51 protein-coding genes and 1 tRNA gene (2 of these 52 running past the window's edge) are annotated in these 56,620 nt (G+C 71.1%); 22 read left to right on the top strand and 30 right to left on the bottom strand.

Annotation, left to right across the window (positions count from 1 at the left end):
• Positions 1-108 carry the 3' portion of a 50S ribosomal protein L9 gene (gene rplI / locus B100_RS0120230; RefSeq protein ID WP_024886244.1) on the top strand. It extends 339 nt beyond the left edge of the window, so 108 of the gene's 447 nt are visible here — the last part of the coding sequence; its start codon lies beyond the left edge, outside the window; the stop codon is at positions 106-108.
• Positions 109-213: 105 nt separating this feature from the next.
• On the opposite strand, the gene B100_RS0120225 is transcribed toward rplI, so the two are convergent.
• Positions 214-1,551 carry an MATE family efflux transporter gene (locus B100_RS0120225; RefSeq protein WP_024886243.1) on the bottom strand — a complete coding sequence of 446 codons (1,338 nt, stop codon included), beginning with the start codon at positions 1,549-1,551 and terminating at the stop codon, positions 214-216.
• Positions 1,552-2,011: 460 nt separating this feature from the next.
• On the opposite strand from B100_RS0120225, the gene dnaB reads away from it, so the two are divergent.
• A complete protein-coding gene (gene dnaB / locus B100_RS0120220) occupies positions 2,012-3,490 on the top strand; it encodes a replicative DNA helicase (protein WP_024886242.1) in 1,479 nt (492 codons plus the stop codon).
• 37 nt (positions 3,491-3,527) lie between these two features.
• On the opposite strand, the gene B100_RS36975 is transcribed toward dnaB, so the two are convergent.
• Positions 3,528-4,388 (bottom strand): phosphotransferase, encoded by an 861-nt coding sequence (locus B100_RS36975; RefSeq protein WP_024886241.1) that lies wholly within the window; start codon positions 4,386-4,388, stop codon positions 3,528-3,530.
• A gap of 203 nt (positions 4,389-4,591) precedes the next feature.
• Here B100_RS36975 and B100_RS0120210 point away from each other — a divergent pair, with 203 nt between their 5' ends.
• Positions 4,592-5,977, top strand: a complete 1,386-nt coding sequence (locus tag B100_RS0120210) for a serine hydrolase domain-containing protein (protein WP_024886240.1) — start codon at positions 4,592-4,594, stop codon at positions 5,975-5,977.
• A 66-nt stretch (positions 5,978-6,043) separates the two neighbouring features.
• On the opposite strand, the gene B100_RS0120205 is transcribed toward B100_RS0120210, so the two are convergent.
• A complete protein-coding gene (locus B100_RS0120205) occupies positions 6,044-6,496 on the bottom strand; it encodes a GNAT family N-acetyltransferase (protein ID WP_024886239.1) in 453 nt (150 codons plus the stop codon).
• Between the two features lie 2 nt (positions 6,497-6,498).
• Positions 6,499-6,963: a MarR family transcriptional regulator gene (locus B100_RS0120200; RefSeq protein ID WP_024886238.1), complete on the bottom strand. Its 465-nt coding sequence runs from the start codon at positions 6,961-6,963 to the stop codon at positions 6,499-6,501.
• A 141-nt stretch (positions 6,964-7,104) separates the two neighbouring features.
• Here B100_RS0120200 and B100_RS0120195 point away from each other — a divergent pair, with 141 nt between their 5' ends.
• Both B100_RS0120195 and B100_RS0120190 read left to right on the top strand, forming a co-directional pair.
• Positions 7,105-8,313 carry an MFS transporter gene (locus B100_RS0120195; RefSeq protein ID WP_024886237.1) on the top strand — a complete coding sequence of 403 codons (1,209 nt, stop codon included), beginning with the start codon at positions 7,105-7,107 and terminating at the stop codon, positions 8,311-8,313.
• Positions 8,314-8,447: 134 nt separating this feature from the next.
• Positions 8,448-8,867, top strand: coding sequence for a heme-binding protein (locus B100_RS0120190; protein WP_024886236.1), 420 nt, complete (start codon positions 8,448-8,450; stop codon positions 8,865-8,867).
• Between the two features lie 72 nt (positions 8,868-8,939).
• On the opposite strand, the gene B100_RS0120185 is transcribed toward B100_RS0120190, so the two are convergent.
• From B100_RS0120185 to B100_RS0120160, 6 genes are all read right to left on the bottom strand, one after another.
• Entirely contained in the window at positions 8,940-9,803 is an 864-nt protein-coding gene (locus tag B100_RS0120185; protein ID WP_024886235.1) for a GNAT family N-acetyltransferase, read from the bottom strand.
• Between the two features lie 89 nt (positions 9,804-9,892).
• On the bottom strand, positions 9,893-10,375 hold the full coding sequence (locus tag B100_RS0120180; RefSeq protein WP_024886234.1) for an NUDIX domain-containing protein: 483 nt from the start codon (positions 10,373-10,375) through the stop codon (positions 9,893-9,895).
• 91 nt (positions 10,376-10,466) lie between these two features.
• Positions 10,467-11,372: a LysR family transcriptional regulator gene (locus B100_RS0120175; RefSeq protein WP_024886233.1), complete on the bottom strand. Its 906-nt coding sequence runs from the start codon at positions 11,370-11,372 to the stop codon at positions 10,467-10,469.
• A gap of 229 nt (positions 11,373-11,601) precedes the next feature.
• Complete coding sequence (locus B100_RS34040; protein ID WP_037723123.1) at positions 11,602-12,753, bottom strand: cystathionine gamma-lyase; 1,152 nt, start codon at positions 12,751-12,753, stop codon at positions 11,602-11,604.
• Positions 12,750-13,241 (bottom strand): low molecular weight protein-tyrosine-phosphatase, encoded by a 492-nt coding sequence (locus B100_RS0120165; protein WP_024886232.1) that lies wholly within the window; start codon positions 13,239-13,241, stop codon positions 12,750-12,752. Before B100_RS0120165 ends, B100_RS34040 begins: the two co-directional genes overlap by 4 nt.
• Before the next feature lie 5 nt (positions 13,242-13,246).
• The gene (locus tag B100_RS0120160; RefSeq protein WP_024886231.1) at positions 13,247-13,624 is read right to left on the bottom strand and encodes a phage holin family protein; all 378 of its coding nucleotides are present in this window, start codon (positions 13,622-13,624) and stop codon (positions 13,247-13,249) included.
• A 61-nt stretch (positions 13,625-13,685) separates the two neighbouring features.
• Between B100_RS0120160 and B100_RS0120155 the strand changes: the two genes are divergently transcribed.
• From B100_RS0120155 to B100_RS0120140, 4 genes are all read left to right on the top strand, one after another.
• Complete coding sequence (locus B100_RS0120155) at positions 13,686-14,003, top strand: cupin domain-containing protein (protein ID WP_024886230.1); 318 nt, start codon at positions 13,686-13,688, stop codon at positions 14,001-14,003.
• A gap of 149 nt (positions 14,004-14,152) precedes the next feature.
• Positions 14,153-14,365, top strand: a complete 213-nt coding sequence (locus B100_RS0120150) for a DUF5326 family protein (protein ID WP_024886229.1) — start codon at positions 14,153-14,155, stop codon at positions 14,363-14,365.
• 195 nt (positions 14,366-14,560) lie between these two features.
• Positions 14,561-15,388 carry an IclR family transcriptional regulator gene (locus B100_RS0120145; protein ID WP_486585662.1) on the top strand — a complete coding sequence of 276 codons (828 nt, stop codon included), beginning with the start codon at positions 14,561-14,563 and terminating at the stop codon, positions 15,386-15,388.
• Between the two features lie 98 nt (positions 15,389-15,486).
• A complete protein-coding gene (locus tag B100_RS0120140) occupies positions 15,487-15,921 on the top strand; it encodes an SsgA family sporulation/cell division regulator (protein WP_024886227.1) in 435 nt (144 codons plus the stop codon).
• A gap of 84 nt (positions 15,922-16,005) precedes the next feature.
• Here the strand turns inward: B100_RS0120140 and B100_RS0120135 are convergent, their stop codons facing one another.
• A complete protein-coding gene (locus B100_RS0120135) occupies positions 16,006-17,571 on the bottom strand; it encodes a YibE/F family protein (RefSeq protein WP_024886226.1) in 1,566 nt (521 codons plus the stop codon).
• Between the two features lie 254 nt (positions 17,572-17,825).
• Here B100_RS0120135 and thiC point away from each other — a divergent pair, with 254 nt between their 5' ends.
• Complete coding sequence (thiC, locus tag B100_RS0120130) at positions 17,826-19,640, top strand: phosphomethylpyrimidine synthase ThiC (RefSeq protein ID WP_024886225.1); 1,815 nt, start codon at positions 17,826-17,828, stop codon at positions 19,638-19,640.
• A 232-nt stretch (positions 19,641-19,872) separates the two neighbouring features.
• On the top strand, positions 19,873-21,336 hold the full coding sequence (locus B100_RS0120125; protein ID WP_024886224.1) for a VWA domain-containing protein: 1,464 nt from the start codon (positions 19,873-19,875) through the stop codon (positions 21,334-21,336).
• Between the two features lie 107 nt (positions 21,337-21,443).
• Here the strand turns inward: B100_RS0120125 and B100_RS0120120 are convergent, their stop codons facing one another.
• From B100_RS0120120 to B100_RS0120110, 3 genes are all read right to left on the bottom strand, one after another.
• Positions 21,444-22,313, bottom strand: a complete 870-nt coding sequence (locus B100_RS0120120; protein ID WP_024886223.1) for a hypothetical protein — start codon at positions 22,311-22,313, stop codon at positions 21,444-21,446.
• 183 nt (positions 22,314-22,496) lie between these two features.
• A complete protein-coding gene (locus B100_RS0120115; protein ID WP_106967045.1) occupies positions 22,497-23,588 on the bottom strand; it encodes a metallophosphoesterase family protein in 1,092 nt (363 codons plus the stop codon).
• A 429-nt stretch (positions 23,589-24,017) separates the two neighbouring features.
• Positions 24,018-25,130, bottom strand: coding sequence for a LacI family DNA-binding transcriptional regulator (locus B100_RS0120110; protein WP_078541036.1), 1,113 nt, complete (start codon positions 25,128-25,130; stop codon positions 24,018-24,020).
• A 438-nt stretch (positions 25,131-25,568) separates the two neighbouring features.
• Here B100_RS0120110 and hisC point away from each other — a divergent pair, with 438 nt between their 5' ends.
• The 5 genes from hisC to B100_RS0120085 all read left to right on the top strand — a co-directional run bounded on the left by hisC (position 25,569) and on the right by B100_RS0120085 (position 34,528).
• Positions 25,569-26,648: a histidinol-phosphate transaminase gene (hisC, locus tag B100_RS0120105; RefSeq protein ID WP_024886220.1), complete on the top strand. Its 1,080-nt coding sequence runs from the start codon at positions 25,569-25,571 to the stop codon at positions 26,646-26,648.
• Between the two features lie 239 nt (positions 26,649-26,887).
• The gene (locus tag B100_RS0120100) at positions 26,888-28,393 is read left to right on the top strand and encodes a cytochrome ubiquinol oxidase subunit I (RefSeq protein ID WP_024886219.1); all 1,506 of its coding nucleotides are present in this window, start codon (positions 26,888-26,890) and stop codon (positions 28,391-28,393) included.
• Between the two features lie 20 nt (positions 28,394-28,413).
• Positions 28,414-29,418 (top strand): cytochrome d ubiquinol oxidase subunit II, encoded by a 1,005-nt coding sequence (cydB, locus tag B100_RS0120095; protein ID WP_024886218.1) that lies wholly within the window; start codon positions 28,414-28,416, stop codon positions 29,416-29,418.
• Positions 29,419-29,430: 12 nt separating this feature from the next.
• Positions 29,431-33,003 (top strand): thiol reductant ABC exporter subunit CydD, encoded by a 3,573-nt coding sequence (gene cydD, locus B100_RS0120090; protein ID WP_024886217.1) that lies wholly within the window; start codon positions 29,431-29,433, stop codon positions 33,001-33,003.
• Positions 33,004-33,478: 475 nt separating this feature from the next.
• Positions 33,479-34,528: a M23 family metallopeptidase gene (locus tag B100_RS0120085; RefSeq protein ID WP_024886216.1), complete on the top strand. Its 1,050-nt coding sequence runs from the start codon at positions 33,479-33,481 to the stop codon at positions 34,526-34,528.
• A gap of 42 nt (positions 34,529-34,570) precedes the next feature.
• On the opposite strand, the gene B100_RS0120080 is transcribed toward B100_RS0120085, so the two are convergent.
• The 5 genes from B100_RS0120080 to B100_RS0120060 form a co-directional block, all read right to left on the bottom strand.
• Positions 34,571-35,458 carry an HAD hydrolase family protein gene (locus B100_RS0120080; RefSeq protein ID WP_078541034.1) on the bottom strand — a complete coding sequence of 296 codons (888 nt, stop codon included), beginning with the start codon at positions 35,456-35,458 and terminating at the stop codon, positions 34,571-34,573.
• A 98-nt stretch (positions 35,459-35,556) separates the two neighbouring features.
• A complete protein-coding gene (locus tag B100_RS0120075) occupies positions 35,557-36,459 on the bottom strand; it encodes an LLM class flavin-dependent oxidoreductase (protein ID WP_024886214.1) in 903 nt (300 codons plus the stop codon).
• Between the two features lie 167 nt (positions 36,460-36,626).
• On the bottom strand, positions 36,627-37,085 hold the full coding sequence (locus tag B100_RS0120070) for a hypothetical protein (RefSeq protein ID WP_024886213.1): 459 nt from the start codon (positions 37,083-37,085) through the stop codon (positions 36,627-36,629).
• A gap of 3 nt (positions 37,086-37,088) precedes the next feature.
• Positions 37,089-37,637 carry an RNA 2'-phosphotransferase gene (locus B100_RS0120065; RefSeq protein WP_024886212.1) on the bottom strand — a complete coding sequence of 183 codons (549 nt, stop codon included), beginning with the start codon at positions 37,635-37,637 and terminating at the stop codon, positions 37,089-37,091.
• A 133-nt stretch (positions 37,638-37,770) separates the two neighbouring features.
• Positions 37,771-39,528, bottom strand: coding sequence for an SDR family oxidoreductase (locus B100_RS0120060; protein ID WP_024886211.1), 1,758 nt, complete (start codon positions 39,526-39,528; stop codon positions 37,771-37,773).
• A 171-nt stretch (positions 39,529-39,699) separates the two neighbouring features.
• Here B100_RS0120060 and B100_RS0120055 point away from each other — a divergent pair, with 171 nt between their 5' ends.
• From B100_RS0120055 to B100_RS0120035, 5 genes are all read left to right on the top strand, one after another.
• Positions 39,700-40,668, top strand: a complete 969-nt coding sequence (locus B100_RS0120055) for an ABC transporter ATP-binding protein (protein ID WP_024886210.1) — start codon at positions 39,700-39,702, stop codon at positions 40,666-40,668.
• Entirely contained in the window at positions 40,658-41,572 is a 915-nt protein-coding gene (locus tag B100_RS0120050) for an ABC transporter permease (protein WP_024886209.1), read from the top strand. Before B100_RS0120055 ends, B100_RS0120050 begins: the two co-directional genes overlap by 11 nt.
• Entirely contained in the window at positions 41,569-42,480 is a 912-nt protein-coding gene (locus tag B100_RS0120045; protein ID WP_024886208.1) for an ABC transporter ATP-binding protein, read from the top strand. The genes B100_RS0120050 and B100_RS0120045 overlap by 4 nt, the downstream gene beginning before the upstream one ends.
• Before the next feature lie 9 nt (positions 42,481-42,489).
• Positions 42,490-43,209, top strand: a complete 720-nt coding sequence (locus B100_RS0120040) for an ABC transporter permease (RefSeq protein WP_024886207.1) — start codon at positions 42,490-42,492, stop codon at positions 43,207-43,209.
• A gap of 408 nt (positions 43,210-43,617) precedes the next feature.
• A tRNA-Ser gene (locus tag B100_RS0120035) sits at positions 43,618-43,702 on the top strand.
• 37 nt (positions 43,703-43,739) lie between these two features.
• Here the strand turns inward: B100_RS0120035 and B100_RS0120030 are convergent.
• The 9 genes from B100_RS0120030 to B100_RS0119990 all read right to left on the bottom strand — a co-directional run bounded on the left by B100_RS0120030 (position 43,740) and on the right by B100_RS0119990 (position 53,798).
• Positions 43,740-44,552: an HAD family hydrolase gene (locus B100_RS0120030; RefSeq protein ID WP_024886206.1), complete on the bottom strand. Its 813-nt coding sequence runs from the start codon at positions 44,550-44,552 to the stop codon at positions 43,740-43,742.
• Positions 44,549-45,826 carry a serine--tRNA ligase gene (gene serS, locus B100_RS0120025; RefSeq protein WP_037723119.1) on the bottom strand — a complete coding sequence of 426 codons (1,278 nt, stop codon included), beginning with the start codon at positions 45,824-45,826 and terminating at the stop codon, positions 44,549-44,551. Before serS ends, B100_RS0120030 begins: the two co-directional genes overlap by 4 nt.
• A 619-nt stretch (positions 45,827-46,445) precedes the next feature.
• Positions 46,446-47,378, bottom strand: coding sequence for a prephenate dehydratase (pheA, locus tag B100_RS0120020; protein ID WP_024886204.1), 933 nt, complete (start codon positions 47,376-47,378; stop codon positions 46,446-46,448).
• Positions 47,379-47,448: 70 nt separating this feature from the next.
• Positions 47,449-48,738 carry an iron uptake transporter deferrochelatase/peroxidase subunit gene (gene efeB, locus B100_RS0120015; protein WP_024886203.1) on the bottom strand — a complete coding sequence of 430 codons (1,290 nt, stop codon included), beginning with the start codon at positions 48,736-48,738 and terminating at the stop codon, positions 47,449-47,451.
• A 7-nt stretch (positions 48,739-48,745) separates the two neighbouring features.
• Complete coding sequence (locus tag B100_RS0120010; RefSeq protein ID WP_024886202.1) at positions 48,746-50,848, bottom strand: copper resistance protein CopC; 2,103 nt, start codon at positions 50,846-50,848, stop codon at positions 48,746-48,748.
• A 13-nt stretch (positions 50,849-50,861) separates the two neighbouring features.
• Positions 50,862-51,323: a copper chaperone PCu(A)C gene (locus B100_RS0120005; protein WP_024886201.1), complete on the bottom strand. Its 462-nt coding sequence runs from the start codon at positions 51,321-51,323 to the stop codon at positions 50,862-50,864.
• Positions 51,320-51,976: an SCO family protein gene (locus B100_RS0120000; protein WP_024886200.1), complete on the bottom strand. Its 657-nt coding sequence runs from the start codon at positions 51,974-51,976 to the stop codon at positions 51,320-51,322. Before B100_RS0120000 ends, B100_RS0120005 begins: the two co-directional genes overlap by 4 nt.
• A gap of 89 nt (positions 51,977-52,065) precedes the next feature.
• Positions 52,066-52,824, bottom strand: a complete 759-nt coding sequence (locus B100_RS0119995) for a YcnI family protein (protein WP_024886199.1) — start codon at positions 52,822-52,824, stop codon at positions 52,066-52,068.
• A 182-nt stretch (positions 52,825-53,006) separates the two neighbouring features.
• The gene (locus B100_RS0119990) at positions 53,007-53,798 is read right to left on the bottom strand and encodes a hypothetical protein (RefSeq protein ID WP_024886198.1); all 792 of its coding nucleotides are present in this window, start codon (positions 53,796-53,798) and stop codon (positions 53,007-53,009) included.
• A gap of 220 nt (positions 53,799-54,018) precedes the next feature.
• On the opposite strand from B100_RS0119990, the gene B100_RS0119985 reads away from it, so the two are divergent.
• A complete protein-coding gene (locus tag B100_RS0119985; RefSeq protein ID WP_024886197.1) occupies positions 54,019-54,483 on the top strand; it encodes an ATP-binding protein in 465 nt (154 codons plus the stop codon).
• Between the two features lie 69 nt (positions 54,484-54,552).
• On the opposite strand, the gene B100_RS0119980 is transcribed toward B100_RS0119985, so the two are convergent.
• Together B100_RS0119980 and B100_RS0119975 are read right to left on the bottom strand one after the other, a co-directional pair.
• Complete coding sequence (locus B100_RS0119980; protein ID WP_037723117.1) at positions 54,553-56,016, bottom strand: aminopeptidase P family protein; 1,464 nt, start codon at positions 56,014-56,016, stop codon at positions 54,553-54,555.
• A 118-nt stretch (positions 56,017-56,134) separates the two neighbouring features.
• Positions 56,135-56,620, bottom strand: the 3' portion of a protein-coding gene (locus B100_RS0119975) for a PP2C family protein-serine/threonine phosphatase (protein ID WP_078541032.1). 1,026 nt of this gene lie beyond the right edge of the window; 486 of the gene's 1,512 nt are visible here — the last part of the coding sequence; the start codon falls outside the window, past its right edge; its stop codon occupies positions 56,135-56,137.

Here is a 56,620-nt window from a genome sequence, read left to right as displayed (position 1 = left end):
CGCATCGAGCTCGGCTCGCCGATCAAGACGCTGGGCGCCCACGAGACGTCGGTGCGTCTGCACCCCGAGGTTGCCGCCAAGGTCAACCTTGAGGTCGTCGCTGCCTGAGTGCAGCGCTCGCTGAAGCAGTGAGCATGGGGGCCGCATCCATTCGGATGCGGCCCCCATGTCATGGGCGTGCTGTGATGCCGGAGCGGAGTTTCACGTGAAACGTCAGCGTGCGGCGCCGGTGACGACCCAGCGGCCGGAGCGGGAACGCAGCCACAGGGTCAGCATGCGCACGGTCATCATGAGCGTCATCGTGACCCACAATGCTGTGAGTCCGCCGCCGAGGACGGGGACCAGCAGGGCGGCGGGGGTGAACACGGCGAGGGTCACCAGCATCGCCCAGGCCAGGTACCGCCCGTCTCCGGCGCCCATCAGGACGCCGTCCAGGACGAAGACGATGCCGCAGATGGGCTGGGTGACCGCCACGATCACCAGGGCGGGCAGGGCGGCGTCCTTCACCAGGGCATCGCTGGTGAACAACGGCAGGAACAGAGGCCGGGCCAGCACGACCAGAGCACCCAGGACGACGCCGACCGCCACTCCCCATTCGACCATGCGACGGCAGACGTCCCGTGCGCCCTGGGCGTCACCGGCTCCCAGGTAGCGCCCGATGATGGCCTGTCCGGCGATGGCGATGGCGTCGAGAGCGAACGCCAGCAGGCTCCACAGGGACAGGATGATTTGGTGGGCCGCGATGTCGGTGTCGCCGAGGCGTGCGGCGACGGCCGTCGCGATCAGCAGGATCGCCCGCAGTGAGAGGGTCCGCACCAGGAGGGGAGCGCCCGCCTGGGCCGAGGCCCTGATGCCGGCGGCGTCCGGACGCAGTGAGGCGCCGTGCCGGCGCGCCCCACGCAGGACCACGGTCAGATACACGGCGGCCATGCCCCACTGGGCGATGACGGTGCCCCAGGCCGAGCCGGCGATCCCGAGGCCGGCGCCGTAGACCAGGACCACGTTGAGGACACCGTTGGCGACGAAGCCGGCGACGGCCACGTACAGGGGGGTCCGGGTGTTCTGCAGTCCGCGGAGCACACCGGTCGCCGCGAGCACGATCAGCATGGCCGGGATGCCGAGCGCCGAGATGCGCAGATATGTGGTGGCGTACGGGGCCGCGGTTTCGGAGGCGCCGAACAGGTCCACGAGGGCCGGCGCCGTGGGGAGGACGGCGGCCATGACGACGGCGCCGAGCAGCAGGGCGAGCCAGATGCCGTCCATGCCCTGACGGATGGCGGACGGAAGGTCACCGGCGCCCACCCGCCGGGCGACGGCGGCCGTAGTGGCGTAGGCCAGAAAGACGAAGACGCTCACGGCGGTCACCAGGAGGGCCGACGCGACACCGAGTCCGGCGAGCTGTGCCGTGCCGAGGTGGCCGACGATGGCGCTGTCGGCCATCACGAACAGCGGCTCGGCGACGAGTGCGCCGAAGGCCGGCACGGCCAGCAGGACGATCTCTCGGTCGTGCTGTCGGCGGGCGGCTTTGGGGCGCGCGGGGGCCTGTGTCATGTGCACCAATCTAATCATCCACAGGTAAGCGATGCAAAGCAACGATGACCCTTACCTCGTGGCTCAGGGTGTGGGCTTGCGTACACCTCATGAACGGATCTTGATCCCCGTGGGGAAGTTTTTTGTCTGCACAGCCGGTGGATGGCAAAAGGGCTGGTCAGAACGTTTCTCGTGCGGCAATCGCGGGCTTGTTCACAGGGCTGTCCACCGGCTCGTGCACAGGTTTCGCAGAGTTCTCCACAGCATTGGGCCAGTCGTCCACATGGCCTGTGGATAACCAGATTGGCTGACGGTGCCGACGGGCCTACGGTGGTCCGGCGCCTGCTCCGACCACCGGTTTCGAAAAAGCCACAAATCCGGCGCGTGACCAGCGGAGTTGGGCCCCTTATTTGTCAGTGCCGTGTCGTAGAACTGAGGTGCACGGCGAGATCCGCTCCGGCGGACGGGAGGAGGTGGCTCGGTGAGCATTTCCGAGCCCTTGGACGACCCGTGGGCCGACAGCGGTCCCAGTGATCGTCTGCCCGCCTCCCGTCGCACGGGTGACCCTGGCCGGGGCCGGGACGAGCAGCACGATCGCGGTCCGGACCGAGGGGTCTGGGACGGCGGGGGCTCCGCGTTCGAGAGGGTACCGCCCCAGGATCTGGAGGCCGAGCAGTCGGTGCTGGGCGGCATGCTGCTGTCCAAGGACGCCATCGCCGACGTCGTGGAGATCCTCAAGGGGCACGACTTCTACAAGCCGGCCCACGAGACCGTCTACACGGCCATCCTCGACATCTACGCCAAGGGCGAGCCGGCCGACCCGATCACGATCGCCGCGGAGCTGACCAAGCGCGGCGAGATCAACAAGGTCGGCGGGGCGTCGTACCTCCACACCCTGGTGCAAACGGTGCCCACGGCGGCCAATGCCGCCTACTACGCGGAGATCGTGCACGAGCGCGCGGTCCTGCGGCGCCTTGTCGAGGCGGGCACGCGCATCACGCAGATGGGATACGCGGCCGACGACGACGTCGACGAGATCGTCAACCGCGCGCAGGCGGAGATCTACGCCGTCACCGAACAGCGCACCAGCGAGGACTACCTGCCGCTCGGCGACATCATGGAGGGCGCCCTCGACGAGATCGAGGCGATCGGGTCGCGCAGCGGCGAGATGACGGGCGTGCCCACCGGCTTCACCGACTTCGACTCGCTCACCAACGGTCTGCATCCCGGTCAGATGATCGTCATCGCCGCGCGTCCCGCGATGGGCAAATCGACGCTGGCCCTGGACTTCGCGCGGGCCGCGTCCATCAAGAACAACCTGCCCAGCGTCATCTTCTCCCTCGAAATGGGCCGCAACGAGATCGCGATGCGTCTGCTGTCCGCGGAGGCCCGTGTCGCCCTGCACCACATGCGGTCCGGCACGATGACCGACGAGGACTGGACCCGTCTGGCCCGCCGGATGCCCGACGTCTCCGCGGCACCGCTCTACATCGACGACTCGCCCAACCTGTCGATGATGGAGATCCGCGCCAAGTGCCGGCGCCTCAAGCAGCGCAACGACCTGAAGCTGGTCGTCATCGACTACCTCCAGCTGATGCAGTCCGGCGGCTCCAAGCGGGCCGAGAGCCGGCAGCAGGAGGTCTCGGACATGTCCCGTAACCTCAAGCTGCTCGCCAAGGAGCTGGAGATCCCGGTCATCGCGCTGTCCCAGCTGAACCGTGGTCCCGAACAGCGCACCGACAAGAAGCCGATGGTCTCCGACCTGCGCGAGTCGGGATCCATCGAGCAGGACGCCGACATGGTCATCCTGCTGCACCGCGAGGACGCCTACGAGAAGGAGTCCCCGCGCGCGGGCGAGGCCGACCTGATCGTGGCCAAGCACCGAAACGGCCCGACGGCGACCATCACGGTCGCCTTCCAGGGCCACTACTCCCGCTTCGTCGACATGGCGCAGACCTGAGCGGTCCTCTTCCGCCCACGTCGTTGCGGACCAGGTCTCAGAAGCCCTTTCCCTCGGTTCGGTCCCCGCAGCGATCGAGCGCGGTACGGATGCGGTGGAGGCCCTCCACCCTCCAGTGGGCTCGGTCGGGCATCTGGTCGGCCTGGCGCCAGCGCCAGGCCGAGAACAGTGCCCAGTTCAGGGCGCGGCACCGCGCGATCAGGGCGTGGTCGGCCCCCGTGTAGTGCTCTCCGACTTCCTCGGGGGCATGGGCGAGGTCCCACTCGACCGGTCCACGGCAGCATGTGGCGAGGTCCACGAGGAGAGGTCCCCGCCTCGTGCTGAGAAGGTTGCCCGGATGCGCCTCGCCGTGCAGAAGCTGGTCGCCGGCCTTGTCGCCGCTGATCGTGGAACCGAGTCCACCGAGTGTGTCGCTGAGGAAGCTCCGGTCGGAGTCGGACAGCTCGGGGGACCGTTCCCGGTCGGTCACCTCTCTCAGCGCCGCGGCCACTCGATCGGTGAAGTGCGGCGCGTCCAGATCGACCTGGCGCAGCGCGGCATGGTGCCGCTCGAGCACGTCCGCATAGGCGGCCGGCGCGATCTCCGGTCCCACCGGCGCGTAGTAGGTCCAGAGCGAGACGGCGAAGGCGTCGCGGACATACACCCGGGACTCGACCCGAGGATCGAGTTCGGCCACCGGTGCGTCGACGTCGGCGAGGCGGCGGGCGACCTCCACTTCGAACGCGGAGTCCGCCAGATGTCCCTGGGGTGCGACCCGGACGAGAACATCGCAGGGCGTCAGGCGCAGTGCGATGCGGTCCGAGTTGTGGATGACGACGGCATCGTCGACCTGTAGGCCCAGCTCCGAAACGGTTGCCCGTCCTGCCGTCACCGCTCGGCGGAGTTCTGACGGCTCCAATTCGTTCTCCTTCATCCTCTGAGTGCGCCCACTCGTCGGGGACCACGGCGATGCCCTGGGCGTCTTCCCGGGCCATCGTGCGGAGCCCGGATCCGGCGACAAGCATCGCAAAGTACCCGCTCCTCGGGGCGCTGTTCGGACGTCCCTGTTCGCTGACTGTGTGGGGAGCCGCACGTGGCCTCGGTTCCTGTTGAACTGGTGGCATGACGTCACCTGAGGAAGAACTGCTGCCCGGTACCCGGCGGGCCCTGCTGCACCGGATCGCCCTCGCGCAGAGTGAAGGGCGGGCGCCGTCCCTCGTCGCGGCGGTGGTGCGGGGCGGGAAAACCGTGTGGAGCGGGGCCCGGTCCTCGGTGGAGGGAGAAGTGCCGGACGGCAACGTCCAGTACCGGATCGGCTCGATAACCAAGACCTTCACCGCCGTCCTGGTGCTCCGGCTACGGGACGAGGGACTGCTCGACCTCGCCGACCCCCTGGAGAAGCATCTGCCGGGTACGGGTGTGGGTGAGGTCAGCGTCGCCGACCTGCTGGCGCACCGTGCCGGGCTGGCCGCCGAGACGCCCGGTCCCTGGTGGGAGCGAACCCCCGGATCGCTGCGCCCCGAACTCGCGGACGTTCTGGGGGACCGTCCCCTGGTGCACCCCGTAGGCCGGCGCTTCCACTACTCGAACCCCGGATACGCGTTGCTGGGCGCACTGGTCGCGCAGTTGCGTGGTGCGCCGTGGGAGGACGTCCTGCGGTGGGAGGTGCTCGAGCCGTTGGGTCTGCACCGCACGACTGTGCGGCCCGAGGCGCCGCACGCGGGTGGCTGGGCGGTGCACCCCTGGGCGGACGTGATGCAGCCGGAGCCGCTGGAGGACCTGGGAGTAATGGCTCCCGCCGGGCAGCTGTGGTCCACCACGGGCGACCTGGCGCGCTTCGCCGCCTTCCTGGCCGCGGGGGATGAGCGGGTGCTGAGACCCGAATCCGTGCGGGAGACGAGGACACCGGCGGCACCGGCCGAGGCGGCGGACGTGGCCGACGGCTACGCGTACTGCCTGGGTCTGGAGCTGCGTCATCAGCACGGCAGGGCACTCGTCGGGCACACCGGATCGCTCCCCGGGTTCCTGGCCTGCCTGACGATGGGGCTCGCGGACGACGTGAGCGCAGTCGTCCTCGCCAACTGCACCTCCGGCCCGGCACCGTTCACGGTCGCCGCGGACCTGGTTCGGATCGTCGCCGAGGCGGAACCGCGCTTCCCCGCTCCTTGGCAACCGCTGGGGGAGGCCGATCCGGCCCCGCTCGAACTGGTGGGGCAGTGGTACTGGGGGACGTACCCCTTCGGGTTGAGGCTGTCGGCCGACGGGCTGCTCGCACTGGAGCCGCTCTCCGGGAAGGGGAGGCGCTCCCGGTTCCGCCCGGACGGAGAGGGGGCCTGGATGGGGCTCGAGGGCTACTACGCCGGGGAGCGCCTGAGGCCCGTACGGCGGGCGGACGGGACGGTGAGCCATCTTGACCTGGGGTCGTTCGTCTTCACCCGGCAGCCGTACGAGGAAGGCGTTCCGGTGCCCGGCGGCGTGCACCCTGAAGGTTGGCAGGGCATCGGATAGGCCGGACGGACAACTCGGATGAACACGGGCAAGGAGCCGTGTTTCACGTGAAACATGGCCCTTCGCTCACAGGGGCAGCTTGAAGCCCACGTGGGACGCCGTGAAGCCGAGCCGCTCGTAGAAACGGTGTGCGTCGGTGCGGGTGCTGTCGGAGGTCAGCTGGACAAGCTGGCAGCCTTCGCGGCGGGAGGTGTCGATCGCCCACTCGATCAGCTTGCTGCCCAGGCCCCCACCCCGCTCGTCCGCGTGGATACGGACCGCTTCGATGATCGACCTGGTGGAACCGCGCCGGGACAGTCCCGGAACGATCGTGAGCTGAAGTGTCCCGACGACCCGGCCCTCCCGCACCGCGACGACCAGATGCTGGTGGGGGTCGGCTCGCAGCCGTTCCATCGCGGTCAGGTACGGCGAGAGGTCGTCCGGTGACTCGCGCTGCGCGCCCAGCGGATCGTCCGCCAGCATGGCGACGATCGCGGGGATGTCGTCGGCGGTCGCGGTCCGTATCTCAAGGTCATCCATGGCTATGCGGGCACCGGAGCCTTCAGCGTCTCCACGGCACGGACCAGGGGGGCCAGCTCGGGGTTCTTCGCGGCCTTGTCGAGGGCCTCACGCAAGGCGGTGTCGTTGGTGGGCCGTGCCTCTTCGAGGAGTGTGAGACCCGCTTCGGTGACGTCGGTGTAGATGCCGCGCCGGTCGGTGGGGCAGAGGTAGCGCTCCAGCAGGCCGCGGTCCTCGAGCCGGGTGACCAGGCGGGTGGTGGCGCTCTGGCTGAGCACGACCGCATCGGCGACCTGCTTCATCTGCAGGTGGCCTCCCTCACCGGCGTGCTGCCGGCTCAGTACGTCGAGCAGCGAGTACTCCCGCACGCTCAGGTCGTGCCGGGCTTGGAGTGCGCGCTCGATGTGGGCCTCGATCCTCCCGTGCAGCAGCGAGAGAGCGCACCAGCCCTGGGAGAGGGCGGTGAGCGCGGGATCCGTGGCTGTCATGGGGCGATTCCTCCGTCCACGAGCTTCTGTCACCAGGGTAGAGCACAGGCGCAATATCCCGCGCTTGCAAATATCCCGCGTCTGCAATTATTGTCGAAGCCTGCTAAGCGCTCCTGCAATCTCTGGAAGGTCTGTCCCCTCATGCCTCTCGCGCTTCTGGCCCTCGCGATCGGGGCCTTCGGGATCGGCACCACGGAGTTCGTGATCATGGGCTTGCTGCCCGAGGTCGCGGGCGACTTCGGTGTCTCGATCCCCACCGCCGGTTATCTGGTGACCGGCTACGCCCTGGGCGTCATGTTCGGCGCTCCCCTGATGACCGTGCTCGGCACCAAGATCTCCCGCAAGCGCATGCTGATGCTGCTGATGGGCCTGTTCGTCATCGGGAACCTGCTCTCGGCGCTGGCCCCCACCTTCGGCCTCATGCTGGCCGGACGGGTGGTCTCCTCACTGGCCCACGGCGCCTTCTTCGGCATCGGCTCCGTGGTGGCCGCCGACCTGGTCGCCCCTCACAAGCGGGCCGGCGCCATCGCCATGATGTTCACCGGTCTCACCGTCGCCAACGTGGTCGGCGTCCCGCTGGGCACCTTCGTCGGCCAGTCCGTCGGCTGGCGCGTCACCTTCGGTCTCGTTGCCGCCCTCGGTGTGATCGGCCTGGCCGGTGTCGCCAAGCTCGTCCCCGACATGCCCAAGGTCGAGGGCGTGCGGCTGCGCCACGAGCTGGCCGCCCTGAAGAACGTGCAGGTCCTGCTGGCCATGGCGATGACCGTGCTCGGCTTCGGCGGCGTCTTCGCGGCCATCACCTACATCGCGCCGATGATGACGCATGTCGCGGGCTTCGCCGACGGCTCCGTCACCTGGCTGCTCGTCCTGTTCGGCCTCGGCATGGTCGGCGGCAACCTCGTCGGCGGCAGGTACGCCGACCGCGCCCTGATGCCAATGCTGTACGTGTCCCTCGGGGCCCTCGCTGTCGTCCTGGCGCTCTTCACCGTGACCGCCCACAACAAGGTCGCCGCCGCCGTCACCATCGCCCTGGTCGGCGCGCTCGGCTTCGCCACCGTCCCGCCGCTGCAGAAGCGGGTCCTGGACCACGCGCACGGCGCCCCCACCCTGGCGTCCGCCGTCAACATCGGCGCCTTCAACCTCGGCAACGCGCTGTCCGCCTGGCTGGGAGGGCTCGTGATCGCGGCCGGGCTCGGCTACACCGCCCCCAACTGGGTCGGCGCCGTCCTCGCCGCGGCCGCCCTGGCGCTCGCCGTCCTCTCGGCCGTCCTCGAACGCCGCGACACCGCTGCCGGCACGCCGGCCGCCGGCACGTCGCCTGCCGACCACCCGAGCGTCTCCACGCACTGAACCACGGCACCTCCGGGTGGGTGCCAGGGCCGTCCCCGCACCACCAGAGCCGTCTCCGCACCCACCGATCCGCTCGTCCGTCACGGCACCTCCGTGACGACGGACATCCCTCGTACCGCTAGGAGAACCACCTCATGAGCACCACCGCAGTCGCCCCGCTCACCACCGCCGACGCCGAAGCCCTCGTCACCGGCGCGGTCAAGGCCGCCGGAGCGGCCGGCATCACCGTCAGCGTCACCGTCCTCGACGCCGGCGGGCACCTGCTCGCGTTCCGCCGGGACGACCGGGCCGTGCTGATCTCGGGCGAGACCAGCACCCGCAAGGCCTACACCGCACTGCAGCTGGACGCGCCCACCGCCGACCTGGTGGACGCCGTACAGCCCGGTGGCCTCTTCCACACCCTGCCCACCGCGCTGGACCGGCCCCTGCTGTTCATCGCCGGGGGCGTGCCCGTGCGGCGTGACGGCCGGCTGATCGGCTCCATCGGGGTCGGCGGCGGCTCCCCGGAGCAGGACCACGGCATCGCCACCACCGCGGTGCAGGCCCTCGCCTGACGGCACGCCACGGCACAGCACGGCGACGCCGGTCCCGGCTTCCGGGACCGGCGTCGCACTGTCCGCGGACCGTCAGCCCGCCGCGACCGTCACCGGGGCGAACAGCCTGCTCCAGTCCCCCGGCAGCTCCGTGATCCCGTAGGTCATGACCGCGTTGAGCGCGACCGTCGACAGCCCGTGGTCCTTCGCCCAGCCCAGCAGCTGCTCGTGGCGCACGTCGATGTCGGTGCGCAGGGGCCGGTTGGTGTGTGCGGCAAGGGAGGCGATGAGTGCCTGGGCCGTCGCGGTGTCCCGGGCGATGAGCGGACCCACGACATGGGTGTCCATGTTGGGCCAGGCAGCCGCGTACCCGATCAGCCGTCCGTCGTCCTCGGCCACGCGCAGCTGGTCCGCGAAGGCGGGCAGACGGGTCACGATGTGCGTCCGGTCCGCCCCGAAGACCTCCTCGTCGAGCCGCAGGATCCCCGGCAGGTCGTCCGCGGTGGCGGTGCGGGTCCGGACGTCCGTCCGGCCCCCGGGAACGAAGCGGCCGCGCAGCATCTCGGCCTGCCCGGTGACTTTGAACCCGAGCTCCTCGTAGAGAGGGCGGCCGAGGGGCGTGGCGTACAGGGTGAGGGGGGTGGTGCCCGCCTCCGCGACGACGTGACGCATCAGCCGGCGTCCAATGCCCTGACGGGAGTGCCGCTCCGCGACGAGGACCATGCCGATGGCCGCAAGGGAGGGCTGTTCGCGTGGCCCGTACGCGGTGACGACGCAGGCGGCCGCCAGACCACCGTCGGGAGCGTCGATGCCGTAGCCCTTCGCAGCCGCGAGGAGGAGACCCCACTTGTGCTCCTCCCGGGGCCACCCCCGGTCCTCGGACAGGTCGGCGCAGGCGGTGAGATCGCGGAGCGTCAGACGACGGATGGGCAGGGAGTCGAGAGAAGGTGTCGGCACGCAGGTCAGGCTGTCCGACCGGGGCCTTCGGCGTCCACCTGTTTCCGCAGATGCGTACGAGCTTTTGGCCATACCGTCCAGGAGGGGGATCAGCCCAGGTCGGAGGCGTGCAGGGCGCGGACGCCCTCGATGTTGCCGTCCAGGTAGTGCCGCAGGGACAGCGGTACGAGATGGACCGAGGCGATGCCGACCCGGGTGAACGGCACCCGGACGATCTCGTACTCACCGGCGGGTTCCTCGACCTCCGGACCGTGCCGAAGGGACGGGTCCATGGATTCCAGGCGGCACACGAAGAAGTGCTGCACCTTCACCCCGGTGGTGTCGGCGTCCTCGCCGATGTGTTCCACGGTGTCCACGAAGCATGGGACCACGTCGGCGATCTTGGCGCCGAGCTCCTCGTACACCTCTCGGTGCAGGGCGTGGACCACGGTCGGGTCCTCCGGCTCGACCCCTCCGCCGGGGGTGACCCAGTAGGGGTCCACGCCGGGTTTGGTGCGCTTGATCAAGATCAGATGCTCGCCGTCCAGCAGAACGGCTCGGGCGGTGCGCTTGACCACGGGTCGGACGGTCATGGGGGAAATGTGGCCCGGCTGGTTCCACGTGAAACATCGCGCGACCTACCCTCGGTCCGGATGTCGCGAGGACGGGCTTTCCGGGAGCCGGTCAGCACCAGCGGGCGGCTGCCCGCTCCAGCCACTCGTGGGCCCGAGCGATGTGCGGCATCGCCAGCGTGCCGGTACGGACGGCCAGGAAATAGGTGCGCAGCGGCGGCACCGCGGGTTCGTGCAGGGCGACCACCTCACCGCGTTCCAGGGCGCCCGCGCAGAGATAGCGGGGCAGCACCGCGAGACCAGCGCCCACCGCGGCGCAGGCCAGCACCGCTCGCAGGTCCGGGACGACGACCGTGCCCGGACTGACCGGGCGGGAGTCGAACACGGAGGCCCAGTAGCGGACGACGAAGGGGAGCGACTCGTGCACCTCCACGACCGGGATCCGTTCCAGGACGGACGGATCGGACCGGCGGAGCGTGCCGGGTGCGATGTGCTCGGCCCAGCGAGGCGCGGCGACCAGGACATGCTCCTCGTCGCAGAGCGCGGTGGCCGAGAGCAGGGCGCCGCGCGGCCGGGCGGTGCTGATGGCCAGATCATGGTGCCCGGCGGCGAGCCCTTCGAGCACCTCCTCGGCGGTGCCGAAGGAGGCGCGCAGGGCGAAGCCTTGGCCGTCCTCACCGGTCAGCTCCGTGAGCGCGGGCAGCGCCCGCTCCGCGGTGAACTCGGGGGGACCGGCGAGATGCAGGGAGCGTAAGGAGGAGTCCTCCTCGAGCCCGGACTCGGCTATCTCCACCAGGGCGTCCAGATGCGGTGCCGCCTTGTGGGCGAGTTCGTCGCCGATCGTCGTCGGCGTCACACCGCGCGCCTGGCGCAGGAACAGCGGGCGGCCGACCTGCCGCTCCAGCGTTCTGATCTGCGAGGTGACGGCCGGCTGGGAAAGGCCCAGCAGGGCGGCCGCGCGCGTGAAGGAACCGGCCCGGTGCACGGTCACGAAGGTCCGCAGCAGAGCCAGATCCACGGCACGTACCCCTCCCTCGTCGGCCCCCGCCGCAGATCGGACGGGGCCAACTATAAATATGTCGATAGGTCGCTGTCGCTACTGTGATTGGACACTGACACTGAGTCAACTAGCCTTGGTCGCGCGGTTCTTCGCGCGCAGAACCGAGGACGGTCCGAGCCACGAGGGGGGAGGCTCGGACCGTCCGCAGTCCGGTGCCGGATGTCCGACATCCGAGGGGCGGAATGCGTCAGCCGGCGGTCTCGTCCAGCGCCCGCAGCACGTCAGCCACCAGGTCCTCCGGGTCCTCGGCGCCCACGGAGAAGCGCACGAAGCCCTCCGGCACCGCGTCCCCGCCCCAGCGGCCGCGCCGCTCCGCCGTGGACCGCACACCGCCGAAGCTCGTCGCATCGTCCACGAGCCGCAGGGCGTCGAGAAAACGGTCTGCCCGCGCGCGTGAGGGCAGCGTGAAGGACACCACGCATCCGTAGCGGCGCATCTGCTGGGACGCGATCTTGTGCGACGGGTCGTCGGGCAGCCCCGGGTAGCGCAGCCCCGTGACCTCCGGCCGCTCCCGCAGTGCCTCGGCGAGCGTCAGCGCGGTGGCGTTCTGCCGGTCGACGCGCAGTTGCAGCGTGGCGATCGAGCGGTGCGCGAGCCATGCCTCCATAGGGCCCGGGATGGCGCCGACGATCTTGCGCCACCGCCGTACCGCGGCCATCGCCTCGGCATCGCGGCCGGCGACGTACCCGAGGAGCACGTCGCCGTGGCCGGTCAGCTGCTTGGTGCCGCTGGCCACCGCGAAGTCCGCGCCGAGCTCCAGCGGGCGCTGGCCGAGCGGCGTCGCCAGGGTGTTGTCGACAGCCACGAGAGCCCCCTGCGCGTGGGCCGCGTCGGCGAGCCGCCGCACGTCGCACACGTCGAGGCCGGGGTTCGAGGGCGTCTCGATCCACAGCAGCTTCGCGCCGTCGAGGACCTCCAGCTGCGCGTCGCCGCCGGTCGGCGCGGTGCGTACCTCGATGCCGTACGCCTCCAGCTGGGCGCGCGCCAGCGGCAGCGCCTGGTAGCCGTCGTCCGGCAGGACGACCGCGTCCCCGGCGCTCAGCTGGGAGAAGAGCACAGCGGAGATGGCGGCCATGCCGGAGGCGAACACCAGCGCCTCGACATCGTCCTGCCCGGGGGCCTCCAGCTCGCCGATGGCCCGTTCCAGCAGGGTCCACGTCGGGTTCTCGTCCCGGCCGTAGGTGTACGGGCCGGTGGGGTCGCCGGGGAGGTGGAAGTGGGCGGCGAACACCGGACCGGGAAGGGTCGGCTCGTGCTTGACCGGCTCGGGCAGCCCGGCGCGCACCGCACGGGTGCCGTCACCCGGACCGCCGGTCGTGCCCCTCGTCGTGTCGCTCATGCCGCCCGTCCTTCCACGTGTTCGCGTACTGCGGCGAGCAGTCCGTCACTCGCCGCCTCCACCATCTCAAGACACCGCTCGAAACCCTCCCGGTCCCCGTAGTAGGGGTCCGGCACGTCGAGGTCGTCGCCGGCCCCGGGGTCGTACGACCGCAGCAGCCGCACCTTGGCCGCGTCCCGCTCCGTCGGGGCGAGACGGCGCAGTGCCCTGAGGTGACCGGCGTCCAGGGCGACCACGAGGTCGAGGCGGGCGAACCACGAGGAGTCGAACTGCCGGGCAGTGTGTCCGGCCTCGTAGCCGTTGTCCCGCAGCACGGCGACGGTGCGGGGGTCCGCGCCCTCGCCCTCGTGCCAGCCGCCGGTACCGGCGCTGTCGACCTCGACCCGGGCGTCGAGCCCGGCCTCGGTGACTCGCGCGCGGAAGACGGACTCGGCCATCGGTGAGCGGCAGATGTTGCCGGTGCAGACGAAGCAGACGCGGTAGGTCATGGTGTTCAGTCCCCGTCGGGCAGGACGACGTTCAGTGCCCAGGAGACCACGGAGATGATGAGACCGCCCAGGACGGCCGTCCAGAAGCCCTCCACGTGGAAGCTCAGGTCGAGCTGGTCGGCCAGCCATGAGGTGAGCAGCAGCATCAGGGCGTTCACCACCAGGGTGAACAGGCCCAGGGTCAGGATGAGCAGGGGCAGGCTCAGTAGCTTGACCACCGGCTTGACCAGGAAGTTCACCACGCCGAAGATCAGCGCGACCAGAAGCAGGGTGCCTATCTCCTTGCCTGTGCTGTCCCCGGTCAGGGTGATCTTGTCGAGCAGCCAGACCGCGACGGCGAGGGCTCCCGCGTTGGCGATCGTCTTGACTAGGAAATTCTTCATGTGTCTGATCGTGGCAGACAGCATCCGGATCGGGCAGTGAGGGCAGGGGCGGGACCAGGAGATGAAGGAATTCCGGCTGGACGAACTGGAAGCGGAACGCGTCGCGAACGACGGGGCGTACCTCCAGTTCCTGCGCGAACGGAACATGTCGGTCGGCCTCTACGCCCTGGACGCCGGCGCCCAGGACCCGCAGCAGCCGCACGGTCAGGACGAGGTGTACTTCGTGGCCAGCGGCCGTGCCGCGATCACCGTGGGCACGGAGACCACGCAGGTGGCGCGTGGCAGCGTCGTGTACGTGCCCGCCGGGGTGCCGCACAAGTTCCATCACATCAGCGAGGACCTGCGGGTCCTGGTGGTCTTCTCTCCACCGGAGAGCTGAGGCGCGGTCTCCGGGTTCCCTAGGGGACGGGTCAGGGGAGGACAAGGGATCCGGGGCCCCCGCCGGGCCCGTGTCCGCCCTAGCATCGAGTGCAGGACATCATCGACACGACCCGGCGCGTGGCGGGCGGAGAGGTAAGGACGAGGGCGATGCGAGAGATCTTCACGGGACTGCCGTGGTGGGTGAAGTGGATCGCGGTGCCGGTCATCGCCCTGGTGGTGTTCGGCGGACTGATAGCGAGCGTGGTCGGCTTCGTGATCGGCCTGCTCTTCAAGGCGCTGGTGTTCGTCGCCCTGATCGGCGGACTGATCTACGTCGTGCGGAAGTTCACGACGAGCTCTTCGTCGCGCGGCGACTGGTGATCCGGCGGGAACCGGCGAGGCGGTAACGGGAAGCGCCGGTTCCCTCGGGTGGGGGAAGTTTCCGCGCAGGGCCTCCTGCGTGCGATGACGGGCCGTTAGAGTCCGGAACTCGACGCGGGGCCGGTCCCCGCGAGCGGCGACCCCACCACCCGTGTTCCCCGCACGGGCTGCCCCCTCGCGTTTCGGGAGTGACCCTTGGCCACGACTGGCACCGCCTCCGCACAGAGGACCGCGGTCCCCGCGCAGCCCCGATCGCCGGCGCCTCCCGCGTCCCCCGGCGCGACCCTCATCGGTTCGGTCCAGCGGGCCATGCGCCTGCTGGAGACCGTCGCCGGGCACGAGCACGGGGCACCGGCCAAACAGCTCGCCCGGGAGACCGGGCTGGCGCTCCCCACGACCTACCACCTGCTGCGCACCCTGGTGCACGAGGGCTATCTGCGCCGCGACCGGGGGCTGTTCTTCCTGGGGGAGGCGGCCGAGCGGCTAAGCAGCAGCGGAGCACAGCAGAAACGTCGCAGCACGGTCACCGACACCCTCGCCCGCTGGCGGGACGTGGTGGGCGTCCCCGTGTACTACGCAGTGTACCGCGACGGTGAGATCGGTGTGGTCGGCGTCGCCGACACCCCCGGCAATCCCGCAGTCGTGGAGTGGGCCGACTTCCGCGAGACCGGCCATGCCCACGCCCTCGGCCAGTGTCTGCTGGCGCAGCTCGACGAGGGGGCCCGGCGTGACCACCTCGACCGCTACCCCGTGCGGCCGGTCACCCCGTACACCGTGCGCGACTCCCACAGCCTGCTCCGGCGTCTGGAACGGTCCCAGGGCACCGATCTGGTGACCGAGCGTCAGGAGTACGCGCTGGGGACCGTGTGCGCGGCGATCCCCCTCACGATCGGCACCATGGCGGCGTCCGTGGCCATCTCCCTGCCCGTGCACCAGGCCGACCGGCTCACTCCCGCGGTCCAGCAGTTGCGCTCCGAGATGCGCCGTCTGCTCGGGTCGCTCGCGCTGTCTATCAGTATCTGAAAACTCACTCCTTGTGATCTGCTGTGTACGTTCAGCAAGATTCCCTTTGGTGTCAGGGTCCATGCCCGGCCAGTCCGCGGCGAATGACGGGGTAGGCGATGCGCGAATCCGTACAGGCAGAGGTCATGATGAGCTTTCTCGTGTCGGAAGAGCTTTCCTTCCGCATTCCGGTGGAGCTGCGTTATGACACCGTCGATCCCTACGCGGTGCGGCTGACCTTCCATCTGCCCGGCGACGCTCCCGTGACGTGGGCGTTCGGGCGGGAACTGCTGGTCGACGGCGTGGGCAGGCCCTGCGGCGAGGGCGATGTGCGGGTCGCGCCGGTCGACCCCGACACCCTGGGCGAGGTGCTGATCCGGCTCCAGGTCGGCAGCGACCAGGCGCTGTTCCGCTCCTCGACCGCACCGCTCGTGGCCTTCCTCGACCGCACCGACAAACTGGTGCCGCTGGGGCAGGAGGGGGCACTTGCCGACTTCGACGCGCACCTCGACGACGCGCTTGACCGGATCCTCGCGGAGCAGAGCGCCGGCTGAACGTTGCGCCGACCGGGTGGGTCGGTGGCGTAACGCTTCAGCGCGCCCCGGCCCGGGCCCTCCGCCCGCGAGCGGGACCGTACGTCAGCGTTTGCGGCGCCGGCCGCGTCCGCCGCGCGCCGCGGCCGGTCTGGGCTCCGGCGCGTGTCCCACCGGCTGCTCGTGGCTCCCGGCCTGCCCGGGGACCGGGGCACGATCCGCCGGGCGGTCGGCTGAGACGACCAGCGCGGCCAGGGCCGTGGTGACGGGCACCGAGGCGACCAGGCCGATCGAGCCGATCAGGGTCCGCACGATCTCCTCCGCGACCAGTTCGCTGTTGGCGACCGTCCCCATGCTGCTCTGGGCGACCGAGAACAGCAGCAGCAGCGGCAGCGCGGCGCCCGCGTACGCGAGGACTAGCGTGTTGACCACGGAGGCGATGTGGTCGCGGCCGATGCGGATGCCCGCGCGGTACAGCGCGCGGCGACCCATCGCCGGGTTGGCCTCGTGCAGCTCCCAGACCGCGGACGTCTGGGTGACGGTCACGTCGTCGAGGACACCGAGGGATCCGATGATGACGCCCGCGAGCAGCAGACCGCTCATGTCGATGCCCGGGTAGAGGCCGTGGATCAGACCCGTGTTGTCGTCGGTGTTGCCGGTCAGCGCCGACCAGCCGATGAACACCGACCCCAGAACGCCGATCAGCAGCAGCGAGACGAGGGTGCCCAGCACCGCCACCGAGGTGCGGGCGGACAGCCCGTGGCAGAGGTACAGGGCGAGCAGCATGATCAGGCTCGCCCCCACCACCGCCACGACCAGCGGGTTCGAGCCCTCCAGGATGGCCGGCAGGATGAAGAAGTTCAGCGCCAGGAAGCTGACTGCCAGTGCGACCAGGGCCATCACACCCCGCAGCCGGCCCACGGCCACGACGGCGAGCGCGAAGATGCCTGCCAGCAGCGCCAGCGGGAAGCGGCGGTTCACATCGGCGACCGAGTACTGCAGGTCCTCCGGCGCCGAGGGCTCGTAGGCGACCACGACTCCCTGGCCCTCACTCAACTGGCGGGACTGGTCCGGCTGTACGAGCTCGTTGAACGTGCGACCCTTGTCCTTGCCGGTGTCGACCCGGATCGTCGCCTTCTTGCAGGTGCCCTTCGCCTGCTGCGCGGCCGAGGAGCCCTCGGCCGTGGAGGTGTCACCGGTCGGAACGCCCGCCGAGGGATTGGCGGCCGCGCAGTTCACCGCGACGACCTCGGTAACCGTGGCCTCGTGGGTCTGACGGTCGAAACCCACCCCGGTGCGCTCGTGGGCCGGGGCACCGCCCGGCCATAGGACGGCCAACCCGACCAGCACGGCCCCGGCGAAGGGGATGAGGATCGCCGCGATGACTTTGCGCAGATGCCGGGAGACGGGCGCCGCCGGTCCGTGGCTATGACTGTGCCCGTGGCCGACCGCGTGCCCGTGTGAGGCGGTCCGGGTCGCGGCCGTAGGCCCCTGCGCGCCCTCATGACCATGGCCCGTCGAGTGGCCGTGTGTGTCCAGGCGCCGGTGTGAACCCGTGTGTTCGTGCGCGCCAATATGCCCCGGGCCGTGCCCGTGCACGTCCCCGGAGCGGGCGTCGGCGCCGTGCGGAGGCTCGGACGGCGGATACGGGGGCGGAGAGTTCGAGGTCACCGCCCGATCATCGCAAGAAGGAAGGGTGCCCTCTGTTCACCGCGCCAGAAAGGACGCTAGCGTGGAGGCACCTTTTGTACACGCGGGAGCTCGGAGCACCGGGCTGAGAGGGCGCTGACCTCCGTCCCAGCGATGTTCCACGTGAAACATCACCGACCTTGAGTGATGTTTCACACGGAACGTCAGCAGACGGAATCCGCTGCGTCGACCGCCGAACCTGTTACCGGGTAATGCCGGCGTAGGGAGTAGGTCTCATGACCGACAAGGACGCACGCACGCCTGCCTCCACGCAGAATCCGACGGAGACGTCGGAGGCCACGGAGGCCGGGAAGTCCATCGGCTGGCACAAGGCGTATGTCGAGGGCAGCCGCCCCGACCTGCGGGTGCCGGTCCGTCAGGTGCACCTGACCAACGGGCGGTCGGTGACGCTGTACGACACCTCGGGCCCGTACACCGATCCGCTCGTCGACACCGACGTCCGCCGGGGACTGGCCCCGCTGCGCGAGAACTGGATCGTCACCCGCGGCGACACGGAGGAGTACGCGGGCCGTCCCGTCCGTCCCGAGGACGACGGAATCAAGCACACCTCGCCGCGCGGCGGCCTGCGCAACCTCGACGCCGTCTTCCCCGGCCGGCCGCGCCAGCCGCGCCGGGGCCGCGAGGGGCGTGCGGTCACGCAGCTGGCGTACGCGCGCCGCGGTGAGATCACGCCCGAGATGGAGTTCGTGGCGATCCGGGAGAACGTCTCCCCCGAAGTGGTTCGCGAGGAGATCGCGGCGGGCCGCGCGGTGCTGCCGGCCAACGTCAACCACCCGGAGACCGAGCCGATGATCATCGGCAAGCGGTTCCTGGTGAAGGTCAACGCCAACATCGGCAACTCGGCGGTGACCTCCTCCATCGAGGAGGAGGTGGAGAAGATGACGTGGGCGACCCGCTGGGGCGCCGACACGGTCATGGACCTCTCCACCGGCCGCAACATCCACACCACCCGCGAGTGGGTGCTGCGCAACTCCCCCGTCCCCATCGGCACCGTGCCGCTCTACCAGGCGCTGGAGAAGGTCGACGGCAAGGCCGAGGAGCTGACCTGGGAGATCTACAAGGACACGGTCATCGAGCAGGCCGAGCAGGGCGTGGACTACATGACGGTCCACGCGGGCGTCCGCCTGGCGTACGTCCCGCTCACCGCGAACCGCAAGACCGGCATCGTCTCGCGCGGCGGCTCGATCATGGCCGCGTGGTGCCTGGCGCACCACAAGGAGTCGTTCCTGTACGAGAACTTCGAGGAGCTCTGCGAGATTCTCGCGGCGTACGACGTCACCTACTCGCTCGGCGACGGCCTGCGGCCCGGGTCGATCGCGGACGCCAACGACGAGGCGCAGTTCGCGGAGCTGCGCACGCTCGGGGAGCTCAACAGGATCGCGAAGAGCTTCGACGTCCAGACGATGATCGAGGGTCCGGGGCACGTCCCGATGCACAAGATCAAGGAGAACATCGACCTCCAGCAGGAGATCTGCGAGGAGGCCCCGTTCTACACGCTCGGCCCGCTCACGACGGATGTCGCGCCCGCGTACGACCACATCACCTCGGGCATCGGCGCGGCGATGATCGCCTGGTGGGGCACGGCCATGCTCTGTTACGTCACGCCCAAGGAACACCTGGGCCTGCCCAACCGGGACGACGTCAAGACCGGCGTGATCACGTACAAGATCGCGGCTCATGCCGCCGACCTCGCGAAGGGTCACCCGGGCGCCCAGGAGTGGGACGACGCCCTGTCCGACGCCCGTTTCGAGTTCCGGTGGGAGGACCAGTTCAACTTGGCCCTCGACCCGGACACGGCCCGCGCCTTCCACGACGAGACCCTCCCGGCGGAGCCCGCGAAGACGGCCCACTTCTGCTCGATGTGCGGTCCGAAGTTCTGCTCGATGAAGATCAGCCAGAGCATCACGGAGCGGTTCGGCGGTGCGGCGGCCGAAGGGGCCACGGCCGAGGAGATCGCCGAGGGGATGCTGCAGAAGTCGAAGGAGTTCGCGCAGTCCGGGAACAGGGTCTACCTGCCCATCGCGGATTGAGTGCGCGGCTGGGTGGCTCCCCTTCCGAAGGGGAGCCACCCGGTCTCCGTCAGGGGGTGCCCCACGTGGCCACTGCTCGCGACGATCACCGAGGGGAGCGTGGGAGGTCGGCTCTCCAGGTCACCAGGCCAGGCCGGTCCGCCTCGTCTTCCGGTGATCGTCGCGAAGCCCCGCTCGGGGCGGGATCGTGGGTCTCCTCGTGCTTTCCGGTAAGGGTGGGCAGACTGGGGCCATGGTTGCGAGGTCGATGAGCAAGGGTTCCAACATCTCCGTCGAGGCGCCCGTCGTGCGCGTCGAGCTCGCCTGGGGGGCCGGGCCGGGGGTGCCGGACATCGACGCGTCGGCCCTGCTTCTCACGGAGGCCGGGCGGGTGCGGGACGACGGGGACTTCGTCTTCTACAACCAGCCGCGTCACACCTCAGGGGCAGTACGGCACCTGGGGAAGCGGAACGCCGACGGGGCCGCCACCGACAGCGTCGAGGCGGACCTGCGCTCGGTGGAGCCGGCCGTCGACCGGATCGTGCTCGGGGCGTCGGCCGACGGCGGGACGTTCGGGCAGGTGCCGGGCCTGGTGCTCCGGCTGCTGGACGCCGCGTCCGGCACCGAACTGGCCCGCTTCGACATGTCGGCCGAGTCCGAGACCGCCTTCATCGGGGGTGAGCTGTACCGGCGGCAGGGCGCGTGGAAGTTCCGTGCCGTGGGTCAGGGGTACGCCTCCGGGCTGGCCGGACTGGCCACGGACTTCGGTATCACCGTCGACGAGCCCGGCCCGTCGGCCGCCGCCGCGACACCGCCGCCCTCACCCGTCACCCCGCCGGCCACCGCCGCCGCGACACCGCCCGACGCCCGGCCTGCTGCCGTGACACCCCCGCCGCCCCCGCCTGTCGCCCCGGCACCCCCCGCCCCCGCCTCACCGCCTCCGTCCGGCACCCCCCGCCTCACCAAGGGTGAGGAGCGGCTGCCCGTCGACATGCGCAAGCGGCTGTCCCTGCGCAAGGAGCAGGTCGCGGTCAGCCTGCGCAAGCACGGGGCGAGCGAGGTCACCGCGCGCGTCATCCTGGTCCTCGACGCCTCCGGCTCCATGTCCTTCCTGTACACCAAGGGCGTCGTGGCCGACGTCGTCGAGCGGATGGCCGCGGTCGCCGCCCAGCTGGACGACGACGGGGAGATGCAGGCCTGGACGTTCGCCACGAACCCGGCCCGGCTGCCGGACCTGCGGCTCGGCGAGCTCCCCGAGTGGCTGCGGCTGCACGTCCGGGTGGGGGAGATCAGCCTGTTCCGGCGCAAGCGGAAGAAGACTCTCGACCCGAGCCAGGTCGACATGCGGGACGTGGGCATCCAGAACGAGGAGCAGAAGGTCATCGCGGAGGTACGCGCGTTCGTGCGGGACCGTCCCAGCACCGACCCCACGCTGGTGCTGTTCTTCTCCGACGGCGGGGTCTACCGCAACGCCGACATCGAGGCCCAGCTGCGCCAGGCCGTGGAGGAGCCCGTCTTCTGGCAGTTCGTGGGCCTCGGCCGCGCCAACTACGGCGTGCTGGAGCGTTTCGACACCCTGCCGGGGCGACGCGTCGACAACGTCGGCTTCTTCTCCGTCGACGACATCAGCACGGTCCCGGACGCGGAGCTGTACGACCGGCTGCTGTCCGAGTTCCCTCAGTGGATCAGGGCCGCCCGCGCGGCGGGCATCCTCTGACGCCCCTCGCCCGGCCGTACCGCGGCCACCCGGCGCGCGCCCCAGGAGCGGAGACGTCCGGGTGCGAGGTCTCCGCGGGGCGGCGCGGGCCGGGGTGGCCGTGACGGCTACTCCGGCTGGTGGTCCGGCCCTCCGAAGTCCGGGCTCGAGTAGTCGGGGCTGGAGTAGCTCGGCCGGGTGCCCTTCACCGACTTGTCCTCGGGGCTGGAGAAGCCCGGCCGGCCGTACCCGAGGTGCGGCATACGGCTGTCCGACGCGGGCGGCACCGTGTGCCGCAGTGCCGTGGCTCCCTTGGGATCGCCGAGCGCGTCCCGGAGGAACGGCACGATGCCCCGTTCCAGCAGGGCCTCGTGCCAGGCCTCCCGCGCCCGGGCCACTTCTCCGTCGAGCTCCCGGTACCGTCCGCCGAGCGCCGAGGGCTTGTTGCGCAGGGCGGTGAGCAGCAGACCCGTCCCGGCGACGAGGATCGCGACGGCGGTGACCGCGCCGAACACCCAGCCGGTGGTGAGCATCGTCCGGGCGAACGCGGCGTCGGGATCGAGCGTCCGCAGGATGAAGCCGACGAGCAGGAATATCGCGGCGGCGGTACCGGCCAGGACGGGTGCCAGGACGGCGACGACGGCCGCCGCCCCCGCCCCGGCCGTCTCGGCCACCTCGCCCATGGAGGCGGCGAGACCCGCCGCTCCGGCGGTCGGTTCGCCGCTGCCGGAGTCACGGACGGCAGGCGAGACCGTCGAAGGCGGCCGGCGGACCTCTTCGCGGACCTTCACGTAGTGCTGGTACTCGGTCGCGGCGGCCGCGGTGATGAGCGCGGTGGCGCTGAGCGCCATCGTGCGCAGTTGTTCCGAGTTGAGCCGCTGTCCCACAGCGGCCAGCTCCGGGTTGTGTGGTGCGGAGCGCAGCGCCTCATCGAGAATCCGCTCGTAGTCCTGGCGGTCCTCGCTCAGCAGGTGCTGCGGAACGCTGTTCATGTGCATCCCCCGATGCTCCGTAGGGCTTGGGGCTCGGCATGCTGACGAGCCGTCGGGCAGAAACGGAGGGGAGCCTGCTACGGATAAGCCGATGGTAGAGCGGTGACGGCGCGCGGTGACAGGGGGTTTACCGAAATTGCCGTCCCCGGCGTGCGGTCACGGGCCGCCGGAAGGCGGCCCGCGCGATCCTCAGACGGGCAGCGGCAGTTGCCGGACCAGCAGTTTCCCGGCCATCGTGACGCCGCCGTCCATCGCGATGGCCAGACCGTCGGCGTAGACATGAGGTTCGGCCACCACGGGGCCGTTGTCGTCCTCGCCGTCCTCGGAGCCGACTTCGCCCAGCAGATACGGGATCGGGCTGTGGCCGTGAACGACCCGGGTGCCGCCGTACGTATCCAGAAGGGAACGCACCGCTTCGGCGCCGCCCTCGTCACGGAAGGAGAAGCGCTTGGTGAACTTGCGGAACAGGTCCCAGACCTCGTCGGCGTCGTTACGGGTGAGGGTCTCGCGGACCGTGTCGTTGACCTCTTCGATCGAGCGGCCGTAGTCGAGGTAGGCGGTGGTGTCGGAGTGCAGCAACAGGTGACCGTCGACCTCCTCGACGGCGTCGAGGCGCGCCATCCACGCGAGGTGGTGGTCCTGGAGGCGGTCCATGTCGGTCTTCTGCCCGCCGTTGAGCAGCCAGGCCGCCTGGAAGGTGGCGGTGCCCGCGCCGGAGTTCACCGGTGTGTCGCCGAACCGCTTGGCGCCGAGCAGCAGCAGCTCGTGATTGCCCATGAGGGCCTTGCAGTACCCGCCCGCCGCTGCGGCCTCGGCGGACAGCCGCATCACCAGGTCGATGACGCCGATGCCGTCCGGACCGCGGTCGGTGAAGTCGCCGAGGAACCACAGCCGCGCGGTGCCGGCGCACCACTGGCCCGCGGAGTCGACGAGGCCCTGCTCCCGCAGGGCGGCCACCAGCTCGTCCAGATAGCCGTGGACGTCACCGACCACGTACAGCGGGCCCTTGCCGTTGGCGGGCTGCGGGGCGGGAGCGGGCACGGGGTCGACGGTCACCTGGACAGTGTCACCCCGATTGATGACGGGGAGGTCCCGCTGGGTGGGCGTGTACCCCTCCGGATAGGCCTCGTCGGCCGGCGGGACGACGTCACCGGGGTGCGTGCTCTGGACGTACGGACCGGTCTCGTGGACGTACGCGGGCACCCGGAAGTCGCGCAACGTCGCCGTCCGCTCCACCTCGGGTCCCTGACCGGCCCCCTGAGTCATCGACCCCTCCACCATCGCGCCGCATCTGCACCGCGTCGGACTGCCTGGTCGCAGCGGCCCGCGGTGTCGTGGGCCCATCATAGGAATGCGGATCGCGCCGTGTGATGACCCAGGGGTGGTGAATCAGAACAGGACTCCGGTTCGCTGGGGCTTTCGCCCCGTTTGCTCCGGTCTCCGGGCGTCCGGAGGTGAGTCCGTTCCGACAGCCGGCCCTCAGCGCGACCGTCCGATCCGGCCATTCCTTGATCATCCGATCATCCTGTTTCCGGCCCGCGGAACCGGCGGCCCCTGACGTTCGCCACTGGTGACCCGACCGCCCTGACCCGGACGGCCGGTCCGTTCCTTCCCCGGGAACCTTCGAGCGGGCCGGGGGAACGCCTCGCCTCACCCCTCCGGAAGCGGGGCCCCACCCGCTGGTCACCCGCCCGTCGCGCCCCCGGGTGCTCATGTCCCCCGCGGGGACCTCGGCGGGCTGACCGTCGTACGCGGCGGCCGGCGCTGCGAGGAGGTACGCACGATCAGCTCGGTCGGTATGACCTGCTCGACCGGCTGGTCGGAGTCGACCCCCTCGATGGCGTCGATCAGCAGTTGCACCACGGCCGTGCCGATCCGCCGCGGTTTCAGGGAGAGCGTCGTGACAGGCGGCTCGGTGTTCGCGTAGACGGTGGACTCGCTGCAGCAGACGAGGAGCAGGTCCTCCGGCACGCGCAGGCCGTAGCGCCGGGCCGCGGCGAGCAGGTCGGTGCCGTTGGGGTCGAACAGTCCGTAGACCGCGTCGGGGCGGTCGGGCCGGGCGAGCAGCCGGTCGGCGGCGACGGCGCCCGCGCAGGGGTCGTGCGCCGGGTAGGCCTCGTACACCGGGTCCTGGCCCACACGCTCGCACCAGCGCAGGTACGCGGTGGTCGACAGGTGGGTGTACGTATCGGTGGTGGTGCCGGTGAGCAGGCCGATGCGGCGGGCGCCGGCGTCGGCGAGGTGGTCGAGGATGCCGAGGACGGCGGCCTCGTGGTCGTTGTCGACCCAGGCCGTGACCGGCAGCGATCCGGCCGGGCGGCCGTCGGAGACGACGGGTAAGCCCTGGCGGACCAGCTCGCTGACGACCGGGTCGTGGTCGGAGGGGTCGATGACGACCGTGCCGTCCAGGGCGACGTTGGACCACACGTCGTGGCGGGAGGTCGCGGGCAGGATGACGAGGGCGTAGCCGCGGGCGAGCGCGGCGGAGGTGGCGGCCCTCGCCATCTCGGCGAAGTACGCGAACTCGGTGAAGGTGAAAGGTTCATCCCCGTACGTCGTCACGGTCAGGCCGATGAGTCCTGACTTCCCGGTGCGGAGCGTACGGGCGGCGGCCGAGGGGCGGTACCCCAGTCTGTCGGCCACCTCGCGGACGTGGCGCCGGGTGGCGTCCGGGAGCCGGCCCTTCCCGTTGAGGGCGTCGGAGACGGTCGTGATGGAGACTCCGGCGGCGGCGGCCACGTCCCTGATGCCCGCTCGACCCGGCCGGCTGCCTCGGCGTGAGGTTTCCGCGCGGCTCACCTGGTGCTTCCCTGCTGCTGTCATGGCGAGCCGATAGTAGGGCTCATCCGGTGGGGTAGGGCGGACGCATATGCACGCGTTGACAGGCACGTTTCTGCATGATCATTTAACCTCAATCGCCTGTGAAACAATGGGTGTTGAACGTTCCAATACCAGTCCCTGACGTGTCCGTGCATGCGCGCCTGGCGAGGGTGTGATGTTGCGAAGAGGTCTCAACTCACCTGCACGGGTGATGCGCGCCACGGCGCGAACCACCGGCGCGTAGATATATGTGCGGCGCGCCCCTGGGCCGCACGCCGTTCGTACCCCTTCGGGCGATGTTGCCCGTGTTGTGGGTGTGACGGATGGGAAAGGGGGAGCGGTCGTCCCCCCTATACGCAGCGGCGCCGAATCCTCATAAGGTGAGGAGTATTGGATGTCGGCGGCGGTCATGGGCCGCCGGTCTTCGCGAGGAGGACTGCGGTGAGCGAGACGAGCCCCAAGCTGCGCGCCGAGCTGGAGGGGATCCCCACCTACAAGCCGGGCAAGCCCGCCGCGGCCGACGGGCCGGTGGCGTACAAGCTGTCCTCCAACGAGAACCCCTATCCGCCCCTGCCCGGCGTGATGGAGACCGTGACAGCCGCGGCCGCCGTCTTCAACCGCTACCCGGACATGGCGTGCACCGCCCTGACGGCGGAGATCGCCGAGCGTTTCGCGGTGCCGGCGTCGCACGTGGCCACGGGCACCGGTTCGGTCGGCGTCGCCCAGCAACTGCTGCAGGCCACCTCGGGCCCCGGCGACGAGGTGATCTACGCCTGGCGCTCCTTCGAGGCGTACCCGATCATCACGCAGATCAGCGGTGCCACCTCCGTGAAGGTGCCGCTGACCGATGGTGACGTGCACGACCTGGACGCGATGGCCGACGCGATCACCGACCGGACCCGGCTGATCTTCGTCTGCAACCCCAACAACCCGACCGGCACGGTGGTGCGCCGGGCCGAGCTGGAGCGGTTCCTCGACCGGGTGCCCGGCGATGTCCTGGTGGTGCTGGACGAGGCGTACCGCGAATTTATCCGGGACCCCGAGGTGCCGGACGGCGTGGAGATCTACCGGCAGCGGCCCAACGTCTGCGTGCTGCGGACCTTCTCCAAGGCGTACGGCCTCGCCGGGCTGCGCGTCGGTTTCGCCATCGCCCATGAGCCGGTGGCCGCCGCGCTGCGTAAGACGGCGGTGCCGTTCGGGGTGAGCCAGATCGCCCAGGAGGCGGCGATCGCCTCGCTGCGGGCCGAGGACGAGCTGATCGGGCGGGTCGGCTCCCTGGTCTGCGAGCGCAACCGGGTGATGGACGGACTGCGCTCCCAGGGCTGGACCGTGCCCGAGACCCAGGCCAACTTCGTGTGGCTGCGGCTGGGGGAGCGCACCGTGCCGTTCGCGCAGGCGTGCGAGCAGGCGGGCGTGGTGGTCCGGCCGTTCCCCGGCGAGGGCGTGCGGGTCACCGTCGGCGAGACGGAGGCGAACGACGTCTTCCTCAAGGTGGCGGGGGACTTCCGCCAGGAGGGCTGAGAGCTCCTGCGGTTCCTGGGCGGCCGGCGGTCAACCGCCGGCCGCTTCTGCGTGTCCGGGGCCGTCCGTGGAAGGGGGTTGACGTCACACGGCACCCCCCTTCCGGGTCGGAAAAGCAGTAGGTCATAATTGCTTGTGAATGTGAACGCGTTCACAAGCGCATCCCGTTCCTCCCGAGATGACCGGGCGTGACGGGGGTCGCGCGACTGCTGCACCACGGCGAAGTAAGGAGTGACGACGTGGATCTGGCTCTGGCGCCGGAGACCCTGGCGCGATGGCAGTTCGGTATCACCACCGTCTACCACTTCCTCTTCGTTCCCCTGACGATCTCGCTCGCCGCCCTCGTCGCGGGGCTGCAGACCGCCTGGGTGCGGACGGAGAAGGAGAAGTACCTCAGGGCGACGAAGTTCTGGGGCAAGCTCTTCCTGATCAACATCGCGATGGGTGTCGTCACCGGCATCGTGCAGGAGTTCCAGTTCGGCATGAACTGGTCCGACTACTCGCGGTTCGTCGGGGACATCTTCGGGGCCCCACTCGCCTTCGAGGCGCTGATCGCCTTCTTCTTCGAGTCCACCTTCATCGGCCTGTGGATCTTCGGCTGGGACCGTCTGCCGAAGAAGATCCACCTGGCCTGCATCTGGATGGTCTCGATCGGCACGCTGCTGTCGGCGTACTTTATCCTCGCGGCCAACTCCTGGATGCAGCACCCGGTCGGCTACCGGATCAACGGGGAGAAGGGCCGCGCCGAGCTCACCGACTTCTGGCTGGTGCTCACCCAGAACACCACGCTCAACCAGGTCTTCCACAGCTTCTCGGCGGCCTTCCTCACCGGCGGCGCCTTCATGGTGGGCATCGCGGCCTTCCACCTGCTGCGCAAGAAGCACATCCCGGTGATGCGCACCTCGCTACGGCTCGGCCTGGTCACCCTGGCGGTCGGCGGCCTGCTCACCGCGATCAGCGGCGACACGCTCGGCAAGGTCATGTACGAGCAGCAGCCGATGAAGATGGCCGCCGCCGAGGCCCTCTGGGACGGCGAGGAGCCGGCGCCCTTCTCCGTCTTCGCCTACGGCGACGTCGACAAGGGGCACAACGAGGTCGCCCTGGAGATCCCCGGTCTACTGTCCTTCCTCGCCCACAGCGACTTCGAGTCGTACGTGCCCGGCATCAACGACACGAACAAGGAGCTGCAGGAGAAGTTCGGGCCCGGTGACTACAAGCCCATCGTGCCCGTCGCCTACTGGGGCTTCCGCTGGATGATCGGGTTCGGCATGGCCTCCTTCTCGGTGGGCCTGCTGGGGCTGTGGCTGACCCGGAAGAAGTTCCTGCTGCCGGCCGCGTACCGCACCGGCGAGGACGAGGTGCCGCACCTGGTACTGCTGAAGAAGCCGCTGGGCTCCCGGCTGACCCGGCTCTACTGGCTGGCCGCGGTGTGGACGATGGCCTTCCCGCTGATCGCCAACGCCTGGGGCTGGATCTTCACCGAGATGGGCCGCCAGCCCTGGGTCGTCTACGGCGTGATGCGCACCGAGGACGCGGTCTCCCCCGGCGTGTCCCAGGCCGAGGTCATCACCTCGATGACCGCCTTCACCCTGCTCTACGCCGTGCTGGCCGTCATCGAGGTCCGGCTGCTCGTCAAGTACGTCAAGGCGGGGCCGCCCGAGCTGAGCGACTCCGATCTCAACCCGCCCACGAAGCTCGGCGGCGACGTCCGTGACGCCGACAAGCCGATGGCCTTCTCGTACTAGGCCGAGGGAGCTGCACTGCCATGGAACTGCACGACGTCTGGTTCGTCCTGATCGCCGTCCTGTGGACCGGCTACTTCTTCCTGGAGGGCTTCGACTTCGGGGTCGGGGTCCTGACCCGGCTGCTGGCCCGTGACCGGGCCGAGAAGCGGGTGCTCATCAACACCATCGGACCCGTGTGGGACGGCAACGAGGTCTGGCTGCTGACGGCCGGCGGCGCGACCTTCGCGGCCTTCCCCGAGTGGTACGCCACCCTCTTCTCCGGCTTCTACCTGCCGCTGCTGGTCATCCTCATCTGCCTGATCGTCCGGGGTGTCGCCTTCGAGTACCGGGCCAAGCGGCCCGAGGAGAACTGGCAGCGCAACTGGGAGACGGCGATCTTCTGGACCTCGCTGCTCCCGGCGTTCCTGTGGGGCGTCGCCTTCGGGAACATCGTGCGCGGGGTCAAGATCGACGCCGAGTTCGAGTACGTGGGCAGCGTCTGGGACCTGCTCAACCCCTACGCCCTGCTGGGCGGACTGGTCACGCTGACCCTGTTCACCTTCCACGGCACGGTGTTCACGGCCCTCAAGACGGTCGGGGACATCCGGGAGAGGGCACGGAAGCTGGCCCAGCGCGTGGGACTCGTCACCGCCGCACTGGCCCTGGTCTTCCTGCTGTGGACGCAGGCCGACAAGGGTGACGGGGCCAGCCTGATCGCCCTCGTCGTGGCGGTCGCCTCGCTGGTCGCGGCCCTGGTGACCAACCAGGCGGGGCGTGAGGGATGGTCGTTCACCCTGTCCGGCGTCACCATCGTGGCCGCGGTGGCCATGCTCTTCCTGACGCTCTTTCCGAACGTCATGCCGTCCACGCTGGACGCGGAGTGGAGCCTGACCGTCACCAACGCCTCCTCCAGCCCGTACACCCTGAAGATCATGACCTGGCTCGCGGTCATCGCCACCCCGCTGGTGCTGGTCTACCAGGGCTGGACCTACTGGGTCTTCCGCAAGCGGATCGGCACCCAGCACATCGCCGATCCCGTGCACTGAGGTGTGTTTCACGTGAAACCAATCGACCCCCGCCTCGTCCGGTACGCACGCGCCACCCGGGGCTTCCTCACCGCGGTCGTCGGCCTCGGGGCCGTCGGCGCGGGGCTGGTCGTCGCCCAGGCCATGCTCATCGCCGAGATCGTGGTCGGCTCCTTCCAGGACGGCCGGTCCGTCGGTGAGCTGCGGACACCGCTGCTGCTGCTCGTCGCGGTCGCGGCCGGCCGCGGGCTGGTCGGCTGGCTGACCGAACGGGCCGCGCACCGGGCGAGCGCCGCCGTGAAGTCGGAACTGCGGGGGCGGCTGCTGGAGCGGGCCACGGCGCTGGGGCCGGGGTGGCTGGACGGGCAGCGCACCGGGTCGCTGGTCACCCTGGCGACCCGGGGCGTCGACGCCCTCGACGGCTACTTCTCGCGGTACCTGCCCCAACTGGGGCTCGCGGTGGTCGTGCCGGCGGCCGTCCTGGCACGGATCGTCACCGAGGAATGGGTCTCGGCGGCGATCATCGTGGGCACCCTGCCGCTCATCCCCGTCTTCATGGTGCTGATCGGCTGGGCGACGCAGAACCGTATGGACCGTCAGTGGCTGCTGCTGTCGCGCCTGTCCGGGCACTTCCTGGACGTCGTCGCCGGGCTGCCGACGCTGAAGGTGTTCGGCCGGGCCAAGGCCCAGGCCGAGTCGATCCGCAGGATCACCGACGAGTACCGGCGGGCGACCCTGCGGACGCTGCGGATCGCCTTCATCTCGTCCTTCGCGCTGGAACTGCTCGCCACCCTTTCGGTGGCGCTGGTCGCCGTGACCATCGGCATGCGCCTCGTCTACGGCGAACTGGACCTGTACACCGGTCTGCTCATCCTCATCCTGGCGCCGGAGGCGTACCTGCCGCTGCGCCAGGTCGGGGCCCAGTACCACGCGGCGGCCGAAGGGCTCGGGGCGGCCGAGGAGATCTTCACCGTGCTGGAGACACCCCTCCCCGCCGCCGGGAAGGGCGCGGTGCCGCAGGGCGCCGTCTCCTTCGAGAACGTGACGGTCCGGTACCCCGGCCGGCGCACGGACGCCGTGACGGACGTGTCCTTCACCGTCGCCCCCGGCGAGACGGTCGCCCTCGTCGGGCCGAGCGGAGCCGGCAAGTCGACCCTGCTGAACGTGCTGCTGGGTTTCGTCCGCCCCGACGCGGGACGGGTGAGCGTCGGCGGCGCCGACCTCACCGGACTCGACCTCGCCGAGTGGCACCGCCACATCGCCTGGGTGCCGCAACGGCCGCATCTGTACGCCGGGACGATCGCCGAGAACGTACGGCTGGCCCGTCCCGACGCTGACGACGACGCAGTGCGGCGGGCCCTGCGGGACGCGGGCGCGCTGGACTTCGTGGACGCTCTGCCCGACGGGACCGGCACCGTGCTGGGCGAGGACGGCACGGGACTCTCCGCCGGACAGCGGCAGCGCCTCGCGCTGGCCCGGGCGTTCCTCGCCGACCGGCCGGTGCTGCTGCTCGACGAACCGACGGCCGCCCTGGACGGTGCCACGGAGGCCGAGGTCGTGGCGGCGGTGCGGCGGCTGGCGGCCGGCCGGACGGTGCTGCTGGTCGTGCACCGGCCGGCACTGCTCGCGGTCGCGGACCGGGTGGTCCGGCTGACGGCACCCGATGCCGCAGAGGCGCACGACGAGCCCGTGCCCACGACGGCCGGTGCCGCAGCGGACGCTGCCGCCGCGGCGGTCACCACGGAGTACGCACCGGCGGGCGAGGGCCGGCCGGGCGTCGGCCCGGCGTCGCAGGACAGCCCCGCGCGGGCGCCCCACTCGTCGGGGAACGACTCCATGCCGCGGGACGCCTCCGGGAGCCGTGTGCTCACCCGGGTCCGCGCCCTGTCCGGTGCCCGGCGGGGGAGGATCACGCTCGCGCTGTTCCTCGGCACGCTCGCCCTGGGCAGCGCCGTCGGGCTCATGGCGACGTCCGGATGGCTCATCTCCCGGGCCTCGGAACAGCCGCCCGTGCTCTACCTGATGATGGCCGTCACCGCGACGCGGGCCTTCGGCATCGGCCGGGCCGTGTTCCGGTACGCCGAGCGGCTGGTGTCCCACGACGCCGTCCTGCGGATGCTGGCGGACACCCGGGTCGCGGTGTACCGGCGGCTGGAACGGCTGGCGCCCGCCGGCCTGCGCGGTACCCGCCGGGGCGATCTGCTGACCCGGCTGGTCTCCGACGTGGACGCGCTCCAGGACTACTGGCTGCGCTGGCTGCTGCCGGCCGGTGCCGCCGTCGCCGTCTCCGCCCTGTCCGTCGGCTTCACCGCGTGGCTGCTGCCCGAGGCCGGTGCCGTGCTCGCGGCCGGGCTGCTGGCGGCGGGCGCCGGCGTCCCCCTGCTCACCGCTGCCGTCGCCCGGCACACCGAGCGCAGGCTGGCACCGGCCCGCGGCGTTCTCGCCACCCGGGTCACCGACCTGCTCACCGGCACCCCCGAGCTGACCGTCGCCGGCGCCCTGCCCGCGCGGTCGGCCGAGACCCGCCGGGCCGACGGCACCCTCACCCGCATCGCCTCGCGGTCCGCCGCCGCCACCGGGCTCGGCGACGGGCTCACCGCGTTGGTCTCCGGTCTGACCGTGGCGGCCGCCGCCCTCGTCGGGGTGCAGGGCGTGGCGTCCGGCCGGCTCGACGGCGTGGCCCTGGCGGTGGTGGTCCTCACCCCGCTGGCCGCGTTCGAGGCGGTTCTCGGCATGCCGCTCGCCGTGCGGTACCGGCAGCGGGTGCGCCGCAGCGCCGAGCGCGTGTACGAGGTCCTGGACGCCCCGGCACCGGTGCGTGAGCCCGCCGCGCCCCGGCAGGCCCCCGCGTCACCGTTCCCGCTCACCCTCAAGGGCCTCACGGCCCGCCATCCCGGGCAGGACCGGGACGCGCTCGCCGGGCTGGACCTGACGCTGGAGCGGGGGCGCCGTGTCGCGGTGGTGGGCCCCTCCGGGTCCGGCAAGACCACGCTGGCCCAGGTGTTGCTGCGGTTCCTGGACCCGGCTGCCGGCAGCTACACGCTCGCGGGTGTGGACGCGTACGCCCTGGACGGGGACGAGGTGCGCCGGCTGGTCGGTCTGTGCGCACAGGACGCACACCTGTTCAACAGCTCCGTCCGGGAGAACTTGCTGCTGGCCAGGAAGGACGCGACCGAGCACGAGGTGCGTGACGCCCTGGGCCGGGCCCGGCTGCTGGACTGGGTCGACGGGCTGCCCGACGGGCTGGACACGCTCGTCGGCGAGCACGGCGCCCGGCTCTCCGGCGGCCAGCGGCAACGGCTCGCCCTGGCGAGGGCCCTGCTCGCCGACTTCCCCGTGCTGGTCCTGGACGAGCCCGCCGAGCACCTCGACCTGCCGACCGCGGACGCCCTCACCGCCGACCTGCTGGCCGCCACCGAGGGCCGCACGACGGTGCTCGTCACCCACCGGCTGGCCGGCCTGGAGGCGGTGGACGAGGTGATCGTGCTGGACGGCGGACGGGTCGCGCAGCGCGGGACGTACCCGGAACTCGTGTCCACCGAAGGGCCGTTGCGGGACGTGGCGCTGCGGGAGGAGCAGGCGGGATCTCTGGTGGCGATGTCCTAGCCGGCGCACCCGCACGCAGGAGGGGGCCGTCCCGACGGTGCGTCGGGACGGCCCCCTCCGACACGTCAGACGAGCCAGCCCACGAGGTGGACGACACCGGCGAGCAGCTCGGTCAGAACGTTCATGGCAGATCCTCCTGTGTGTGCATCGCGTGCGTGGGACTACGCACGCTCCACGCGCCGAAGCGCGCGGGGGACATGCGCAAGCCCTCGGTCTGCAGCCCGTTGCTTGCGCGCTACAAGAATCACCGAGCCACTCGGGCCTCCGCAGGCACACGGGTATCGGACACCCGATCTGAGGAGTGTCTGACCCTCAGTTCGATTCTCAATAGTGGTTTTCCAGGCAACGGATTGACGCACCGTCAGTACCTCAGGACGCCCAAAAAGCCGCCGAAGCATCCGTCCGGGGGTGTGTCCTCCCCCATGTGCACGACGTGAACGAGCCTGTTGCCCGAGGCGGGGCCAGGATCGCAGTCATGCGTCTCACCCGCCGCCGTCCGCTGCTCGTCGCCGTGCTGTTCTGCGCGCTCGCCGTGCTCGCGGCCCGGCCCGCCGACGGCGACCACGCACCCGGACACGGATCCTCCTCCGTCAGCGGCGAGGTGGCGCGGTTGTACGAGGAGGCGGCGAAAGCCACCGAGCAGTACGAGGCCGGACGGGAGGAGGCCGAGAAGCAGCGTGCCAGGGCGCAGGAACTGGAGGAGCGGCTCGACGGCGAACGGCGGGAGACGGCAGGCCTCCGCGAGGACCTGGGCCGGATCGCCCGCTCCCAGTACCGGGACGGCGGCGGGCTGCCGCTCACCGCGCACATGCTCCTCGCGGACGACCCGGACCAGATGATGCGCGGTCAGCGGGTCGTCCAGCAGGCGGAGACGACGCTGGACCAGGCCCTCGAACGCAGCCGGAAGGCCGAGGCAGAACTGGCCCGGGACGAGGCGGAGGCCGCGGCGGCGTGGAAGAAGCTGGAGAAGCGCAACGAGGAACTGGCGACCCTGAAGCGGGACATCGAGCAGAAGCTGGAGACGGCGCGGTGGCGGCTCCAGGGCGAGGCGGACGCCTCCGTGGCGGCGGGCGCCTGCCGCGGCGCCGTCCGGCTCGACCAGCCGCCGACGGGGTTCACCACCCGATGGGTGGCCCCGGTGGAGACCTACGAGCTGTCCGCCTCCTACGGCAGCGGCGGCGCGCGCTGGGCGAAGCGGCACACCGGGCAGGACTTCGCCGTGCCGATCGGGACGGCGGTGCGGGCCGTGGGCGACGGCAGGGTGGTGAAGGTGTCCTGCGGCGGCGCCTTCGGCATCGAGATCGTGGTCGAGCACGCGGGCGGCTACTACACCCAGTACGCGCATCTGGCCGCCGTCGCCGTGGACCAGGGGGACTGGGTGTCGCCCGGGCAGTGGATCGGCCAGTCCGGTACCAGCGGCAACTCCACGGGTCCGCACCTGCACTTCGAGGTGCGGGTCACACCGGAGATGGGGTCCGCCGTGGACCCCGTGCAGTGGCTGTCAGGGCGCGGGGTGCCCCTCTGAACGAATCGGCCGGGACCGGGGTACGGGCCCCGGCACGAGTCGCTACCTCCGCTCGTTCAGCAACTGCTCGATCACCACGGCCACACCGTCGTCGTTGTTGGCGACGGTGCGTCCCGAGGCGGCGGCGAGCACGTCCGGGTGGGCGTTGCCCATCGCGTAGGAGCGGCCCGCCCAGGTCAGCATGTCGACGTCGTTCGGCATGTCCCCGAAGGCGACGACCTCTTCGTGCGAGATGCCGCGCTCGGCGCAGCACAACGCGAGCGTGCTGGCCTTCGAGACGCCGGGACCGCTGATCTCCAGCAGGGCGCTGGGGCTGGAGCGGGTGACGTTGGCGCGGTCACCGATGGCGAGCCGGCCCAGCGTGAGGAAGGCGTCGGGGTCGAGCTCGGGGTGGTAGGCGAGGATCTTGAGCACCGGTTCACCGGCGGCGGGGGAATCCGGGCCCAGCAACTCCTCGGCGGGCGCCAGGTTGTCCGGGACCTCCATGTGCAGCTTCGGGTACGCCGGCTCCTGATGGAAGCCGAAGGTCTGCTCGACCGCGTACACCGTGCCCGGGGCGGCATCACGCAGCAGGCGCACCGCGTCCAGCGCGTTGCCGCGGGGCAGCTCGCGCACCTTGACGAAGCGGTGCGCGCCGGGGCCGCCGTGCAGGTCGACGACGGCCGCGCCGTTGCCGCAGATGGCGAGACCGTGTCCGTGCACATGGTCGCTGACCACGTCCATCCAGCGGGCGGGGCGGCCGGTCACGAAGAAGACCTCGATGCCCGCCTCCTCGGCGGCCGCCAGCGCGGCGACGGTCCTCGGGGACACCGACTTATCGTCGCGCAGCAAGGTGCCGTCGAGGTCGGTGGCGATGAGCCGCGCTGGGGTGGTGGCGGCCAGGGACTCGGGCTCTCGGATCGCTGAGGTCACCCGGCCATTGTCCCGCATATGCCCGCACGACCGTGCGGGACGCCGCACATCTGAGTGATTACCGACGTCACCAGCGGCTTCGCGCTCCGCCCTGGGTGGGCGGCACCCTCCGTCGCTCACCGCAGCTGCGCCGGAGCTTCCATGGCGATGCGTTCGAAGACCTTCTGGTCCGCGGCGAAGTCGGAGTCCGGGATGGGCCAGTGGAGCACGATCTCGTTGATGCCCAGCTCGACGTGGCGGCCCGCGAAGTCCACGAAGGCGTCCAGGGACTCCAGCGGACGGCCCCGGTCCGGCGTGAAGCCGGTGAGCAGGATCTTGTCCAGCTCGGTGACGTCCCGGCCGGTCTCGGCGCAGGCGTCGGCGAGTTTCTCCGCCTGCCCGCGAATGGCCTGAACCGACTGCTCGGGCGTGCCGTTCTCGTACAGCCTCGGGTCGCCCGTCGTCACCCATGCCTGCCCATAGCGGGCCGCGAGCCGCAGTCCGCGCGGGCCGGTGGCCGCCACCGCGAACGGCAGCCGGGGTCGCTGGACGCAGCCGGGGATGTTGCGCGCCTCGTGCGCCGCGTAGAAGTCCCCCTCGTACGACACGGCGTCCTCGGTGAGCAGCCGGTCGAGCAGGTGGACGAACTCGCCGAAGCGGTCGGCGCGCTCGCGCGGGGTCCACGGCTCCTGGCCCAAGGCGGTGGCGTCGAAACCCGTACCGCCCGCGCCGATACCGAGCGTGACGCGGCCGCCGGAGATGTCGTCCAGGGAGATGAGCTCCTTGGCGAGGGTGACCGGATGCCGGAAATTGGGCGAGGTCACCAGCGTTCCCAGGCGCATGCGCTCGGTGACGGCCGCAGCGGCGGTAAGGGTCGGGACAGCGCCGAACCACGGCCCGTCGCGGAAACTGCGCCAGGACAGGTGGTCGTAGGTGTACCCGGCGTGGAAGCCCAGCTCCTCGGCCCGGACCCAGGCGGAACGGGTGCCCTCGTGCCAGCGGCGGTACGGGAGGATCACGGTGCTCAGACGCAGGCTCATGCCACCGAGCCTAAGCGGCGCGACCGGTTTCACGTGAAACGCTCCGTGCCCCCGCGTACGTCACGCACCGCGCAGGTCACGACACCAGGGCGGCCCGCGACGATCGCGTGCTCGCCCCGCTTCCGCGCCCTCACGCTTTGCGGAACCGCGCTCCGATCAGGACGTCCTCATCGCACCCGTGCGCTCAACCACGGGGTCAGGACGAGCAGGGGGATGAACTCCTTGTGCGTGCGGTCCCCCGGCAGTGGCACGACCAGGAAGTGGCCCGGCGGGAATCGGCGGGCCTTGACGTGGGCCAGACCGTCGAACAGGGACCGCAGGAAGGCGGGGACGTCGTCGCGGGGGACGTCGGGGCATTCGACGCCCTCGACGTCGATCAGCGCGTCGTCCTCCGGGTAGAGACGGACCCGCACCCGGGGCAGACCGCCGAACTCGACGTACGCCTCGTGCGGCAGGGAGCCGTCCGGGTCGGTGGTCACCCCGACCCCGGCCGCGGTGCGGCGCGAGGTCTGGTCCGCCCCGATGTCGTGCGTGACCTCGATCGCGCGCCCGTACCGGTCGGCGAGGGCCCGGAGGGCGGTGACGGCGGCCTCGGTGGTCGGCAGGTGGTCCATGCCACCGATCATGGCCTACCCGTCCTCGGGGAGGCGCAGATAGCGGCTCGGCACGGCCTCCGTCAGCCAGACGCCGTTGGCGCTGACCTGGAACACGTGACCGTCGCGGTGCATGGCGCCCGCGTCGACCGACAGCACCACCGGCCGTCCTCGGCGGGCGCCGACGCGGGTCGCCGTCTCCCGGTCGGCGGAGAGATGCACCGCGTGCCGGTTCATGGGCCGCAGTCCCTCGGCGCGGATCGCCTCCAGGTTCCGGGCGACGGTGCCGTGGTGGAGCCACGCCGGCGGAACGGCCGGCGGTAGCTGGAGGTCCACGGCGATGCTGTGTCCCTGGCTGGCGCGGATCCGGGTGCCTTCGACGGCGAAGCGCCGCTTGTCGTTGGCGGCGACGACATGGTCCAGTTCCTCGCGCGTGAACGGGAAGCCGTGCTCGGAGGCCGCGGCGAGCAGGCTGTCGATCTCGACCCAGCCGGCCGCGTCGGGTGTCAGCCCGATCCGCCCGGGCTGGTGGCGCAGATGCCTGGCGATGTACTTCGACACCTGAACGGTGCGTCTTTCGTTCATCCGTTCAGACTGCCGGGAGAGACGCGCGTCACGCGATCGATTTACTTCCGAAGGTTTGATCCACAGATAAGTGAGGTTATCCACAGCGGAACGGTGGCTTCTGTGGACAACTACCCGCGACGCACGGCCTCGCTCACACAGGCGGCTTCACCCGCGCGACCCTCCGCAGCGCCCCCGGCATCCACCGCGCCAGGGCGTACGCGGTCCGCGCCTCCGGGGTCACCGGTACGACGGCCTCGTCGCGCGCCACCGCCCGAAGGATGGCGGCGGCGACCTTCTCGGGCGGGTAGTTGCGCAGCCCGTACAGCCGCGCGGTCTTCCGGCGCCTGCGCCGCTCCTCCTCCGCGTCCGTGCCCGCGAAGCGCGCGGTGGAGGCGATCGCCGTGTTGACGAACCCCGGGCAGACCGCCGTCACGCCGATCCGCCGCCCGGCCAGCTCCGCGCGCAGGGACTCGCTGAGCATCAGCACCGCCGCCTTGGACGCGCCGTAGGCGGGCAGCGCCCGGGACGGCTGGAACGCGGCCGCGGAGGCGACGTTGACGATGTGACCGCCCTGCCCCCGCTCGGCCATCCGCCTGCCGAAGTACAGGCAGCCGTGGATCACGCCCCACAGGTTGACGTCGAGGACCCGCTTCCAGTCCTCCGTCGTGGTGTCGAAGAAGGAGCCGCCCAGCCCGACGCCCGCGTTGTTCACCAGCACGTCCACCACCCCGTGCTCGGCGGTGACCCGCTCGGCGAGCTTCTCCACGGCCCGCTCGTCGGACACGTCCGCAGCCTCCGCCCAGGCCGCCGCGGCGCCGCGCCCGCGGGCCTCCTCGGCGGTGCGGACCGCGGCGCCGGCGTCCCGGTCGACCACCACCACGCGCGCGCCCGCCTCGGCGAAAGCGAGCGCGGTGGCGCGCCCGATGCCGCTCCCGGCGCCCGTGACCAGCACCAGCCGCCCGCCGAACCGGTCGGCGTACCGGCCCCGGGGAACCGCCTCCGGCCGCCCGCCCTCGACGGAGTCCACGAAGTCGGTGATCCAGGTGACCAGCTGGTCCGGCCGGCTGCGCGGCACCCAGTGGCCCGACGGCAGCGTGCGCCGGGTCAACCGGGGCGCCCACTCCTCCAGGCCGTCGTGGAGCCGCTCGGAGAGGAACCGGTCCGCGAGCGGCGTGACGAGCTGCACGGGCACGTGCGCGTAGGCGTCGGGGCGCGGGTCACGCAACCTCGGGCGCACGTTGTCCCGGTAGAGCCAGGCACCGTGCGCGGCGTCCGACGGCAGGGAGGAGGTGGGGTAGTCGTCGCCCGGCACCCGCTCCATGCGCCGCAGCATCCGCGGCCAGCGCCGGCCGAGCGGGCCGCGCCAGGCCAGCTCGGGGAGCACCGGCGTGTGCAGCGCGTAGACGTACCAGGACCGGGCGCCCTGGCCCAGCAGCTGGACGGCCCGGCGCGGGGTCGGCCGCGTCAGCCTGCGCCTGATCCAGTGCCCGAAGTGGTCGAGCGAGGGCCCCGAGACCGAGGTGAAGGACGCGATCCGCCCCTGTGCACGGGCCACGGTGACGAACTCCCAGGCCTGCACCGACCCCCAGTCGTGCCCCACCAGGTGCACCGGGGCGTCCGGGCTGACCGCGTCCGCCACGGCCAGGAAGTCGTCGGTCAGCTTCTCCAGCGTGAACCCGCCGCGCAGCGGACGCGGCGCCGTGGAGCGGCCGTGTCCCCGGACGTCGTAAGCCACCACGTGGAACCGCTCGGCCAGACGCGGCGCGACCCGCGACCACACCTCCTTGCTGTCCGGGTAGCCGTGCACCAGGACGACCGTGGGGCGGCCGGGATCGCCCAGCTCGGCCACACACAGCTCCACGCCGCCGGTACGTACCCGGCGCTCCCGCGCACCCTCGAGTCCCGTCACACCGGCGAATCTCGCAGCTGTCGGAGGACCCGTCAACGGCGCACCCCGAGCTGTGGACAACTCTCAGGCAGGGCGACCCCTACGGGCGCGTACGACTCCAGGGGGATCCCAAGACGGCCCCGCGGTCTGACGACCGCAGTGGTACGGGTCACTACCGTCATGGATGTGACTGTGATCGCGACCGAAAGCCTGAGCAAGCGGTTCCCCCGGGTGACCGCTCTTGACCGGCTCTCCGTGGACGTCGGGCCCGGTGTGACCGGACTCGTCGGAGCCAATGGAGCCGGCAAGTCCACATTGATCAAGATCCTGCTGGGTCTGTCCCCCGCCACGGAGGGCCGCGCCGCAGTGCTCGGCCTCGACGTCGCCACCGAGGGAGCCGCCATCCGGGAACGGGTCGGCTACATGCCGGAACACGACTGCCTGCCACCGGACGTCTCGGCCACCGAGTTCGTCGTCCACATGGCGCGCATGTCCGGCCTGCCGCCCACCGCCGCGCGCGAGCGCACCGCGGACACCCTGCGCCACGTCGGCCTGTACGAGGAGCGCTACCGCCCCATCGGCGGCTACTCCACCGGCATGAAGCAGCGGGTGAAGCTCGCGCAGGCCCTGGTGCACGACCCGCAGCTGGTCTTCCTGGACGAGCCCACCAACGGCCTCGACCCGGTCGGCCGCGACGAGATGCTCGGCCTGATCCGCCGCATCCACACGGACTTCGGCATCTCGGTCCTGGTGACCTCCCACCTGCTGGGCGAACTGGAACGCACCTGCGACCACGTCGTCGTCGTGGACGGCGGCAAGCTGCTGCGCTCCAGCTCCACCCGGGACTTCACCCAGACCACCACGACCCTCGCGATCGAGGTCACCGACACCGACGAGCACCCCGACGGCACCCGCGCGGTGCGCGAGGCGCTCCACGCGCGCGGGGTGACCGCCCAGGACGGCGGCGGACTGCCGGGCGCCGGACACATCCTGCTGCTCACCGCGCAGGGCGAGGACACCTACGACCTGGTCCGGGACGTGATCGCGGACCTGGGCCTCGGCCTGGTGCGCATGGAACAGCGGCGGCACCAGATCGCCGAGGTCTTCACGAACGACGCGGACGACGCGCAGCGGAAGGAGGCGGTCGGCCATGGCGGCTGAGCAGTCCTTGCAGGCACCAGTCACCCCGTCGGGTGACACCCGTATCCACAACATCGGCTACCGCTCCTACGACGGACCGCGCCTCGGCCGCTCGTACGCCAGGCTCTCGCTGTACTCGCAGTCCTTGCGCGGCGCCTACGGCCTCGGCCGCTCGGTGAAGTCCAAGGTGCTACCGATGCTGCTGTTCGTGGTGATGTGCGTGCCGGCGGCGATCATGGTGGCCGTCGCGGTCGCCACCAAGGCGAACGACCTGCCGCTCGACTACACGCGCTACGCGATCGTCATGCAGGCCGTCATCAGCCTGTACGTCGCCTCGCAGGCACCCCAGTCGGTCTCCCGCGACCTGCGCTTCAAGACGGTGCCGCTGTACTTCTCGCGGCCCATCGAGACCGCCGACTACGTCCGCGCCAAGTACGCCGCGCTGGCCTCCGCCCTGTTCGTCCTGACCGCGGCGCCGCTGCTGGTGCTGTACGTCGGGGCGCTCCTGGCCAAGCTCGACTTCACCGACCAGACCAAGGGATTCGCACAGGGACTGGTGTCCGTGGCCCTGCTCTCGCTGCTCTTCGCCGGCATCGGCCTGGTCATCGCGTCGGTCACGCCGCGCCGCGGCTTCGGCATCGCCGCCGTGATCGCCGTCCTGACCATCACCTACGGTGCCGTCTCCACCCTCCAGGCGATCGCGGAGGTGCAGAACAGCGGCGACGGCATCGCCTGGATCGGCCTGTTCTCGCCGATCACCCTGATCGACGGGGTCCAGTCCGCCTTCCTGGGCGCGACCTCCGCCTTCCCGGGCGGCGTGGGCCCGACCGACGCCGAGGGAGTCGTCTACGTCCTGTTCACCCTCGGCCTGATCGCCGCCAGCTACGGCCTCCTGGTGCGCCGCTACAAGAAGGTGGGGCTGTGACAACCCTCAGCATCGACCACGTCTCCCGCTGGTTCGGCAACGTGGTCGCCGTCAACGACGTCACCATGACCATCGGACCCGGCGTCACCGGCCTGCTCGGCCCCAACGGCGCCGGCAAGTCCACCCTCATCAACATGATGGGCGGCTTCCTCGCCCCCTCCACCGGCACCGTCACCCTCGACGGCGAGCAGGTGTGGCGGAACGAGAAGATCTACCGTCACATCGGCATCGTTCCCGAGCGCGAGGCGATGTACGACTTCCTCACCGGCCGCGAGTTCGTCCTCGCCAACGCCGAGCTGCACGGCCTGGGCGCCAAGGCCGCCCAGAAGGCGCTGGCCACGGTGGAGATGGAGTACGCGCAGGACCGCAAGATCGCCACCTACTCCAAGGGCATGCGGCAGCGCGTGAAGATGGCCTCCGCGCTGGTCCACGACCCCTCACTGCTCCTGCTGGACGAGCCCTTCAACGGCATGGACCCGCGTCAGCGCATGCAGCTGATGGACCTGCTGCGGCGGATGGGCGACGAGGGCCGCACCGTGCTGTTCTCCTCGCACATCCTCGAAGAGGTCGAGCAGCTCGCCTGGCACATCGAGGTCGTCGTCGCCGGACGGCACGCGGCCAGCGGTGACTTCCGGCGGATCCGCCGCCTGATGACGGACCGCCCGCACCGCTACCTGGTGCGCTCCAGCGACGACCGCGCCCTCGCGGCGGCGCTGATCGCCGACCCGTCCACGGCCGGCATCGAGGTGGACGTCACGGAGGGGGCCCTGCGCATCCAGGCCGTCGACTTCGGCCGCTTCACCGCGCTGCTGCCGAAGGTCGCGAGGGAGCACGGCATCCGCCTGCTCACGGTCTCGCCGTCCGACGAGTCCCTCGAGTCCGTGTTCTCGTACCTGGTCGCGGCGTAGGAGGCCCTGATGTACGACCCCACAGTCGCCCGGCTCACGTACCGGGCCCTGCTCGGCCGACGCCGGGCTCTCATCCTGGGCGCACTGCCCCTGCTGCTGATCGTCATCTCGCTGGCGGTGCGCGCCCTCGCGGGCGCCGACGACCAGACCGCCGCCGACATCCTCGGCGGGCTGGCGCTCGCCACGATGGTGCCGCTCATCGGAGTCATCGCGGGCACCGGGGCGATCGGCCCCGAGATCGACGACGGCTCGGTGGTGTACCTGCTGTCCAAGCCGATCAAGCGGCCCACGATCATCTACACGAAGCTGATCGTCGCCGTCGCCGTCACCATGGTGTTCTCCGCCGTGCCGACGCTGATCGCGGGCCTCATCCTCAACGGCAACGGCCAGCAGATCGCGGTCGCCTACACGGTGGCGGCGCTGGTCGCCTCCATCGCCTACGCGGCGCTGTTCCTCCTGCTCGGCACGGTCTCCCGGCACGCCGTGGTCTTCGGCCTGGTCTACGCGCTGATCTGGGAGGCGCTGTTCGGCTCCCTGGTGCCCGGCGCGCGCACGCTGAGCGTCCAGCAGTGGGCGCTGGCCGTGGCGGAGAAGGTGTCCGGCGGCGACCTGGTCACCTCGGACGTGGGCCTGACGACGGCGACGGTCGCGCTGGCCGTCGTCACCGTGCTGGCCACCTGGTACGCGGGTCAGAAGCTGCGCACGCTGACGCTCGCCGGCGAGGAGTGAGGGGCGCACGCCCCACGGTGTACGAGGGCGGTGCCGCCGAGGAAGGCGGTGCCGCCCTCCGCCGTGTCCGGTGCTGTGTCGCCCGGCGTTCGTCCGGTGCCGTTCGTCCGACGGTGCCGTTCCTCCGACTAGGCCGTTCGTCCGACGATCGCCGGTGCCGTTTATTCGGTGGCGCCGGGCGGACGCGGCCGGGCAGAGTGAGGGTGTCCGCATCGCCGGGAACCTCCCGGCGACCGGGAGCCGGGAGAGGAGCGGGACCATGCCCATGCACGGCAGTACGTTCCGCTTCCGTCGGGGCGGTCCGCGGCGGACTCCGGAGTAATCCCTACTGCTCCGTCGAGTCCCCCCGAGGACCTGCCCGGGGCGGCCGCTTCGAGCGCGCGCACACCGCGCGCGGGCCGCCCACCCGGAGGATTGGCCGAGTGGTAAGGCACCGGTTTGCTAAGCCGGGGTCGGGTGAAAGCCCGCGCACGTTCGATCCGTGCATCCTCCGCCGAACACGCAGTACGCGCCCCGTGGGACGCCGGGCGTCAGCCCAGCAGGCGCTCCAGCACCACCGCGATGCCGTCCTCCTCGTTGGAGGCGGTCACCTCGTCGGCCACCGCCCGCAGATCGTGGTGGGCGTTGGCCATGGCCACACTGTGGCCCGACCAGGCGAACATCGGGATGTCGTTGGGCATGTCCCCGAAGGCGATCGTCTCCGCCGCCTTCACGCCCAGCCGGCGCGCGGCCAGCGACAGCCCCGTCGCCTTCGACAGCCCGAGCGGCAGCAGTTCGACGATGCCCTCGCCGGCCATCACGACCGTGACGAAACCGCCCGCGGTGCGCTCCGCCGCCTCGGCCAGCTCGTCCGAGCTCAGCTCAGGGTGCTGGATGTACAGCTTGTTCAGCGGGGCCGCCCACAGGTCGGACGCGTCGGTGAACGGCGTCGCCGGCAGCGAGCCGATGACGTCGTAGCCCGGCCCGACCAGCACTTCGCCGTCCAGACCGTCCCGGCTCGCCGCCAGGTGCAGCGGACCGACCTCCGCCTCGATCTTGGCGAGCGCCACCCCGGCCAGCTGCCGGTCGAGCGTCACGGAGGTGAGCAGGCGGCCCGCCCCCGCGTCGTAGACCTGGGCGCCCTGGCCGCAGACGGCGAGGCCCTCGTAGCCGAGGTCCTCGAGGATCGGACGGGTCCAGGGCACCGCGCGGCCGGTGACGACGATGTGCGCGGCACCCGCCGCGGCGGCCGCGGTGAGTGCGTCACGGGTCCGGCCGGAGACCGTGTGGTCGTCACGCAGCAGCGTGCCGTCCAGGTCGGTCGCGACGAGCCGGTACGGGAAGGCGGACGGAGAGGCGCTCACTTGGTGACCGGCTCCAGGATCTCCCGGCCGCCCAGATAGGGACGCAGCACCTCGGGCACGCGCACCGAGCCGTCGGCCTGCTGGTGGTTCTCCAGGATCGCCACGATGGTGCGCGGCACGGCGCACAGCGTGCCGTTGAGCGTGGCCAGCGGGCGTACCTTCTTGCCCTCACGGACCCGGATCTGCAGGCGGCGCGACTGGTACTCGGTGCAGTCCGAGGTCGAGGTCAGCTCGCGGTACTTGCCCTGCGTCGGGATCCACGCCTCGCAGTCGTACTTACGGGCGGCCGAGGAGCCGAGGTCGCCCGAGGCGACGTCGATCACGCGGAACGGCAGCTCCAGCGAGGTCAGCCACTGCTTCTCCCACTCCAGCAGCCGCCGGTGTTCCTCCTGGGAGTCCTCCGGCGTCACGTAGGAGAACATCTCCACCTTGTCGAACTGGTGGACGCGGAAGATGCCCCGGGTGTCCTTGCCGTGCGAGCCGGCCTCGCGGCGGAAGCAGGGCGAGAAGCCCGCGTAGCGCAGCGGCAGCCGGTCGGCGTCCAGGATCTCGTCCATGTGATACGCGGCCAGGGCCACCTCGGACGTGCCGACCAGGTACAGGTCGTCCTTGTCAAGGTGGTAGACGTCCTGGGCGGCCTGGCCGAGGAAGCCGGTGCCGGCCATCGACTGCGGGCGCACCAGGGCGGGGGTCAGCATCGGTGTGAAGCCGGCCGCCGTGGCCTGTGCCATCGCGGCATTCACCAGGGCCAGCTCGAGCAGCGCGCCGACACCGGTGAGGAAGTAGAAGCGGGAGCCGGAGACCTTGGCGCCGCGCTCGACGTCGATGGCGCCGAGGAGCTGGCCGAGCTCCAGGTGGTCCTTGGGGTCGAAGCCCTCGGCGGTGAAGTCGCGGATGGTGCCGTGCGTCTCCAGGGTGGTGAAGTCCTCCTCGCCGCCGACGGGGACGTCGGGGTGGACGAGGTTGCTCAGCTTGAGCTGGAGTTCCTGGGTCTCGGTGTCGGCGGCGTCGCGCTCGGCGTCGGCGGCCTTGACGTCGGCCTTGAGTTGGTCGGCCTTCTTCAGCAGCTCGGCCCTCTCGTCGCCGGCCGCCTGGCCGATGAGCTTGCCGAGCGACTTCTGCTCGGCGCGCAGCTCGTCGAAGCGGACGCCGGACGACCTGCGCCGTTCGTCGGCGGACAGGAGAGCGTCGACGAGCGCGACGTCCTCTCCACGGGCGCGCTGCGAAGCGCGCACACGGTCAGGGTCCTCACGGAGCAGGCGAAGGTCAATCACGCGGTCAAGGCTACCGGTGCGGGACGACGGCTCACGACTGACTATTGCGGTGCCACGACCTGTGTCCCTTAGCTGGTGAAATCTCCCTTGTGTTCTTCAAGGTCAATCAAGGGGGTCTCATCGCTTGAAAGAGTCGGTTCCGCGGCCCGTGTTGACCTGAAATCCTTGTGTGGAACGGGACTTGGAGTCCGGCTGTCCACAGCTGTCCACACCGCCGGAAAAGTTATCCACAGGTTGTGGGGAAGATCTGTGGACGTCGGAATTGATCACTCTGAAAGGCCCGGTCGAAGGCGGGGATTCCCTGGAAAAAGTCCCTCTACCGCCACTTTCGAGTGGAAAGACCTCCCTCCATAGGGTTGATCGCCGCAAAAGAGTGGACGAAGGGTGAGCTGCGGGCGAATGAACGTGATCATGGCCCGTAGGGCGATTTGTCGACTGAAGGGAGACTCCGTGTCGACTTGTCCCCAGGTCGAGAAGCGGACCTGTGGATAACTTCTGTGGATAACGACAATCGGCAGGTAGGACCGGCCCGGGCCCGCTCGGACAGGTCCACGCCTGCTCGGACAGGTCCATACAGACGGGTCCACGGAGACGGGCCCGTCCATGGGGGCGAGGCTGCTCAGAACCGGCCGTCCTGGCAGCGCGCCACCCAGTCCGCCGCGCCCACGAACTCCTCGTCCGACGTCCCCGGGAACGGCGGCCGCACCTCACCGGGCCGCACGTCCGCCCTCGGGTACGAGCCGAGATAGCGCACCTGCAGACAGATGCGCTTCAGACCCGTCAGCGCCTCGGCCATCCGCCGGTCGGAGATGTGCCCCTCGGCGTCGACACAGAAGCAGTAGTTGCCGATGCCGGCACCGGTCGGCCGCGACTGGAGCAGCATCAGGTTGATGCCCCGGGTGGCGAACTCCCCCAGCAGATCACGCAGCCCACCGGGATGGTCGTCACGCTGCCACAGCACCACGGAGGTCTTGTCGGCGCCGGTGGGCGCCGCCGGGCGGGCGGGGCGGCCCACCAGCACGAACCGGGTCTGGGCGTTCTCCGCGTCGTGGATGCCCGTCTCCAGCGGCTCGAGGCCGTACCGGGCCGCCGCGAACTCACCGGCGAACGCCGCGTCGTACCGGCCCTCCTGGACCAGGCGCGCGCCGTCCGCGTTCGAGGCGGCCGACTCCCAGAGTGCGTCGGGGAGGTGGGTCCTGAGCCAGTTGCGCACCTGGGGCTGGGCGGCCGGATGGGCGGTCACCGTCTTGATGTCCGACAGCTTGGTGCCTGGGCGGACGAGCAGCGCGAAGGTGATCGACAGCAGCACCTCGCGGTAGATCATCAGAGGGCTGCCCGCGACCAGTTCGTCGAGGGTGGTGGTGATCCCGCCCTCCACCGAGTTCTCGATCGGGACGAACGCGGCCTCCGCCTCACCGGCGCGCACCGCGTCGAGCGCGGACTGCACGGACACGTACGGGACCAGCTCACGCGTGGCCGACTCGGGAAGCGTGCGCAGGGCGACTTCGGTGAAGGTGCCCTCTGGGCCGAGATACGCATAGCTCGCTGGCATGACCTCACCCTAATGGGCCCACGCCGACCGCGAATCCCGGAGCGCTCTCAGGGGTGACTCCGGGCGGTTCTCACCCCTCCAGCAGTGCCTGGCCCACATACTCGCCCTCCGCCGCGCCGCCCGGGGCGGCGAACAGGCCACTGGCCTCGTGGCGGATGAACGGCGTCAGCGCGTCACCCCGGTCCAGCTTGCGCTGCACCGGCACGAAGCCGCGCAACGGATCGGCCTGCCAACAGATGAACAGCAGACCCGCGTCCGGCACCCCGTCCGCGTCGATACCGTCGTGGAAGGAGAACGGGCGGCGCAGCATCGCCGCCCCGCCGTTCTGGTCGGGCCGGGTGATCCTGGCGTGCGCGTTGAAGGGGACGACGAGGTCGCCCTTGGCGTCCGTCTTCGCGAGGTCCATCTCGGAGGTCTCGCCGCCTCCGGTGAGCGGCGCACCGTCCGATTTGCGCCGTCCGATGACGCCCTCCTGCTCGGCGAGCGACAGCTTCTCCCAGTCGTCCAGCAGCATGCGGATCCGGCGTACGACCACATAGGAGCCGTTCGCCATCCAGGTGGGCTCGCCCTTCTCCGGTACGAAGATGCGCTCGTCGAAGTCGGGTTCGGCGGGCTTCGGATTGCGGGTGCCGTCGACCTGGCCCATCAGGTTGCGGGTGGTCATGGGCCGGGAGGTGGCGCCCGGTGAGCGGTTGAAGCCGTTCATCTGCCAGCGGACCCGGGCCGCCGCTCCCGCGTCCTTCTGTACCGCGCGCAGGGCGTGGAACGCCACCAGGGCGTCATGGGCGCCGATCTGCACCCACAGGTCACCGTCGCTGCGGGCACGGTCGAGCCGGTCCGAGGAGAAGGCGGGCAGTGGGTCCAGGGCGGCCGGGCGCTGCTTCTCCAGCCCGGTGCGCGCGAAGAAGCTGTACCCGAAGCCGAAGGTGAGCGTCAGCGACGAGGGCCCGGCGTCGCGCGCCACGTCGGTGTCGCCCTGGGCGCTGGGCTCGCCGGCCATCAGTCGGCGGGCGGTGTCGGACCAGCGGCGCAGCAGCGCGGCCGCCTCCTTGCGGCCGGCGCCGGGCGCCAGGTCGAAGGTGACGAGATGGCCGTGCGCCTGGAGCGGGTCGGTGATGCCCGGCTGATGTTTCACGTGAAACGGCACCTGTGCGGCACCGACAGAGGTGAGCGGGGTGGCTCCGGAGGGCGCCGCCGCGTAGCCGACGGCTCCGCCGGCCGCCCCGAGCACGAGCCCGGTGGTGCCGGCCGTGCCGAGCAGGCGGCGCCGCGAGATGCCCGCCCCGGAGGCGGTGCCGTCGGACTGCGTCCGGTGTCCCTCCTCGGGGGTGCGGGTCTGCGACAGGGAGTGGTCAGCCATGGGTGGTTCAGCCGATCTGAGCGTTCTTGGAGACGGTCACCTGGTCGATGTCGGAGGTCCGCACGGTGACCTCGACCTTCCAGTCGCCCGCCATGGGGATCTGCACTCCGCTCGCCGACCAGTGTCCGGTGGTGATGTGGTCGGGGGCGACGGGCAGCGGGCCGATGTCCTGGGCGGTGAGCGTGAGGGCGATCTTCACCTCGGGCACGTCGACGGCCCGGCCGCCCGGCCCCTCGACGTAGACGTGCATGTCGTTGTCGCCGACCCGGGCGGGATCCAGGTCGACCGAGACGACGCCCTTGCCGTTGGCGCCGCCGGTGTCGAAGGGCATGGTCAGGCTGACCGCGCCGCTGCCCTGGCCGGTGCCCGTGGAGGCGGAGGCCGAGGTGTCCGCGGCCGTTCGAGCCTCCTGCTCCGTGCGGCCCGGCTCGGTCTGCGTCAGCACGGTGGTGACGGCGAGCAGCACGACGGCGACGCCCGCCTCGGCGAGCACGGAACGGCGCAGCCCGAAGCGGTTCGGGTCGGCGTCCCGCAGCCGCTTCTGCCGTGCCGCCTCCGTCGCGGCCCGCTGCCGGGCGAGCTGCGCGGCCCGTACGGCGTCCTCCCCCTTGCCGGAGCCGGTCTTCTCCGCGTCGGACGACTCCGCCGGTACGGCGCCGGCCGGCTGCTTCTCCTGCTCGGTCTCCACGGGTATCCGTGCGCCGGCCAGCCGTTGCGTCCAGCGGCGTGAGACGAAGGCGACCGCGACCATCACCGCCACGAGTGCGATCTTGGCGAGCAGCAGCTGTCCGTACCGGGTGTCGGTGAACGCGGACCAGGAGCCGAGCTGCCGCCAGCTCTGGTAGACGCCGGTGACGGCCAGCGTCACCACGCTGCCGAAGGCGAGGCGGGAGAACCGCCGGACGGCGTCGCGGCCGACCGGTGACGCGGCCGGTGCCCGGTAGAGCGCGACGAGCAGGGCGGTGAGCCCGCCCAGCCAGACGGCGACGGCCAGCAGGTGCACCACGTCGACCGGCATGGCCACGCCCGGCTGGAGCCCCTGGGAGGCGTGCTCGGACATGGCCCAGCTCGCGGCCAGCCCGGCCGCCACGACCGTCCCCCCGATGGCCAGCCCGAAGGTCAGGTCCTGCCCGACCGAGCCCTCGTTGTCACGGCGCCCTTCCCCGGCGGCCGAGGCGGAGTCTCCGTCGGAGGCCGCGGCGGGACCGGAGTCGTCGTCGGAGGCCGCGGCGGGACCGGAGTCGTCGTCGGAGGCCGCGGCGGGACCGGAGTCGTCGTCGGAGGCCGTCGCCGACGCGGGGCCGTCGTCCGGGCCGCCGGCGGACGACGTCCGCGCGTACGCCCCGAACAGCACCGCGATGAACAGCGCCGCGGCGGCGAGCAGCAGCAATCGGGACACCAGCGCCGCGCCCGACTTGGTCTGGAGCACGTCGCCGAGCAGGCCCAGGTCGAAGATGTCGCCGACCTTGCCGGAAGTCGTGTAGGAACCGCGCGTCAGCAGCAGTCCCAGGGTGGCCGCGGTGAGCGCGAGCCACCCGGAGACCACCAGACGCTGGACCGGGCGCACCCGGGCGCCGGGCCCCCAGCAGGCGAGCACGAAGGCGGCTCCGCCCACCATGACGACGAAGCCCGCGTAGGAGACGTACCGGCCGAAGCCGTACAGCCAGCCCACGAGGCCGTCGTCGGAACCCTGCGCGGAGACCGAGACGGTCGTCTCCGAGGGGGCCCCGACGGAGAAGGTGAAGGCGCCGGCCACGGGGTGGCTGTCGGCGGACACCACCTGGTAGGCCACCGTGTACGTGCCGTCGGGCAGCCCGCTCAGCAGCCGCACGCTGAACGTGGCGCCGCTGGGGTTGGCCGGGTCGCCCTTGTCCACCCGCTCGCCCTTGGGATCGAGCACCCGCACGGAGTCGTCGCTCACCGCGATCGGTTCCGAGAAGGTGAGCGAGACCTGGGCCGGCGCGGTGTCGACCACCGCCCCCTGCGCGGGGTCGCTGCCGGTCAGCGCGGCGTGCGCGGAGGCGGGAGCGGCCCCGGCGAGAAGGGCGCCGGTGACGGCCAGGAGCAGCAGCACCAGGGTCCGCACGCGGGGGGCGATGGTCTGGGTCACAGGGGTGTCTCCCTCAGTGTCCGGTCGTCGGGCGGTAGGTGGCCGGCTTCACCGGGAGCTCGACCGTGACGGGGTCGGAGTGGGCGAAGCGCAGCTCCACGGCCACCTTCTGACCTTGCGTCGGCTTGCGCTTCAGCTGCTCGAACATCAGGTGGTTGCCACCGCTCTCCAGCACGAGGCTGCCGTGGGCCGGGATGTCGAGGGACTCGACCTCCCGCATGGCCCCGTCGGCGGTCTCGTGCACGGTGACCTGGCCGGCGACGTCACTGCTGACCGAGGTCAGCCGGTCCGCGGCGTCGCCCTCGTTGGTGATGGTGAGGAAGCCCGCGGCCAGGTCGGAGACCGGCTGCGGCATGTACGCGGACGCGACCGACAGCCGCGCCGTGCCGTCGTCCGAACCGCCGCACCCGGTCAGCGCCAGCGCCAGTGCCAGCGCCCCGGCCACGGCCGGCCCGGCGGCCGTGCGGTGCCTCACGGGTTCTCCCCCTTGATGATCTTGGGGAGGTCCTCGGTGTAGTCCTCGACGGTGGCGTCCTCGCCGTAGAGGACGTAACCGCCGTCCGTCTTCGGGGAGAAGGCGATGACCTGCGTGCCGTGGTCGGAGACGGTCTTGCCGTTGTCGTCCTTGCGCGGCGGGTCGATGGAGATGCCGAGGGTGCGGGCACCGGCCTGGATGGTGGGGAAGTCACCGGTCAGGCCGACGACCTGGGTGTCGATGCCCTTGAGCCACGTGCCGAGTTCGGCCGGGGTGTCGCGCTCGGGGTCGGTGGTGACGAACACGACCCGCAGCTGGTCCTGCTGGTCCTTCGGCAGCTGCTTCTTGGCCACCGCGATGTTGTTCATCGTCAGCGGGCAGACGTCGGGGCAGTGCGTGTAGCCGAAGTAGATCAGCGTGGGCCGGCCCGCGGTCTCCTTACGGAGGTCGAACTGCTTGCCCTCGGTGTCCGTGAGGACGAGGTCCGGCTTCTCGAAGGGCTTGTCGAGGACGGTGGCCGCCTGGCGGGCGCCGGTCTCCTCGGAGACCACGGCGACCGGGTCGCCGCTGTCCCCCTCGCCGCCGCCGCAGGCGGTGAGGGTCAGGGAGGCGACGGCGAGCAGGGCCGCCGCCGCGAAGGTCTTCTTGCGCATGAATGGTCCTGAAAGGTGGGTGCTGCGGCGCGCACCGGGAGGCCGCGGGTCCGTGGCCGGCCCCGGTGCGCGCCGTGGAGAGGGGAAGCTCAGGCGGTGCGCCGGCGCCCGGCGAGGACGCCGTAGGCGACGCCCGCGGCGCCGATCACGATGCCGACGACGCCCAGGACGCGGGCGGTGGTGTCGGTGCCGCCGGAGCCGTCGTCGTCCGACGCGGCGGAGGTCTGCGCGGAGGCCTTCTCCGCGTCGCCGGACGCCTTGTCGCCGGACGCCTTGTCGTCGGCCGCGGCGCCGTGACCGTGACCGTCCTCGGCGGGCGCGGACAGGGCGAGCACGGGAGCCGGGTTGTCGGGCTCCTCCTGACCGTCCTGCGGCACCTCGATCCAGCGGACGACCTCCTTGTTGGAGTACGTCTGCAGGGCCTTGAAGACGAGCTCGTCGGTGTCCTCGGGCAGGGTGCCCACGGACACCGGGAACTTCTGGAAGAAGCCCGGCCGGATGCCGTCGCCCTTGGCGGTCCAGGTGACCTTGGAGACGGCCTCGTCGATCTTCTTGCCGTGCATCTCGAGCGGCTTGGCCAGGCGCGACTTGGTGACCTTGATGTCCCAGCCGTCGACGGGCTGCGGCATCACGGACGCCAGGGGGTGGTCCGTGGGGAAGGTGACCTCGACCTTGGTGGTCGAGGCGTTGTCCCGCTCGTTGGGGACCTTGAAGCCGACGACCGCGTAGCCGCCCTTCGCGGCCTCACCCTCGGGCTGCACGCTGACGTGCGCGAAGCAGGGGGTGGACACGGCGAGGACGGCGGCACCGGCGACGGCGCCGGCGGCGGCGATACGGGAAGCCTTCATGGCAGAGGGTGCTCCGCTTCGTTGAGGTTTCACTGACGGTGGGGGACACGTGGACGCGGACGGCCGGTCGGTCCCTTCGGCGGGACGACGGCCGGGCGCACACGGGAGACCGGCGCACGCGCGTGCCGCACGGGACGTCCCTCACCGCGGCCCGAAAACCCCGGCCGGTGGGTCGCCCCGCGTCAGGCGGCGAGAGCGAGTGCGGAGGCGGCCGCCGGCGGGCCCCGCCGGATCACCGTGTGATGCAGGGCGGCGCACGGCGGCGGAAGCGGTGCGAGCAGCGCGGTGCGCGGAGTGGCCGGACCCGCCTCGGGCGCGCCGGGGAGCCCGGCGCGCAGGCTCCGCACCAGGGCCAGCGCCGCGCGCAGGGACCGCACCAGGGCGTCCTCGGCGACGCCGTGCACGGACAGTTCGGCCAGGCGCAGCAGGGCCAGGTCGCCCCGGCGCAGCAGCCATCCCGCGGCCAGGGCGGCGAGGACGTGCCCCAGCAGCATCGGCAGCGATGGCAGCAGCGCTCCGGCCGGTCCCGCCGCCACGGCGTCCGCCGCGAGGGCGCCGTGACCGTGCGGTGCGATCCGGGCGTCGGCGAGGACCCGCTCGGCCTCGGCCGGGCTGATCGCGCCGGGCCCGCACAGCAGGCGCGCGGCCTGGGCGATCAGGGCGGCGTCGGCGGAGGCGGAGCCCCCGGAGGGCGTGCCGTGCTGGCCGAGGCCGAAGAGCGTGTGCAGTGCGGTCTGCCCGCAGGCCAGCAGCGCCGCGATCACCGGCAGCGGACGGGTGCGTCCGGCGAGCGGCGCGGCGACCGCGACGGCCGCGAGGAATCCCGCGCCCAGTGTCCACAGCGGGACGGTGTCGCAGGAGGCGAGCGAGTGGCCCGCCCCGGCCAGCACGACGCAGACCGCGGCGAACACCGCGGCCCGCAGGATCCGGAGTCCTCGTCCGGAGCGCATCGTGCGCCGGTGGGGGGCAGACATGGCGGCCTCATCATCGCACCAGCACCCCCGGCGCCGTACGGCAGGTCCGCAAGATGAGGTACGACCGTAAGATCACCTGTGTGGTGCGGCGTCCCACATACACCGATCGGCTCCCCCGTACACCCGCCATATGGGCGGTGTCACGTCAACTTTGCGCTTACAAGTGGGCACGCAGGGCAATACGTAACGGTATGTCGAGCCGCAGCCAGGAGGCTGGAGCATGAGCATCTGGTGGTCACTCCATCTCCGGCGCGATGCCGCCAGTGTGCCGCTCGCCCGGCGCCTGCTGCTCGGCACCATGGAGACCGCGGGCGTGGACCCGGAGATCTCCTACGACTTGTCCGTCGCCCTCAGCGAGGCCTGTGCGAACGCCGTGGAGCACGGCGGCGACACCGCGCGGGACGGCATCTCGGAGGCGTTCCGGGTGACCGCCTACCTGGACGGCGAGAAGTGCCGCATCGAGGTCGCCGACGCGGGACCCGGCTTCCCGGCCGTCGCGGCCGGCCGCGCCCGCCCGCCCGCCAGACCCGCGCCCTCCGAGGCGGAGCACGGCCGGGGCCTGTGTCTCATCCAAGAACTGGCCGACCACGTCCACATCGGCAACAAGCCGGGCCGGGGCGGTGCCGTGGTGAGCTTCGACAAGATTCTCAAATGGCGTGAGGACGCGCCGCTGACGGCCGTGTAGCGAACAGGCGAAGGGCCCCTCCTCACCAGGCGGTTTCTAGGGGCCCTTACGCGTTACTCGCTGTCGGCGTCAGCCCTTCAGGCCCGCCATCCACGCCTCGACCTCGTCCGAACGGCGGGGCAGTGCCGCGGACAGGTTCCGGTTGCCGTCCTCGGTGACGAGGATGTCGTCCTCGATGCGCACGCCGATGCCCCGGTACTCCGCGGGCACCGTCAGGTCGTCGGCCTGGAAGTACAGGCCCGGCTCCACCGTGAGCACCATGCCGGGCTCCAGCGTGCCGTCGACGTAGCTCTCGGTCCGCGCGGCGGCGCAGTCGTGCACGTCCATGCCGAGCATGTGACCGGTGCCGTGCAGCGTCCAGCGGCGCTGCAGACCCAGCTCCAGCACCCGCTCCACCGGCCCCTCGACCAGACCCCACTCGACCAGCCGCTCGGCCAGCACACGCTGCGCGGCGTCGTGGAAGTCGCGGTACTTGGCGCCCGGCTTCACGGCGGCGATCCCGGCCTCCTGGGCGTCGTACACGGCGTCGTAGATCTTCTTCTGCAGCTCGGTGTAGCGGCCGTCGACCGGCAGGGTGCGCGTGACGTCGGCCGTGTAGTACGTGTGCGTCTCCACACCGGCGTCGAGCAGCAGGAGGTCGCCCGAGCGGACCGGGCCGTCGTTGCGCACCCAGTGCAGGGTGCAGGCGTGCGGTCCTGCGGCGCAGATGGAGCCGTAGCCGACGTCGTTGCCCTCGACACGGGCGCGCAGGAAGAACGTTCCCTCGATGTAGCGCTCGCTGGTCGCCTCGGCCTTGTCGAGGACCTTCACCACGTCCTCGAAGCCCCGCACCGTGGAGTCGACGGCCTTCTGCAGCTCGCCGACCTCGAACTCGTCCTTGACGAGCCGCATCTCGGAGAGGAAGACCCGCAGCTCCTCGTCGCGCTCGGCGGTGACCTTGTCGGTCAGCGCCGCCTCGATGCCGGCGTCGAAACCGCGCACCACGCGGACCGGGCCGGTGGCCTCGCGCAGCGCGCCGGCCAGCTCGCGGACGTCGGAGGCGGGGATGCCGTACAGCTTCTCGGCCTCGGTCAGGGAGTGGCGGCGGCCGACCCACAGCTCACCCTGCCCGTCCAGCCAGAACTCGCCGTTCTCACGGTTGGAGCGGGGCAGGAGGTAGATCGTCTCCTGGTGGCCGTCGGCCGTCGGCTCCATGACGAGGACGCCGTCCTCCGTCTGGTTGCCGGTGAGGTACGCGTACTCGACGGACGCCCGGAAGGGGTACTCCGTGTCGTTCGACCGGGTCTTGAGGTTCCCCGCGGGGATCACCAGGCGCTCGCCGGGGAAGCGGGCCGACAGCGCCGCACGGCGGGCGGCCGTCTCGGCGGCCTGCGCGACCGGCTCCAGGTCATGCAGCTCGGTGTCGGCCCAGCCGCTCTGCATGTTCGCGGCCAGCTCGTCGGACACGCCCGGGTACAGGCCGTTCTTCCGCTGCTTGACGGGCTCCTCGTCGGCAGTCTCCGGGGTCTCCGGCAGCTCCTCCGCCACGGTCATCCTCCTCGATACGGCACTGGACCACCCCCCCATCGTACGGTCGGGCCGAAACGGACGAACCGGGGAAGGGCCTGTTACCGAAGGCGCACGCGCGGTGAAGGGCGCCAGCCGGCGCCGGCTAGTCGAAGCGCGCCGCCAGGAGCACCACGTCCTCCGATGAGTCCTCGGTGTCCGCGCCCTCCGGCAGCACCGCCCGCAGCACGTGGTCGGCGACGGCGCCGGGGTCGCGGCGCAGCGCCCGGGGCACCCCCGCCGCGGCGGCGTGCAGCCGGGCGAAGGCACGGTCGGTCGGGTCGCCGGTGCGGTGCAGCAGGCCGTCGGTGTACAGCAGCACCGTCTCGCCCGCCTCCGCCTGGACCTCCACGCTCGGCGCCTCCCAGCAGGCGAGCATGCCGAGGGGCGCCGAGACGGACGTCTCCACGAACTCGGTGCGACGCTCGCCGAGCAGCAGCGGGGGACTGTGGCCCGCCCCGGCCAGGGTGATCCGGCGCAGCGCCGGTTCGCAGTAGCCGAACAGGGCGGTGGCCGAACGGGCCGGCTCGGTCAGCCGCAGCAGCAGCTCCAGGTCGGACAGCACAGCGACCGGGTCTTCGCCCTCCATCAC

The organism is Streptomyces sp. CNH189 (genome assembly GCF_000527195.1).
The sequence above is the reverse complement of the archived record's forward strand: the minus strand, read 5'-3'. Positions and strand labels throughout refer to the sequence as shown.

Excerpts from the sequence above, each read along its gene's own strand:
- B100_RS0120225 (WP_024886243.1), bottom strand. The coding sequence starts at position 1,551 with ATGACACAGGCCCCCGCGCGCCCCAAAGCCGCCCGCCGACAGCACGAC.
- B100_RS0120210 (WP_024886240.1), top strand. The coding sequence starts at position 4,592 with ATGACGTCACCTGAGGAAGAACTGCTGCCCGGTACCCGGCGGGCCCTG.
- B100_RS0120205 (WP_024886239.1), bottom strand. The coding sequence starts at position 6,496 with ATGGATGACCTTGAGATACGGACCGCGACCGCCGACGACATCCCCGCG.
- B100_RS0120200 (WP_024886238.1), bottom strand. The coding sequence starts at position 6,963 with ATGACAGCCACGGATCCCGCGCTCACCGCCCTCTCCCAGGGCTGGTGC.
- B100_RS0120195 (WP_024886237.1), top strand. The coding sequence starts at position 7,105 with ATGCCTCTCGCGCTTCTGGCCCTCGCGATCGGGGCCTTCGGGATCGGC.
- B100_RS0120190 (WP_024886236.1), top strand. The coding sequence starts at position 8,448 with ATGAGCACCACCGCAGTCGCCCCGCTCACCACCGCCGACGCCGAAGCC.
- B100_RS0120180 (WP_024886234.1), bottom strand. The coding sequence starts at position 10,375 with ATGACCGTCCGACCCGTGGTCAAGCGCACCGCCCGAGCCGTTCTGCTG.
- B100_RS34040 (WP_037723123.1), bottom strand. The coding sequence starts at position 12,753 with ATGAGCGACACGACGAGGGGCACGACCGGCGGTCCGGGTGACGGCACC.
- B100_RS0120165 (WP_024886232.1), bottom strand. The coding sequence starts at position 13,241 with ATGACCTACCGCGTCTGCTTCGTCTGCACCGGCAACATCTGCCGCTCA.
- B100_RS0120160 (WP_024886231.1), bottom strand. The coding sequence starts at position 13,624 with ATGAAGAATTTCCTAGTCAAGACGATCGCCAACGCGGGAGCCCTCGCC.
- B100_RS0120155 (WP_024886230.1), top strand. The coding sequence starts at position 13,686 with ATGAAGGAATTCCGGCTGGACGAACTGGAAGCGGAACGCGTCGCGAAC.
- B100_RS0120150 (WP_024886229.1), top strand. The coding sequence starts at position 14,153 with ATGCGAGAGATCTTCACGGGACTGCCGTGGTGGGTGAAGTGGATCGCG.
- B100_RS0120140 (WP_024886227.1), top strand. The coding sequence starts at position 15,487 with ATGCGCGAATCCGTACAGGCAGAGGTCATGATGAGCTTTCTCGTGTCG.
- thiC (WP_024886225.1), top strand. The coding sequence starts at position 17,826 with ATGACCGACAAGGACGCACGCACGCCTGCCTCCACGCAGAATCCGACG.
- B100_RS0120125 (WP_024886224.1), top strand. The coding sequence starts at position 19,873 with ATGGTTGCGAGGTCGATGAGCAAGGGTTCCAACATCTCCGTCGAGGCG.
- B100_RS0120120 (WP_024886223.1), bottom strand. The coding sequence starts at position 22,313 with ATGCACATGAACAGCGTTCCGCAGCACCTGCTGAGCGAGGACCGCCAG.
- B100_RS0120115 (WP_106967045.1), bottom strand. The coding sequence starts at position 23,588 with ATGGTGGAGGGGTCGATGACTCAGGGGGCCGGTCAGGGACCCGAGGTG.
- B100_RS0120110 (WP_078541036.1), bottom strand. The coding sequence starts at position 25,130 with ATGACAGCAGCAGGGAAGCACCAGGTGAGCCGCGCGGAAACCTCACGC.
- cydB (WP_024886218.1), top strand. The coding sequence starts at position 28,414 with ATGGAACTGCACGACGTCTGGTTCGTCCTGATCGCCGTCCTGTGGACC.
- B100_RS0120085 (WP_024886216.1), top strand. The coding sequence starts at position 33,479 with ATGCGTCTCACCCGCCGCCGTCCGCTGCTCGTCGCCGTGCTGTTCTGC.
- B100_RS0120080 (WP_078541034.1), bottom strand. The coding sequence starts at position 35,458 with ATGCGGGACAATGGCCGGGTGACCTCAGCGATCCGAGAGCCCGAGTCC.
- B100_RS0120075 (WP_024886214.1), bottom strand. The coding sequence starts at position 36,459 with ATGAGCCTGCGTCTGAGCACCGTGATCCTCCCGTACCGCCGCTGGCAC.
- B100_RS0120070 (WP_024886213.1), bottom strand. The coding sequence starts at position 37,085 with ATGATCGGTGGCATGGACCACCTGCCGACCACCGAGGCCGCCGTCACC.
- B100_RS0120065 (WP_024886212.1), bottom strand. The coding sequence starts at position 37,637 with ATGAACGAAAGACGCACCGTTCAGGTGTCGAAGTACATCGCCAGGCAT.
- B100_RS0120050 (WP_024886209.1), top strand. The coding sequence starts at position 40,658 with ATGGCGGCTGAGCAGTCCTTGCAGGCACCAGTCACCCCGTCGGGTGAC.
- B100_RS0120040 (WP_024886207.1), top strand. The coding sequence starts at position 42,490 with ATGTACGACCCCACAGTCGCCCGGCTCACGTACCGGGCCCTGCTCGGC.
- pheA (WP_024886204.1), bottom strand. The coding sequence starts at position 47,378 with ATGCCAGCGAGCTATGCGTATCTCGGCCCAGAGGGCACCTTCACCGAA.
- efeB (WP_024886203.1), bottom strand. The coding sequence starts at position 48,738 with ATGGCTGACCACTCCCTGTCGCAGACCCGCACCCCCGAGGAGGGACAC.
- B100_RS0120000 (WP_024886200.1), bottom strand. The coding sequence starts at position 51,976 with ATGCGCAAGAAGACCTTCGCGGCGGCGGCCCTGCTCGCCGTCGCCTCC.
- B100_RS0119995 (WP_024886199.1), bottom strand. The coding sequence starts at position 52,824 with ATGAAGGCTTCCCGTATCGCCGCCGCCGGCGCCGTCGCCGGTGCCGCC.
- B100_RS0119990 (WP_024886198.1), bottom strand. The coding sequence starts at position 53,798 with ATGTCTGCCCCCCACCGGCGCACGATGCGCTCCGGACGAGGACTCCGG.
- B100_RS0119985 (WP_024886197.1), top strand. The coding sequence starts at position 54,019 with ATGAGCATCTGGTGGTCACTCCATCTCCGGCGCGATGCCGCCAGTGTG.
- B100_RS0119980 (WP_037723117.1), bottom strand. The coding sequence starts at position 56,016 with ATGACCGTGGCGGAGGAGCTGCCGGAGACCCCGGAGACTGCCGACGAG.